General features: G+C 75.3%; 24 protein-coding genes and 1 pseudogene. 20 read left to right on the top strand and 5 right to left on the bottom strand.

Features of this window, described 5'->3' with window-relative positions:
• A pseudogene (locus ACP4J0_RS34745) lies at positions 1-328 on the bottom strand (TOMM precursor leader peptide-binding protein); the annotation flags it as partial.
• Positions 329-370: 42 nt separating this feature from the next.
• Complete coding sequence (locus ACP4J0_RS34740; RefSeq protein WP_426602879.1) at positions 371-700, bottom strand: hypothetical protein; 330 nt, start codon at positions 698-700, stop codon at positions 371-373.
• A 624-nt stretch (positions 701-1,324) separates the two neighbouring features.
• On the opposite strand from ACP4J0_RS34740, the gene ACP4J0_RS34735 reads away from it, so the two are divergent.
• Positions 1,325-2,578, top strand: a complete 1,254-nt coding sequence (locus ACP4J0_RS34735) for a sensor histidine kinase (protein WP_426602877.1) — start codon at positions 1,325-1,327, stop codon at positions 2,576-2,578.
• Between the two features lie 11 nt (positions 2,579-2,589).
• Here ACP4J0_RS34735 and ACP4J0_RS34730 read toward each other — a convergent pair whose 3' ends face one another.
• Positions 2,590-3,021, bottom strand: a complete 432-nt coding sequence (locus ACP4J0_RS34730) for a DUF6059 family protein (protein ID WP_426602875.1) — start codon at positions 3,019-3,021, stop codon at positions 2,590-2,592.
• Between the two features lie 301 nt (positions 3,022-3,322).
• Between ACP4J0_RS34730 and ACP4J0_RS34725 the strand changes: the two genes are divergently transcribed.
• The 14 genes from ACP4J0_RS34725 to ACP4J0_RS34660 all read left to right on the top strand — a co-directional run bounded on the left by ACP4J0_RS34725 (position 3,323) and on the right by ACP4J0_RS34660 (position 33,315).
• Entirely contained in the window at positions 3,323-3,952 is a 630-nt protein-coding gene (locus tag ACP4J0_RS34725) for an alpha/beta fold hydrolase (RefSeq protein ID WP_426602874.1), read from the top strand.
• Positions 3,953-4,260: 308 nt separating this feature from the next.
• Positions 4,261-6,036 carry an acyl-CoA dehydrogenase gene (locus ACP4J0_RS34720; RefSeq protein WP_426602872.1) on the top strand — a complete coding sequence of 592 codons (1,776 nt, stop codon included), beginning with the start codon at positions 4,261-4,263 and terminating at the stop codon, positions 6,034-6,036.
• The gene (locus ACP4J0_RS34715; RefSeq protein WP_426602870.1) at positions 6,033-6,944 is read left to right on the top strand and encodes a 4'-phosphopantetheinyl transferase family protein; all 912 of its coding nucleotides are present in this window, start codon (positions 6,033-6,035) and stop codon (positions 6,942-6,944) included. Before ACP4J0_RS34720 ends, ACP4J0_RS34715 begins: the two co-directional genes overlap by 4 nt.
• Positions 6,945-7,623: 679 nt before the next feature.
• Entirely contained in the window at positions 7,624-7,884 is a 261-nt protein-coding gene (locus tag ACP4J0_RS34710; RefSeq protein ID WP_398135827.1) for an acyl carrier protein, read from the top strand.
• Positions 7,881-8,936, top strand: a complete 1,056-nt coding sequence (locus tag ACP4J0_RS34705) for a 3-oxoacyl-[acyl-carrier-protein] synthase III C-terminal domain-containing protein (RefSeq protein ID WP_426602868.1) — start codon at positions 7,881-7,883, stop codon at positions 8,934-8,936. Before ACP4J0_RS34710 ends, ACP4J0_RS34705 begins: the two co-directional genes overlap by 4 nt.
• A complete protein-coding gene (locus tag ACP4J0_RS34700; protein ID WP_426602866.1) occupies positions 8,933-10,828 on the top strand; it encodes an HAD-IIIC family phosphatase in 1,896 nt (631 codons plus the stop codon). Before ACP4J0_RS34705 ends, ACP4J0_RS34700 begins: the two co-directional genes overlap by 4 nt.
• On the top strand, positions 10,818-11,090 hold the full coding sequence (locus ACP4J0_RS34695; RefSeq protein WP_426556532.1) for an acyl carrier protein: 273 nt from the start codon (positions 10,818-10,820) through the stop codon (positions 11,088-11,090). Before ACP4J0_RS34700 ends, ACP4J0_RS34695 begins: the two co-directional genes overlap by 11 nt.
• Entirely contained in the window at positions 11,087-11,851 is a 765-nt protein-coding gene (locus ACP4J0_RS34690; protein ID WP_426602864.1) for a 2-oxo acid dehydrogenase subunit E2, read from the top strand. Before ACP4J0_RS34695 ends, ACP4J0_RS34690 begins: the two co-directional genes overlap by 4 nt.
• Positions 11,848-13,173 (top strand): FAD-dependent monooxygenase, encoded by a 1,326-nt coding sequence (locus ACP4J0_RS34685; RefSeq protein WP_426602862.1) that lies wholly within the window; start codon positions 11,848-11,850, stop codon positions 13,171-13,173. The genes ACP4J0_RS34690 and ACP4J0_RS34685 overlap by 4 nt, the downstream gene beginning before the upstream one ends.
• On the top strand, positions 13,166-19,396 hold the full coding sequence (locus tag ACP4J0_RS34680) for an SDR family NAD(P)-dependent oxidoreductase (protein ID WP_426602860.1): 6,231 nt from the start codon (positions 13,166-13,168) through the stop codon (positions 19,394-19,396). The genes ACP4J0_RS34685 and ACP4J0_RS34680 overlap by 8 nt, the downstream gene beginning before the upstream one ends.
• A gap of 89 nt (positions 19,397-19,485) precedes the next feature.
• Positions 19,486-29,028: an SDR family NAD(P)-dependent oxidoreductase gene (locus ACP4J0_RS34675; protein WP_426602858.1), complete on the top strand. Its 9,543-nt coding sequence runs from the start codon at positions 19,486-19,488 to the stop codon at positions 29,026-29,028.
• Positions 29,029-29,062: 34 nt separating this feature from the next.
• Complete coding sequence (locus ACP4J0_RS34670; protein ID WP_426602856.1) at positions 29,063-31,483, top strand: beta-ketoacyl synthase N-terminal-like domain-containing protein; 2,421 nt, start codon at positions 29,063-29,065, stop codon at positions 31,481-31,483.
• On the top strand, positions 31,480-32,262 hold the full coding sequence (locus tag ACP4J0_RS34665) for a thioesterase II family protein (RefSeq protein ID WP_426602854.1): 783 nt from the start codon (positions 31,480-31,482) through the stop codon (positions 32,260-32,262). Before ACP4J0_RS34670 ends, ACP4J0_RS34665 begins: the two co-directional genes overlap by 4 nt.
• Positions 32,263-32,277: 15 nt before the next feature.
• Positions 32,278-33,315, top strand: coding sequence for a ketoacyl-ACP synthase III family protein (locus ACP4J0_RS34660; protein ID WP_426602852.1), 1,038 nt, complete (start codon positions 32,278-32,280; stop codon positions 33,313-33,315).
• A gap of 7 nt (positions 33,316-33,322) precedes the next feature.
• Here the strand turns inward: ACP4J0_RS34660 and ACP4J0_RS34655 are convergent, their stop codons facing one another.
• Together ACP4J0_RS34655 and ACP4J0_RS34650 are read right to left on the bottom strand one after the other, a co-directional pair.
• Positions 33,323-33,664: a YrdB family protein gene (locus ACP4J0_RS34655; RefSeq protein WP_426602850.1), complete on the bottom strand. Its 342-nt coding sequence runs from the start codon at positions 33,662-33,664 to the stop codon at positions 33,323-33,325.
• A gap of 71 nt (positions 33,665-33,735) precedes the next feature.
• Positions 33,736-34,539 (bottom strand): AfsR/SARP family transcriptional regulator, encoded by an 804-nt coding sequence (locus ACP4J0_RS34650; RefSeq protein WP_426526378.1) that lies wholly within the window; start codon positions 34,537-34,539, stop codon positions 33,736-33,738.
• Between the two features lie 290 nt (positions 34,540-34,829).
• Here ACP4J0_RS34650 and ACP4J0_RS34645 point away from each other — a divergent pair, with 290 nt between their 5' ends.
• The 5 genes from ACP4J0_RS34645 to pdhA all read left to right on the top strand — a co-directional run.
• Positions 34,830-36,752 (top strand): HAD-IIIC family phosphatase, encoded by a 1,923-nt coding sequence (locus tag ACP4J0_RS34645; RefSeq protein ID WP_426602848.1) that lies wholly within the window; start codon positions 34,830-34,832, stop codon positions 36,750-36,752.
• The gene (locus ACP4J0_RS34640) at positions 36,749-36,976 is read left to right on the top strand and encodes a phosphopantetheine-binding protein (RefSeq protein WP_426602846.1); all 228 of its coding nucleotides are present in this window, start codon (positions 36,749-36,751) and stop codon (positions 36,974-36,976) included. Before ACP4J0_RS34645 ends, ACP4J0_RS34640 begins: the two co-directional genes overlap by 4 nt.
• A gap of 20 nt (positions 36,977-36,996) precedes the next feature.
• Entirely contained in the window at positions 36,997-38,502 is a 1,506-nt protein-coding gene (locus ACP4J0_RS34635; protein ID WP_426602844.1) for an MFS transporter, read from the top strand.
• Between the two features lie 661 nt (positions 38,503-39,163).
• Positions 39,164-40,114, top strand: a complete 951-nt coding sequence (locus ACP4J0_RS34630; RefSeq protein WP_426602842.1) for a hypothetical protein — start codon at positions 39,164-39,166, stop codon at positions 40,112-40,114.
• Positions 40,101-41,204: pyruvate dehydrogenase (acetyl-transferring) E1 component subunit alpha (gene pdhA / locus ACP4J0_RS34625; protein ID WP_426602841.1), on the top strand; the 1,104-nt coding region annotated here is incomplete at its 3' end. The genes ACP4J0_RS34630 and pdhA, both read left to right, overlap by 14 nt.

Below are 41,204 nucleotides of genomic sequence, written 5' to 3'. Positions count from 1 at the left end.
GTCCGGAGGCCGGTCCGGAGGCCGGTCCGGAGGCCGGTCCGGAGGCCGGTCCGGAGGCCGGTCCGGAGGCCGGTCCGCCCCTCGGTGGCCCGGGGACGCCGCTGATCAGTTCGGCCTCGCTCAGCCTGCCGATGGCCATCGCCACGTCCAGCGCGGAACACCGGGGTGCCGCGTCGGCGACCAGCGTGCGGAAGTCCCTCGTGCCGTCCAGCAGCGGAGCGATCACCTCCACCCGATCGTCCTCGAAGGCGACGATGCCCCGTTCGGACACGACGTACGTCCCCTCGCCCGGGACGACCTCGGCGCGTACGTGTCTTCTGAACCCCACTCGCAATGCTCTCTCCCCCTGTCGTCGTGTGGTTCAGCGGGTTCAGCGGGTCGCGGCGGCCGTTCCGGCGACCGTGCCGTACTCCGTGTCGGCGATGCACAGCGTCAGCAGGCACACGCCCGCGTCCCCCAGTCCGGAGTAGTCCTCGCGCACGACGCCCTCCCCGGCGGGCCGCGGCAGGGCCGGCGTCCGGGTGCCGGCACCGACCGCGAGTCCGAACTCGGCCAGAACCGCGGACGGGGCGGCGGCGTAGCGGCCGGCGGTCTCCGGGTCGAGGAACGCGTGGGTCATCAGCTCGGCGAACCGGAGCTCGTCGTCAGGGGTGCCGAGGAACGAGTCGAACTGCCGGTCGGCGAAAACGGACTGGTTCATGGTGACTCCCTTGGGTTCGCACGGCGCGCACGGGCGCCGGGTGTCGTCAGTACTGCAGAGGACGTGCTGTGCGCTGCGTCCCGGCTGTTGCGCGCCGGCGCGGTCGTACCGCGGGCCGGTGAGCCAGGCGTCGTACGGAGTGCCGACGACCGCATGGGCGGCGCCGCGGAGCGGGGGCCCTGGACGCGGTGGCCGGAACTGCTGCCTCCGCGCCGGGCCGTGCGGGGCGCCGGACTGTCCTTGCGATCGGTGCTGCGATCAGTGCTGCGCGATCGGTGCTGTACGACCGGTCTGGTGCGACCGGTCTGTGCGACCGGTCTGTACGACCGGTGCTGTGCGATCGGTGCTGTGCGATCGGTGCTGTGAAGGTGCTGCGCCTCTGTGCTGGGCATGAGTTAACGCAATCCCGCTGGCCCCGAGCCAGTTAGCGGCTCATGTGTGGGGATGTGAATTCCTCACTGGTCGCCATATTCCCGCGTCAACCGGACCGGCGAGCGGGACCTTTTGCCGGAAAGCAGGCATCTTCCCGGAAGCCCTGTGTGAATCCTCCACAGGATGCACACCTCCGTTATGATTCGGACGCCGGTTCGGGGATCCAGGACGACTGGAGGTCTGGTGTCGCAGATGGCCGAACGCAGACGCAGAGTTCCGCCGAAGCGAACCAGTTCCGCCGCGCCGGACCTGTCCGCGGTCAGTTCCGCGGCCCCCAGTCCGGCCATCGCCTCGGTCCTGGTCGTCGTGGTCTTCGCGGGTTACCTGCTCATGCAGTTGGTGAACGTGCTGGACTCCGCTCCCGGCGGCGCGGAACTCATGACGTGCGTGGGAGTGCCTCCGGTGCTCGCGGCCCTGCAGTACCTCCACTCCGCCCCGCACATGGCGGCCCTGCGCACCCGCGTGCTGCCGTGGAGCCTCGTGCTGCAGGCGGTGCTGACCTTCACCCCGCTCGTCGCCTTCGGCTGGCAGTGGGGCGGCATGGCCGGCTTCCTCGCCGGATCGTTACTGCTCCTGCTGTCGCGGGGCACCGGCTGGGCCCTGTTCGGCCTGACCACGGCCGCCGTCGTGGTGATCTCGGCACTCCAGTCGCTCGGTGCCGTGAACGTCGCGTACATGGGTGTGTCGACGGCGCTCACCGGGCTGGTCCTGTTCGCGGTGGCCCGGCTCGCCTCACTGGCGGCCGCCATCCACGCGTCCCGTGACGAGCTGGCCCGCATGGCGGTCGCCCGGGAACGGCTGAGGTTCGCCCGCGACCTGCACGACCTGCTCGGCTACAGCCTCTCCTCCATCACGCTGAAGAACGAGCTGATCGCCCGGCTGATCGACACCAACCCGCAGCGGGCCCGGGACGAGGTCGCCGAGGTGCTCACCATCGCCCGGCAGGCCCTGGCCGACGTGCGCGAAGTGGCGCGCGGCTACCGGGACATGTCGCTGCTGGTGGAGGCGGAGTCGGCCCGCTCGGTCCTGAAGGCGGCCGGCATAGACGCCCGTATCGACGTGTCCGTCACCGGCCTGTCGTCCACCGCCAACACCATCCTGGCCACGGTGCTGCGCGAGGGCGTGACCAACATGCTGCGGCACAGCCAGTCCAGCACCTGCTCGATCACCACGTCGATGGACGAGAAGGACACGCTCGTCGAGCTGGAGATGGTCAACGACGGTGTCGGCGCGGGCAGTTCGATGCCGGCGAGCACCGCGTCCAGCGGCACGGGGCTCGGCAACCTGGCCGCCCGGGTCGCCTCCGTCGGGGGCGGACTGCGAGTGGGGCCCGGCCGGGACGACGAGGCGGGGGTCTTCCGGCTGGTCGTCCAGGTGCCGGCGGACGCGGTGCCGGTCGCGGACGCGGCGGACCCCCGGGAGGCCTCCCCCCGGCTGACCGTCTGACCGGTCCCCGCTCAACGCGCGTCCAGCTCCCGCCGCAGCCGCCGCTCCAGGGCGGTGAGCGGGATGTCCCGCCGCAACCGTTCCGGATGCCCGGGTCCGGGTCCCGTCAACCGCACGCCGCGCGCGGACCGCCCGGCCCGGTGCGGGTCCGGGTGCGAGGCCGGGTACGAGTTCGGGTCCGGGTCCGGGTACGGGTACGAGTGCCCGTCGGGCGGTACGCCGTCGTCGCCGGCCTGCCCGGCCTCCGCGTACCGGCCGCCGTGTCCGGCACCCGCGTCCTGGCCGTCCTTCCCGGCACCCGCGTACCCGCCGTCCAGGAACCGCCGCAACTCCTCCGCCGGGAGCGGCACCCAGCACGCTCCGTGGACGACCAGCGCCCGGTAGACCGCCGTCACGGCGCTCACCGCCCGGCGCACCACCACACCGCCTCGTCTGCGTCCCACACCCGTCTCCTTCTGCCGGCCGCCCCCTCCCGTGAGCGTTCCCCGGAGCGCTCACGTCCGGCTCGAACCGGGCTCGACGCGGAGGCCGCCCTCCCCCCGCCTCCGGCTTCAGCGGCCCTCGAGCCGCCGCGGGGACACTCGTGCCGTTTTTCCGGGATCCGCGGGCCGTCGTGCCGCCGTGGGAGGAGTAAGTGATGACCAGCCCTGTTACCGGTCACGTGGCCGGGGTCTGATGGCAGGCGAGAGGCCGGTGTGGTGGAGCGGAGGGCTGGACCGCCGGCGACCGAGGCCCTTGGCCGTCGTGATCACGGGAAGCCTCGGCGGACCGCATCGGTACGTACCGTTGCTGACCCGGCTGGTGCGCCGCGGACACGCCGTGGTCGCCACCGTGCCGGCCCCGGCGCCGTTGCGCCCGGGCCACTTCGAGGCGTCGCTCTCCCGGCTCATCGACGACCGCGCCCGGGACGCGGTGACCGAGCACGTCCATGTGATCGGCTTCGGCCTCGGCGGGCGGCTCGCGCTGGACAGCGCCGCCCGGGACGACCGGATCCGGGTCGTCCAGCTCGTCGGCGCGCCGGTGGCCCGGCTGTTCGACGAACCGGAGCTGCTGCTGTCCCTCCCGAAGGACGATCTGGACTCCCTCGTACGGATGACCGGGGCCGGTCGCCGCGACCTGCTGCCCGAGGCGCTCGGCGCTCTGGCGCTGCGCCCGGAGACGCTCTACGCGCTGAACGGGCTGGTGCGCGTCGCCTACGCGGCCGATGACCCGCTCACCCCGCCGCAGGACCTGGCCCTGCTGAGACTCGCCCTGGCGCACAGCGAGTTCCGCGCCTTCCCGGCCGGGGGCGGCACCGCGCCGTCGGGCCGCGCGGTACGGCGCTGGCTGCTGGACGGGGTGACGCCGCCACGGCGGCGGCCCTGGCACCGCTGACCGTCCCGGTCGTACCCGCCTCCGGCCGCGGACAGCGCGTCCGTCACCTGCGATTCCGTCACCTGCCCGCCCGGCTCCCCCAGCCCCTCCGGCCCACCCCGCTCCCTCCTGCCCACCGAGGTCCTTCCGGCGTCGCCCCTCCCTGCCCTCCCCGCGGGCCCGTCCGCCACCGTCGCCGTCCCCGGCCCCACCGATGCCTCCGATGCCCGTCGGCAACCGGCCCGGAACGCCGCCTCGACTCCCGGTCGAGGGCGTCTCCAGCCCATGGGGTCACCGTGCGAAGGACTGTCCTACGCGACCGCCCTGGGGTGACCATGCAGGAACACGACGACATCATCGCCGCCGTCACCGGCGGCGACTCACAATGGCGGCCCGACCGGCTGACCCGGCTCCGTGCGCGCCTCGACGAGATCGAGGACGGCCTGGGCGATCCGTGGCACCCCGACAACCCGATGGGGTTCGACGCGGTCCTGGAGGCGGACCGGTCGGGACAGACCTCGGCGGTCGGCGTCCGGCGGTTCCAGAGCCTCGGTCTGCCCGCCGAACTGGTACCCGAGTCGCTCGGCGGGCGGATGGCCGGCGCCGACCTGCTCGGCCTGGTGATGCGGCCGGTCTTCCGCCGCGACCCGGCCCTGGCCTTCAGCCACGGCTTCACCCCGTTCCTGGGCGCCCAGATGGTCTGGCTGAACGGCGACGCGCGCCAGTGCGGCCGGATGGCCTCGGTGATCCTGCGGGGCGGCACGGTGGGAGTGGCCTGCCAGCGCTTCGAGCACGAGAGCGCGTTCCACTCCCAGGAGTACACCGCCGCCTGGAGCGACGACGGCATGCTGCGGCTCAACGGCCGCAAGAACGCCATCAACAACGCGCACACGGCGGAGCTCGTCATCGGCTTCGTGCGCACCGGCGACGGGGACACCGACTACTCGATCCTGATGTTCGACCCGGCCATGGTGCCGCCCGCGCGCGTGCGCGCCCTCGGCCGGCACCGGACGACCGGGGTACGGGGCGTGCAGGCGGCCGGCCTGGAGTTCGTCGACTGCCCGTTGCCGGGCGAGTCGCTGGTCGGCACCTGGGGCGACGGTGTCGCGCTGAGCCTGCGCGCCTACCCCGCCGTGCACGCCGTCTTCCCGTCCATGACCGTCGGGCTCGCCGACACCGCGCTGCGGGCCGCCGTACGCGCCGCGCAGGAGCGGGAGTTCGGCGGGCCGGCCGGGGACGCGTCGACCCGTTCGGCGATCGCCGGGACCTTCGTCGACCTGCTGGTCGCCGACTGCCTCTCGCTGACGGCGAGCCGTTCGGTGCATCTGCTGCCCGACCAGTGCGACGTGCTCACGGCGGTCACCAAGTACATCGTGCCCAAGATCGTCAGCGAGGCCCTGTACGACCTGTCGGCCGTGATGGGCGACGCGTTCCACGCCGACCAGGGCCACAACGCCGTCTTCCGCAAGCACCTGCGGGACCTGTCCACGATCACGTTCGGGCACGTCAGCAGCGCCATCTGCCAGTCGGTGATCGCGCCCTACCTGCCGGCGCTGGCGCCCGGCGCGCCCGCCGCGGCCCCGACCCCCGCCGATCTGTTCCGGCTCGAGGTGCCGCTGCCGCCCATGGACGGCGAGCGGCTCGCCGTGTTCGGCGGCGGCGACGGACTGATCGACTACCTCGCCCACGCCGCGCTCCGGCTGCCCGACGCGCTCACCGGGCAGGACCACGCGGACCTGATGCGGGAGCTGGTCGCCGGGCTGTGCGCCGAGGCGGCCGAGATCCGGGAGGAGGCGGGCAGGCTCACCGGCTCCGCGGGCGGATTACTGCTGGACACGCACAGCTTCCCGCTCAGCGAGCGGTACGCGCTGGTGCTGGCCGCGGCGGCCTGCGTCGGCGTGTGGCTGAACGCGGGCGCGGGCGGCTCCGCCTTCCTCACCGACCCGGCGTGGGCGGCGCTCGCCCTGCACCGGCTGCTGCGCCGGGTGGGCAGGTCCGTGCCGGCGCTGCCCCGCTCGATCGAGGGCCAGTTGTGCGACGAGGTGCTGGAGCGGGTCCGTGTCCCGCACAGCCTGGACCTGCTGCGCTCCGGGTGCGCGGGATGAGCCCGCTGCGTGGCGGCCGCCGGCCGCCCCTGCCCCCGCCGAGCCGGGTCGACGGGCCCTCCGGGCCCTGGGCCCGGCTCCTGCACGACCTGGACACCTCGGGCGTGGGCCTGGTGTACGCCTCGCTCGCCGACTGGCGCCCACTGCTGCCGCCGGAGGCGGAACGCCGTTTCCTGCTCGGGCGGGACTGGGCGCGCTACAGCAAGCTGAACGGCGAGCAGCTGCGTGACCGGTTCCTGGCCACCCGGCTGCTGATCCGGCACAGCGCGGCGGTGGCGCTGGGCACGGAGGCGAACTCCCTGGAGCTCAGCTACGGGCTCAACGGGCGGGTGCACCTGCGCGGTCACGACCAGATCGACGTGAGCCTGAGCCACACCGGCGACCTGCTGATGTGCGGGATCACCTCGCTGGGGCTGATCGGGATCGACGCCGAGCCGCTCAAGCGGCGGTTGAGCGGACGGGACGTGGAGACCCTGATGTGCACGGCCCCGGAACGGCTGCGGCTGGCCGCGACGGCGGACGAGGAGCGCAACGGGATGCTGCTGTCGTTGTGGACGCTGAAGGAGGCGTACAGCAAGGCCCTGGGGCAGGGACTGAGGTTCCCGTTCACCGAGTTCGGGTTCCGCACGGGCGGGGACGCGGGGGAGGGAACGGGACCGGCGGCGGGATCGGTGGCGGGACCGGCGGGGACCGACGGGACCACGGCCGCCGAAACGATCCTGCTCGAACGGTCCGACGGTACGCCCGTCACCGACGACACCTGGCGGTTCGCCACGTTCGACCTGCCCACGGGCCATCTCGCGGCCCTCGCCCTGCAGGACACCCGGCGCTCGGACCAGCCGGACACCCGCGCCGGCACGGCCCTGAACCGTCAGATCCTGGCGGCCATCGGCTCCCTGGACCGCTGAGCCGCACCACGTGCCCCGGACGGCCCCGTGACGCCCGACAGGGCAGCACGGGGCCGGTTGCGTGCGCGGTGGCCCCGCCGAGGCCCGAGCCGTACGGCGTCGGCCCCGGCGCGGAACCGGGCGAAGCCGGCAACGGTGCCGGCGGAGGTGCCGGCGGAGGTGCCGGCGGAGGTGCCGGCGGGGGCAGCCTCCCGTACGGCAACGGCCGCCCGGGACACCGCCGGGGTGCCCCTTCCCCCCGCCCCGGCGGCTCCCGCGCGCGCCGTCCGCGGCAGGGAAGCCGCACCGTCGGGCCGGACCGCCCGACGGCCCCGCCCCTTCCACCCCGGCTCGAGGTCGTGTCAAGCCCCCACCGCCACTGTGGACTCGCCGATGAGACCGCTTCGGGACCTGGGGCGGCGTCCATCGGAGGCGCCCGGGCCGGGACAGAGGCCACAAGCCCGCTGTCCCGGCCCCTGGACCGTGTCCGGACCGCAGTCGTCACTTCCCACCGCGCGCGCAGGTGCTCCGCGAGAAGCATCCCGGCATCCGGCGCTCGCCCCGCACCACGCGCCGCCGGGCCCACCGGGCCACCAGGCCCACCGGACCGCCGTAGGAGCGGTACGGACGACAGGGCCGCGCCGGCACGACCCGACCACGCCGAACGGACGAACCGCCGCCTGCGAAGGGGTAACCGACCATGGCACAACTCACCCTCCGGGAACTCGGCGCGATCATGCTCGAGTTCCAGGACCACGGGTCCGCGAGCGTCATCGACACCCGGGCCCTCGACGTCGTCTTCGAGGACCTGGAGTGCGACTCGTTGATGCTGCTCCAGACCACCGGCCGCATCCAGCGGGAGTACGGCGTGGAGCTGGACCGGGACCGGATCGCCGCCGCGGACACACCGCGCGCCCTGCTCGACCTGGTCAACACCGTCCTCGCGGAGGTGGCGGCATGAGGCTCAGCGGATTCAGCGAGGTCCTCCCCGGCGAGCCGGTCACCAACCGCGACATGGCCGAGCGCTTCGGCCTGCACGAGAAGTGGCTGGACATGATGACCGGGAACCGCTCCCGGTACTTCTGCCGGACGGACTCCCCGCCCTCCGTCCCCAAGAGCACCTCCGACCTCGCGGTGGCCGCGGCCACCGCCGCGCTCGCCGACGCCGGCACCGACGTGGCGTCCCTCGACTTCCTGGTGCTGACCACCGCCTCCCCCGACCACCTGATGCCGGCCACCGTGAACCTGGTCGCCGACCGCATCGGCCTCAACGACGTGCCCACCTTCCAGCTGATGTCGGGTTGCGCCGGTGCCCTCACCGGCCTCTACACCGCCCGCGCGCTGCTGGCCTCCGGACTGCGCCGGGGGCTGGTCATCGGCGCCGACACCTGTCTGAAGCTGTTCCCCTCCAGCGGTGAGATCGCCGGCATGTCACCGGCCGAGCTGATCAACTTCGCCCTGTTCGGGGACGGCGCCGGCGCGGTCGTGGTCGACGCCGACCCGGACGGGCCGGGGCTGCTGGTCGAGCACCTCTTCCTGCGCACCACCGGCATGGGCCGCTCGCCCGCGCAGGTCGCCCGCTGGTTCGGCACCGAGGGCGCGCCGGTGACGGACGGGCCCGACGGCCCGGTGCGCGAACCGTGGGGCGAGGAGGACTACAAGGCCATCGAGCACCACGTCCCGGAGCACGCCGAGACCATCTTCAAGGAGCTGGCGGCCGAGACCGGCTGGCGGCTGGACGAGGTCGAGCACGTGCTGCTGCCCCAGCTCAACGGCGTGATGACCGACGGCATCCGCAAGCGCCTGGGCGTGCGGCCCGAACAGGCCGTCAACTGCGTGGCGGACACCGGCAACAACGGCAACGCCGTGCCCTTCGTCCAGCTCAACCGGGCCATGCAGCGCATCCGCTCCGGCCTCGGGACCGGCGGCCGGCTGCTGGTGGCGAACGTCGAGTCCTCCAAGTGGATCCTGTCGGGCCTGGCCCTGCGCCACCAGAATGGAGCCGTGCGATGACCACGGCCCCCGCCCGGCCGGCCACCGGCGGCCTGACCGAACTGCGGGCCCTGAAGCGCGCCGGGGAACTCGGCGGCTCGGCCCACCGGGTGCGCGCGGTCCTCGCCGCCCTCGGCGACCCCCTCGACCGGGAGGCGGCCGGCGCGCTGCTCGACGGCCGGGCGGCCCGCACCGCGCTCGCGGAGTCCGGCGCGTTCACCCCCGTACCCCTGGCGCTGCTCGGCTCCTCCACCGCCGACCCCGTACCGCCGCTGCTGACGGCCGCGCTGCTGGCCGAGGGCGTCCAGCCCGACACGGCGGCCACCGGCTTCAACCAGTGGCGGATGGAAATCCTGGCCGGGGCGCCGACGCTGCGGGAGCACCGGCCGGCCGTCACCGCCTGCCTCCTGGACGACACCGCCGTCTTCGAGAAGGTCACCGACCCGCTGGACGCCGACGAGGTGGTGGCGCGCTGTGCCGCGTTCCCCGCCGAACTGGCGTCCTGGCTCCAGGCGTACGAGCGTCACCTCGGCACCCTCGCGGTGCTGAACACCGTGCCGTTGGGCGCCGCCCGGCGCGACCGGTTCGTCGACTACGCCACCCGGGCGCGCGTCGAGGCGGCCTGGCAGCGCATGAACGCGGCCGTGCTCGACCTCGCCGGACGCCCGGGCACCGTGGTGCTGTCCGCGGACGCGCTCGCCGAACGGGCCGGCGCCCGGTGGGCGGCCACCGACCGCATGCGGCACATCGCCTCGCACGCCTACGGCCCGGAATTCCTGGACGCCTACGCCCGTGAGGTCGCCCGCGTGGTGCTGGCCCGGCTGGGCCGGGCCGCCAAGTGCCTCGTGCTCGACCTGGACCACACCCTGTGGGGCGGCGTCGTCGGTGACGACGGCGTGGGCGCGCTGAAGATCGGCGGGGCGTTCCCCGGGTCGGCCCACAGCGAGCTGCAGCGCCTGGCCAAGGACCTGTCGCGGCAGGGCGTGCTGCTCGCCGTGTGCTCCAAGAACGACGACGCCGTGGCCCGCGAGGCGATCGGCACGCACCCCGAGATGGTGCTGCGCACCGGGGACTTCGCCGCGTTCCGCGCCAACTGGGACCCCAAGCCGGGCAACGTCGCGGACATCGCCGCCGAGCTGAACATCGGGACCGACGCGATGGTCTTCGTCGACGACAACCCGGCCGAGCGCGGCCTGATGGCCCGGCAGCGGCCCGAGGTGACCGTGGTGGACCTGCCGGCCGACCCGGCCGGTTACGCCTCCGCGCTCGCCGCCTCCGGCCGCTTCAACCAGCTGCGGCTGACCGAGGAGGACCGCGACCGCGGGGCGATGTACCGGGCCCGCGCCGAGCGGGAGCGGCTGCGCGAGACGGTCACCGACGTCGAGGACTACCTGCGCGAGCTGGACACCGCGATCACCGTGGAGGCCCACGGCCCGCTCAACGCCGCGCGGATCGCCCAGCTCTTCGGCAAGACCAACCAGTTCAACCTGACCGGCATCCGCTACGGCGCGGACGAGCTGGCCCGGGCGGTGGCGGACGGCTCGGCCGGCTGCTACGGCGTCCGGGTCACCGACGCGTTCGGCGACAACGGCCTGGCCGCCGCGCTGACCCTGGTCCGCGAACCGGACGGCGCCTGGCTGATCGAGAACTTCGTGCTCTCCTGCCGGGTGTTCTCCCGGTCCGTGGAGGACGCGGTCGTCGGGCTCGTCCTGCGGGCCGCGCGGGAGGCGGGCGCCCCCGCCGTGCGCGGGCGGCACGTACCGACGGCGAAGAACGCGCGGTTCGCGGAGTTCTACCCCTCGCTCGGCTTCACCGGCCAGGGCGGCGACTTCCGGCACGACCTCACCCAACTCGCCGAGCTGCCCGCATGGGTGCGCATCGGCCCCGGCGAAGGGACCTTCCATGCCCCCTGAGGGAACAGCATCCGCCCTGGACACGGCCGAGCGGACGGTCGTCGAGACCATCGCCCGGCTGCTGGACGCCGACGAGGACGCGCTCGGCCCGGACACCCCGCTGTCCGCCGTCGAGGGCTGGGACTCCGTCAACGCGCTGCGGGTCCTGGTCGCCCTGGAGCGCGAGACCGGCGCCCCGCTCGACTACGAGCGGTTCGCCGCGGCCGAGACCGCGGGCGACATCGGCGCGGTGGTGGCCGCCGCCGGGGGGCAGGCGCCGTGAGCACCCCGATGGCCACCGTCCCGCTGCCCGCGGCGCGGCGGGGGACGTACATCTTCCTGGAGGAGGCGCGCCGCACCGCGCACGTGTACCTCATGGCGGACGTGGACGCCACCGCGCTGCGGGCCGCGCGGGCCGCGGCCGAGCGGCCCGCCTCCTACGTCAGTTACGTCGTGAAGGCCGCCGCCGACGTCCTCGACAAGTACCCCGAGGCCCGCGCCGTGTTCCGCGGCGGCCGTGCGCCGCGGCTCAGCGTGTCGCCGTCGGTGCACGCCAAGGTGCTGTTCGACAAGACCGTCGACGGGCAGCGCTGCGTGGTCTCCGGCACGGTGCCGGACGTCCAGGACAAGGACGTGCACGGGGTGCAGAGCACCATCGACGTCTACAAGAAGGCCCGGGTGGAGGACCCGGACGGGCCGTTCGCGCGGGTGCGCCGGCTCCAGCGGCTGCCGCTGCCGGCGTTCCGGCTGCTGTACCGGGTCATGTCCCGTGACCCGGGGCGGCGGGCCCTGCTGCAGGGCACCTTCGCGGTCACCTCGATCGGCCACGAGCCGGTCGGGGCGATCCTGCCGCTGATCTCCGGGACGCTCGGGTTCGGCGTCGGCCACATCGCCGACGCCGCCACCGTACGCGCGGGCAGCGTGGTCGTCGCGCCCGTCCTGACCCTCTCGCTCGTCTTCGACCACCGCGTCATCGACGGCGCGATGGCCGCCGAAATCCTCGCCGGCGTGAAGCGCCGGCTGGAGAACTGGGAGCCGGCATGACCGATCACACCAACCCGTCCGTGGCCGGCCGCGCGCCGGCCGAGACCGACGTCCTCGTCATCGGGGGCGGCCCGGCCGGCTCCCTGCTCGCCACCCTGCTGGCCCGCCGCGGCATCCGTACCGTCCTGGTGGAGAAGCAGACCGACCTGGAGCGCAGCTTCCGCGGGGAGACCATCGCCGCGCCGTCGGTGACCTCGCTGAACCGGCTGGGCTTCGGCCCGGCCCTGCGCGCGCACGGCTTCCTGGAGACCACCTCGGTCACCACGGTCGCCGAGGGCCGCCCGGTGCTGCACGTCGACTACCGCCGGTTCAAGGACCAGCCGCTGCCCATCGACATTCCGCAGCCCGCCCTGATCCGCATCTTCAACCGGGCCGCGGAGGACCTCCAGGGCTACGTCTACCTGAAGGGCTGGAGCTTCTCCTCGCTCATCGAGGAGGGCGGTGAGATACGCGGCGCGGTCCTGGGCCGGGGCCGCGAGGAGCGGGTGCCGGTGCGCGCCCGGATCGTGATCGGTGCCGACGGACGCTTCTCCAAGGTCCGCAAGGCGTCCAAACTGGCCGCCGACATCCAGCCGATGGCCCGCGACTTCCTGTCGTTCAAGCTGCCCCGGCCGCCGGAGTGGGGCAGCGCCGCCCAGCTCGTCGTCGAGCGGGACAAGCACCTGGTGATCCTGCCGACCTTCCCGGACACGCTGCGCGTCGGCCACAACCTGCCCAAGCGGGGGCTGGGCGAGCTGCGCGCCGCCGGCTTCGACGCCTTCAAGCAGGGCATCATGCGGATCTCCCCGCAGCTCGCGCCGCTCGTCGACGAGCACCTGCGGTCCTGGGACGACACCGGCTTCCTGGAGATCTTCACCGCGGAGATGGAGCAGTGGGCGCGCGACGGCCTGCTGCTGATCGGGGACGCCTCGCACACCGCGACGCCGATCCTCGGCCAGGGGGTCAACCTCGCCATGCAGGACTCGATCACGCTGGTCCCGGTGCTGTCCCGCGCCCTCGCCCGCGGCGGCCCGGAGCGCGTCGTCACCCGGGCCGAGCTGGCCGACTTCGTGGCGGCGCGGCGCGCGCACAAGACGCACGTCACCCGCTTCCAGCGGATGCAGGAGGCCGCGCTCGCGGTCGGCGACCCGCGCGGGGTGCGGCTGCGCCGGCTCCGCTTCCGCCTGCTCAACGCGTTCCCCGGCAAGTACCGGGTCTTCAACAAGGTCATCAACGCCCAGCACGCCATCGACGACGCCGACCTGGCCCTCGCCCGCACCGGCGGGCCGCGCGCGGTCGACGCCGCCGACCCGAGCCCGTTCGAGGTGAGCACGCATGACTGACGAGTCCCCGTCCACCGCACGCAGGCCGGTGCCGATCGCGGTGATCGGCATGGCGGGCCGCTTCCCCGGCGCACCGGACATCGACGCGTACTGGCGGCTGCTGACCGACGGCGCGGAGGCGGTGCGTCCGGTGCCGCCGGAGCGCTGGGACACCTCCGCGCAGCTCGACCCGGCCCGGAAGATCCCCTCGGTGGCCGCGCTGCTGGACGACGTCGACCAGTTCGACCCGGGCTTCTTCGGCATCTCGCCGCGCGAGGCGGAGGACCTCGATCCGCAGCAGCGGCTGATGCTGGAGATCGGCTGGCTGACCCTGGAGCACGCCGGCGTGCCGGCCGCCGCCGTCCGCGGCAGCCGCACCGGCGTGTACGTGGGCGCGCTGTGGCACGACTACCAGACCAACCGCAAGGAGCGGGGGGTCCCGACCACCCAGCACACCGCCGTCGGCAGCGCCCTGGACATCATCGCGGCCCGCATCTCGTACTTCCTCGGGCTGCGGGGCCCCAGCATGGTCGTGGAGACGGGCTGCTCCTCGGGCCTGGTCGCGCTGGACCTGGCCGCGGGCGCGCTGCGCTCCGGCGACCTCGACGGCGCCTTCGTCGGCGGCGTCAACCTGATCCTGGCGCCCGACAACTCCATCGGGCTGACCCACTTCGGCGGCCTGTCGCCCGACGGCCACTGCCGGGCGTTCTCCGCCCGGGCCAACGGGTTCGTGCGCGGCGAGGGCGCGGTCGGGGTCTGGCTCAAGCGGCTGGACCGGGCGATCGCCGACGGCGACCGCGTCCACGGCGTCATCGTGGACAGCGCCGTCAACAACGACGGCGGCGGGCACAGCCTGGTCTCGCCGAACATCGAGGCGCAGGCGGACCTCCTGCGCGGGGTGTACGAGCGGGCGGGCGTCCCCCTGGACCGGCTCGCCTACGTCGAGGCGCACGGCACCGGCACCCTGCGCGGCGACCCGATCGAGACCGAGGCGCTGGGCAGCGCCCTGGGCCGGGCCCGCCCCGCCGGCTCCGGGCCGCTGCTCATCGGCTCCGCCAAGAGCAACATCGGTCACCTGGAGGCAGCAGCCGGACTGGCCGGGCTGGTCAAGACCGTGCTGGCGCTGCGGCACCGGCACATCCCGCGCAGCCTGCACGCCGAGGAACCCAACCCGAAGATCCCGTTCGCCGAGCACAACCTGAAGGTCGCCACCGAGCCGGTCGACCTGCCGGCCGACGGCACCCTGTACGCGGGCGTCAACTCCTTCGGCTGGGGCGGCACCAACGCCCACGTGGTGCTGCGCACCCCGCCCGTGCACGAGCCCCCCTCGGTGCCCGCGCCCGGCGCGCTGCTGCTGCCGCTGACCGCGCACAACGACGCCGCGCTGCGCCGCCGCGCCGAGGACGTGCTCGCCGCGCTGCCCGAGGACACCGACGGTGTCGTACGCCTGGCCGGGACGCTCGGCAACGAGCGCGACCACTTCCCGGCGCGCGCCGCCGTCACCGCCTCGGACGTGGCCGGACTGCGGGACCGGCTGGGCCTGTTCGCCGCCGACCCCGGCGCGGAGATCCCGGGAGTGGTCACCGGCCGGGCCAGGGAACGCGGCCGGGTCGCCTTCGTGCTGCCCGGGCAGGGCTCGCAGTGGGCCGGCATGGGCCGGCGGCTGTACGCCGAGTCCCCGCTGTTCGCGCAGGTGATCGGGCGCTGCGCCCGGGCGCTGGACCCGCACTTCCCGTGGGACCTGGAGGCCATCGTCTCCGGCACGGCGGGCGACGACTGGCTGGAGCACGTCGAGATGCTCCAGCCGACCCTGTGGGCGATGTCCCTGGGCATCGCCGAGCTGTGGCGGGCCGCCGGCGTCGCACCGGACGTGGTGGTCGGGCACAGCCAGGGCGAGGTGACGGCCGCGACCATCGCCGGGCACCTGTCCTACGAGGACGGGGCGCGGATCATCGCCCTGCGCAGCCGGCTCGCCAAGCGCACCGCGGGCCGGGGGCGGATGCTCGCCGTCGACCTCGGGGTGGCGGAGGCCGAGAAGGCCCTGGAGGGCTTCGAGGACAGCGTGTCCCTGGCCGTGAACAACGGCCCGTCCTCCTGCGTGCTGTCGGGCGACACGGACGCGGTGCTGATGCTGCGGGAACTGCTGGAGGCGGACGGCACGTTCTGCCGTCTGGTCAACGTCGACTACGCCTCGCACTGCCACCACATGGACGAGCTCACCGACGAGCTGGTCGAGGTGCTGGCGCCCGTGCGGCCCCGCCGCGGCGCCGTGCCGATGATGTCCACGGTGGTCGGCCGGGAGGTCGGCGGCGAGGAACTGGACGCCGCCTACTGGGCCGCCAACCTGCGCCGGCCGGTGATGTTCGCGGACGCCCTGTCCGCGCTGCTGGACGCCGGCGTCACCCACGTCGTGGAGATCAGCCCGCACCCCGTGCTGACGCCGGCCGTGGAGCAGCTGGCGGCCGCCCGTGAGACACCCGTGGCGGTGCTGCCCAGTCTGCGCCGCGAGGAGGGCGCGCTCACCGACTTCACCCGCGCGCTGGGCCGCGCCTACACGGAGGGCCTGGCTCCGTTCGGTGCGCTGCCCGCCCGGCCGGGGGCGGCCGTGCCGCCGTACCCGTGGCAGCGGTCCCGTTTCTGGCTGCCCGACGTGCCCCGGCGCAGCACGGCGCCGGGCGGTGGCCTGGCCTTCGCCTTCACCCCGTCCGCCACCGAGCAGGACGTCCACGAGGGCCGTACCGAACTGTCCTTGCACGACCTGCCCTGGCTGCGCGACCACCGGGTGTACGACGCCGTGGTGCTGCCCGGCGCGGCGATGCTGGCGCTGGCGGTGGCCGCCGCCCGGGCCCGCACCGGGCAGAACCCCGAGGCGCTGCACTCCGTACGGTTCCGCAGCGATCTGACGCTCACCGACGAGCCGGTCCGCGTCGGCGCCCTGTGGCGCGAGGACGGCGCCGACTCGGCGGGCTTCACCCTCACCTCGCTGCCCGAGGGCGCGGACACCTGGACCCGGCACGCCACCGCCCGCGTGGGCGCCGGCGGCCGGGACCTGCCGGTCCCGCCCGGACTGCCGGAGGACGCCCGGGAACTGGAGGCCGAGGCCTTCTACGCCGACTGCGCCGCCCGCGGACTGAACTACGGGCCCGCCTTCCGCGGCGTGACCGCACTGCGCGTGGCCGGCAACCGGGCCGCCGGGACCGTACGGCTGCCCGACTCCTGCCTGGCCGGGGTGCGCCCCGGCGAACTGCACCCCGCGCTGTGGGACGCCGCACTCCAGGTCACCCTCGCCCTGGTGCCGGGCGGCGCCACCGTCGTGCCGACCGCCGTGGCCCGCGTCGACCTCGCGCTCGGCCGGGACGCGGTCGTCACGGCCGTCTCGGCGCACGCGCACCGCACCGGCGACGACACCTTCGACCTGGTCTGCCACGACGACGAGGGCCGGCCCGTACTGGGCATGACCGGGCTGCGGTTCCAGACCATCGAGGCGGGCGACGAGCGGCGGGTGGACCCGGCGCGGCTGCACCGGCTGGAGTTCCGGGACGCCGACGAGACGTCCGCGGCGCCGGCCGTGGGCACCGGCCACTGGGTGCTGTACGACGCCGCCGGCACCGGCGCGGAACTGGCCGCCGCGCTCACCGCCCGGGGCGCCACCGCCACCGTGCTGCCGGCCGGGCCGGACGCGGCGGACCGGCTGCGCGAGGGCGACGCCCCGGACGGGCTGGTCTTCCTCGCGCCCGGCGCGGAGCGTGGCCTCGCGGACCAGCGGGCCGGACTGCTCCGGCTCGCCGACGTGGTCCGGGCGGCCACCGCGCTGCCGGTGCCGCCGCGGACCGTGGTGGTCACCGACGGGGCGCAGGGCGTGTCCGCCGACGAGTCACCCGACCCGGGGGCGGCACTGTACTGGGGCTTCGGCCGGGTGCTGCGCCGCGAACACCCCGAGCTCGCCGCGTCGCTGGTCGACGTGCGCGCCGCGGCCGGCGACTGGACCGGGCCGCTCACCGCGCTGCTGCTGTCCGCGGACACCGAGGACCAGAGCGTGCTGCGCGGCGACCGGCGCCTGGTGGGCCGGCTGGTGCGCGGCGAGGAGGAGGACCCGGTCACGGCACGGCTGCCGTGGACGGGGGCGGCCCAGCCGTTCCGGCTGCGCCCGGACGCGTCGGGACTGTGGGAGGGGCTGGCGTTCCGTCCGCTGGCCCGCAGCGCGCCCGCCGTCGGCCAGGTCGAGGTGGCGGTCGAGGCGGCCGCCGTCAACTTCATCGACGTCATGAAGGCCATGGGCACCTACCCGGACGACTCGGCCGGTGCCGGGCTGCTGGGCGGCGAGTGCGCCGGCACGGTCACCGCGGTGGGCCCCGGGGTGACCGGGGTCGCCGTCGGCGACCGGGTGGTGGCCTGCGGCTTCGGCGCCCTCGCCTCCCACCTGACGGCGCGCGCCGAGCACGTCAGGCCGCTTCCGGAGCAGCTGACGCCCGCCCAGGCCGCCGCCCTGCCGCTGGTCACCGCCACCGCCTGGTACTCCCTGGCGGAGAAGGCGGCGCTGGAGGCCGGGGAGACCGTGCTGATCCACTCCGCGGCCGGCGGACTGGGGCTGGCCGCGGTCGGCGTGGCCCGCGCCCTGGGCGCCCACGTCGTCGCCACGGCCGGCACCGAGGCCAAGCGGGCGGCGCTGCGGGAGATGGGCATCGAGCACGTCCTGAACTCCCGCGACCTGTCCTGGGCCGACGAGGTACGGCGGATCACCGGCGGGCGGGGCGTGGACGTGGTCCTCAACTCGCTGGCGGGCGCGGCGATCGAGCAGGGCCTGGCCGTGCTCGCCGAGGACGGCCGGTTCATCGAGGTCGGCAAGCGGGACATCTACGCCTCGCGCACCCTCGGTCTGCGCAGCTTCGCCAAGGGCACCAGCTTCGCGGCCGTCGACGTGGCCGGTCTGATCACCCGCCGCCCGGCCCGCTTCGCGCGGATCCTGGACGCGGTCTGGCAGCGCGTGACCGACGGCACCCTGCCGCCGCTGCCGGTGACCGAGCACCCGTTCGCCGACGCCGCCGAGGTGCTGCGTTCCATGGCCCGCGGCGAGCACACCGGCAAGCTCGTGCTCACCGGGCCCGGACAGGTCGCCTCCGTCGCTCCGGAACCGCTGCCGGCGGGCCGGCTGCGGCCCGACGCCACCTATCTCGTCACCGGCGGACTGGGCGCGCTCGGTCTGTCCCTCACGGAGTTCCTCGCGGACCGCGGCGCCCGCTCCGTCGTCCTGCTCGGCCGCTCCCGGCCCGGTGCCGCCGCCGAACGCCGTATCGAGGAGCTCAGGACGCGGGGCACCGAGGTCACCACGCTCGCCGTGGACGTCGCCGACCGTGCGGCGCTGGCCACGGCCCTGGACGCCGTACGCGGCCAGCTGCCGCCGCTGCGCGGCGTGTTCCACGCGGCGGGCGTGCTCGACGACGCCGTCATCGGCAACCTGACGGCCGATCAGCTGGTGAAGGTCCTGGGGCCGAAGGTCGACGGGTCACGCCACCTGGACGAGCTCACCCGGGACGACCCGCTCGACCTGTTCGTGCTGTTCTCCTCGGTGGCCGGACTGGTCGGCAACCCCGGCCAGGCCGGGTACGCGGCGGGCAACGTCTTCATGGACGCGCTGGCCGAGGCCAGGCGGCGGCGGGGGCGGCCCGCGCTCGCCGTCCAGTGGGGTCCGTTCGCCGACATCGGCCTCGCCGCCGACGACGCGATCCGCGGTGACCGGCTCGCCGACCACGGCATGTCCGGGTTCACCGCCGCGGAGGCCTGGCAGGCCCTCGCCCATCTGCTGGACGGACCCGGCCGGGTGGTGTCGTACGTTCCGCTGGACGCCCGGCACTGGTTCGACGCCTATCCGGAGACCGCGGCCCAGCCCAGCTGGGGCGTCATGGCCCTGCTCGCCCGGGACGGCGGCGGGCCCGGCGGCGGCGAGGAGTTCCTGGGCCGGGTGCGCCGGGCGGACGACGCCGAACGCCCGACCCTGGTCGAGGGCAAGGTCCGCGAACTCGCCGGCCGGGTCCTGCGGCTCGAGGCCGGCTCCATCGACCGTGAAGCGCCCTTCAAGTCCCTTGGGCTTGACTCGTTGATGAGCCTGGAGCTGCGCAACCGACTGGAATCGGCGTTCGGCATGAAGCTGTCGCCCACGCTCCTGTGGACCTACGGGAGCACCGCGGCGCTCGCCGCGATGCTCGCCGGGCGCCTGACGGACCCGGCCGAACCCGCGCAGAAATGATGCCGGCCGGGCGCCGCCGACCACCGGCGGCGCCCGGTCCCGCCTTGGCTCAGCCGCCAGCAACGACTGCCGATCGCGAGGGACTTCTTGTGACCAGCACACCGACCCATGGGGCCCCGGCCGGCCGGCGGTCCGGCGCCGGACGCCCCACCGCCACCCCGCTCAGCCGGGCGATGGACACCATCAAGAAGCTGCGCGCGGAGCTGGACGAGGCGAAGGCCCGGCCGGCCGACGACGCCGGCCCGCTGGCCGTGGTCGGCGTCGGGCTCCGGCTGCCCGGTGGCATCGCCGACCTCGACGGCTACTGGGACGCCCTCGCCGAGGGCCGTGACCTGGTCCGTCCGATGCCCGAACACCGCAAGGAGCCCTTCACCGCCGAGTGGGACGCCCTCCCGCACCGCGGTGGCCACCTCGACGACGTACTCGGCTTCGACGCCGCCTTCTTCGGCGTCAGCCCGCGCGAGGCCCGCAGCCTCGACCCGCAGCACCGGCTGCTGCTCGAAGTGGCCTGGGAGGCGCTGGAGGACGCGGCGCTGCCGCCGCGCGCCCTCGCCGAGAGCGGACGGCGCACCGGGCTGTACGTGGGCGTGACCGGCCAGGACTACCGCGACTGGCAGCCCGCGGGGCAGGAGGACGCCTACTGGCTGACCGGCAACGGGCACTGCTTCGCGGCGGGGCGGATCGCCTACACCCTGGGCCTGATGGGGCCGGCGGTCGCCGTGGACACCGCCTGCTCGTCCTCCCTGACCGCGGTCCACCTCGCCGGCCAGGCGCTGCGCCGCGGCGAGTGCGACGTGGCCCTCGCGGGCGGCGTCAACCTGATCCTGTCGCCCCGCTCGACCCGGCTGATCCAGCAGACCAACTCCCTGGCCCCGGACGGCCTGTGCAAGACCTTCGACGCGCGGGCCAACGGCTTCACCCGCGGCGAGGGCTGCGGTGTCGTCGTCCTGAAGCGGCTCGCCGACGCCCGGCGCGACGGCGACCGCGTGCACGCCGTGGTCCGCGGCAGCGCGGTCAACCAGGACGGCCGTTCCTCGGGCTTCACCGCACCCAACGTCCGGGCGCAGATCGCCCTGATCCGGGCCGCCCTGGACGACGCCGGACTGAGCCCTGCGGAGATCGGCGCCGTCGAGGCGCACGGCACCGGCACCGCGCTCGGCGACCCCATCGAGGTCGAGGCGATCGTCGCCGCCCTGGACCGGTCCGCGGGCGGCGCCCCGCTGCGCATCGGCTCGGTGAAGACCGGCCTGGGCCACCTGGAGGCGGCCTCCGGCATCGCGGGACTCGTCCGCGGCGTGCTGTCGGTCCAGCGGCGCCTGCTCCCGCCGGTCGTGCACCTGAGCACCCTCAACCCCCGCATCCAGCTCGACGGCACCGGCATCGAGTTCCCGCGCGAGGTGCTGCCCTGGGAGGCCGGCGACAGCGGGCCGGGCAGCTGCCTGGGCGTCAGCTCGTTCGGCATGAGCGGCACCAACGCCCACGTCGTCCTCGGCGCGCCGACGGAGCGGGAGCGGACACCGGCCGCGTCCGACGGCGGCCCGGTGGCCGGCTTCGAGCTCTCCGCCCGCACCGAGGGCGCGCTGCGCGCCTGGGCGGGCCTGCTGGCCGGCCGCCTGGCGGAGCTGCCCGCCGAGGAGTACGCCGCGTTCGCCTACACCGTCACCCACGGCCGGGCCCGCCACGGGGTGCGCGCCCTGGTCACCGCCGAGGACCCGCGGGCCGCGCTGTCGGCCCTGCGCGAGCTCGCCGCGGGCGGCACGCCACAGGCGGTACGGCTGACCGACGCCGCGCCGGACGCCCCGGCGGACCCGGCCACGGCCGGACTGGCGCGCGCGGTCACCAGCCTGCCGGCCTACCCGTGGGAGCGGGTGCGGTACGCGCCTGCCCGGGACACGGACGCGGGCGCGGGCGCGGACTCGGGCCGCGGTACGGGGACCGGGTCCGCCGGTAACGCGGACGCGGACAGCGGTACGGGAACCCGGTCCGCCGACAACGCGGGCGCGGGCGCGGGCAGCGGTACGGGAACCCAGTCCGCCGACAACGCGGCCACGGACCAGGCCGCCACGGACGCCGGTACCCGCCACGTCACCGACGCGGCCGGGGCCGACGGCCCGCGGACGGCACTCCCCGCTCTCCACGTCGCCTGGACCCCGTACACCCCGACCGTCGCCCCTGACGCCCCGGACGCCCCGGACTCTGCCGCGGACCGTCCGCTGCTCGTCGCCGGTGACGACACCGCTCTGGTGGCCCTGCTCGTCCAGGCCGCGCGGGCCGGCGGCAACCGCCCCGTGGAGGTGCTGGACACCCTGCCCGACTCCGCCGCGCAGTGGGCCGCGGTCCGGGCCGAGCACCCCGGGGACCTGCTCCTCGCGCTCGCGGCGGCGCCGCTGCCCGGCTCACCGGACGAACCCGCGCCCACCCGGCACGCCGCCGCCCTGGCCGCCGCCGCGACCGTCGCCGTGCGCGCACTGCCGGACGGCCCCGGCCGCGTCCACCTCGTCACGTCCGGCGTGCGTCAGGTGACCGGCGACGACGCGATCGCCGCGGGCGACCACGGGGTGCTGCACGGGCTCGCCCCCGTACTCGCCCTGGAGTTCCCCCGCGTGTGGGGCGGCATCGTGGACCTTCCGGCCGACTGCGGCCCCGAGGACGCGTCGGCCGCGCTGACCGCGCTCGCGGCCCGGGACGCCGAGGACCTGCTCGCCGTCCGCGCCGGCCAGGTCCACGCGGCCCGGCTGCGCCCGGCCGAGGAGAAGCCGCAGCCGCTGCCGGTGCGCCCGGACGGAACGTATCTGCTGAGCGGTGGCCTGGGTGCCATCGGCCGTGTGGTCGCCCGCGACCTGGCCTCCCGCGGCGCCGGTCACCTCGTCCTGCTCGGCCGCCGCGCCGAGGAGGAGCTGCCCGCCGAGGCGGCGGACCTGCTCGCCGGGCTGGCCGCGTCCGGCACCCCGACGACGTACCTGCGGGCCGATGTAGGCGACGGTCCGGAGCTGGCCGCCGCCCTGGGCGCGCTCGACGCGCTGCCCCCGCTGCGCGGGGTGGTGCACGGCGCCGGCGCCATCGAGCGGCTGCCGCTGGCGGAGGCCGGCGAGGAGGCCTTCGCGACCGCGCTGCACGGCAAGTTCACCGGCGCGCACTGGCTGCGGCTGCTGACGGACGACCGGCCGCTGGACTTCTTCGTGCAGCTGTCCTCCGTCTCCGCCGTCTGGGGCACCAGCGGCTACGGCGCCTACGCGGCCGCCAACGGCGCCCTGGACGCGGTGGCGGAACGGGCCGCCGCGTCCGGACGGCCGGCGGGCAGCGTCGCCTTCGGCCCCTGGGACCTGGACGGCATGGCCGACTCCGAGGCCCGCACCCAGCTCGCCCGGATGGGCGTGCGCCCGGTCACCGCGGCGCAGGGCAGTGCCGCCCTCGCCGTGGCCGGTCCGCACGGTGCCCATCTCGTCGCCTGCGACCTGGACACCGACCGCTTCACGGCCGTCATGAACGCCGTACGCCCGCGCCCCCTGTTCGACCTGCTGGCCCGGCCGTCCGCACCGGCCGCCGCCACCGGCCCCGGCAGCGGCGCCGACCCCGACAGCCCCACCGGCCCCGGCAGCGGCGCCGACGCCGACGCCGGGGAGGCGCCCGTCGCGCCCCGCGACGCGCTGCGCGCCGCCCCCGGGCACCGGCGGCCCGCTCTGGTGGCCGCGCACGTCCGCGAGGTGCTGGCCGAGATCCTCGGCCACGACGACCCGGCCGCGCTGCCGGAGCGGACCGGGTTCCTCGACCTTGGCCTGGACTCGATCATGGCCGTCGACGCCTCGGCCCGGCTCTCGGAGGTGCTCGGCCTGGACGTCGGCATCGGCGACATCTTCGGCCACCCCTCCCTGGAGCGGCTGTCCGCCGAGCTGACCGGCCGCCTGTCGGACGCCCCCGCCACCCCCGCGCCGCGCCGCACCCCGGCCGCCCGCCCCACGACCGGCACCACCACCGCCCCCACGACAACCGGCACCACCGCAGTCGGCACCACCGCAGTCGGCACCCCCGCCACCGGCAGCACCGCGGCCACCCCCACGACGGCCCTCCCCGCCCCGGCCACCGGAACCGCGGGCGCCCAGGAACCCGCCCCGGCCGCCCCCGCCCCTGAACCCATAGCCGTCGTCGGCATGGCCGGCCGCTTCCCCGGCGCCGACTCCGTCGAGGACTTCTGGTCGCTGCTCGAAGAGGGCCGCGACGGGGTGGGCCCGGTGCCCGCCGACCGCTGGGACGCCGAGCGCCTCGGCACCCCCGCCCAGGGCGGCTTCCTCGGCGACATCCGCCGCTTCGACGCCGCGTTCTTCGACATCCCCGCCCGGGAGGCGGAGAGCCTCGACCCGCAGCAGCGCCTGCTGCTCGAAGCGGCCTGGCACGCGCTGGAGGACGCGGCCTGCGCCCCCTCCTCGCTCGCGGGCAGCCGTACCGGCGTGTTCGTCGGCATCTCCAACTCGGACTACGCCCGCGTCATGGAGAGCGGCGGAGCCGACGCGCTGGACGCCTACTTCCCCACCGGTACCGCGCTGAACGCGGCGGCCGGACGCATCGCCTACTACCTCGGTCTGCACGGCCCGGCGCTCGCGGTCGACACCGCCTGCTCGTCCTCGCTGGTCGCCCTGCACCTGGCGGTGCGCTCGCTGCGCACCGGCGAGAGCGACCGGGCCCTGGCCGGCGGCGTCAACGTCATCACGGCACCCACCTGCTCGGTGGCCGTCTCCCGCGCCCACATGCTGTCGCCCGAGGGCCGCTGCAAGACCTTCGACGCCTCCGCCGACGGTTTCGTCCGCGCCGAGGGCGTCGGGGTGCTGGTGCTGCGCCGCCTCAGCGACGCGCTGCGCGACGGCGACCGGGTGCTGGCGGTCGTCCACGGCAGCGCCGTCAACCAGGACGGCGCCTCCTCCGGGTTCACCGCGCCCAACGGCACCGCGCAGCGCCGGGTGATCCGCGAGGCGCTCGCCGACGCCGGCGTCGAGGGCGCCGACATCGACTACCTGGAGGCGCACGGCACGGGCACCTCGCTGGGCGACCCGATCGAGGTGGAGGCCGCCTGGGACGTGCTGGGTCCCGGCCGCCGGCCCGGCGAGCCGCTGCTGATCGGCTCGGTCAAGAGCAACATCGGCCACTGCGAGTCGGCCTCCGGCATGGCCTCCCTGATCAAGTCGGTGCTCGCGCTGCGCCACGGGCGGATCCCGGCCGGGCTGCACTACAGCACGCCCAATCCGCACGTGCCGTGGCGGGACATGAACATCCGGGTCGTCGACGGGCGGGTCTCCTGGACACCGGGCGACCGCCCCCGCCTGGCCGGCGTCTCCGGCTTCGGCTTCTCCGGCACCAACGCGCACGTCGTCCTCGGCGAGGCACCGGCCGCCGCCGGGAGCACCGTACGGAGCACGCCGGAGCCGGGGGCGCTGCTGCTGCCGCTGTCCGCACCGGACGCGGCCGGCCTGGAACGGGTGACCGCCGCCTGGGAAGAGGCACTGGAAGGCGCGGACGAGGAGCTGCTGCCCGACCTCGTCGCCGTCGCCGCGGCCGGCCGCGCCCACCTGCCCGTGCGCCGGGCCGTGCTGGGCACCGGGCGCGAGAAGCTGCTGTCCGCGCTGCGTGCGGCGGGCGCGCCCGGCACGGCGGCCACGCGGGCGCCCCGGGTGGCCTTCCTGTTCTCCGGACAGGGCGCCCAGTACTTCGGGATGGGCCGCGAACTCTACGAGAGCGAGCCGGTGTTCGCGTCGGTCTTCGACGACTGCGACCGCATCCTCACCCCGTACCTGGGCGACTCGCTGCTCAACCTGGTCTTCTACGGCGACGACCCGCAGGCCGTGAACCAGACCCGGATCACCCAGCCCGCCCTGGTGGCGCTGGAGCTGGCCCTGGCCGCGCTGTGGGAGTCGTGGGGCGTGCGGGCCGCCGCCGTGATGGGGCACAGCGTCGGCGAGGTCGCCGCCGCCGTGCACGCCGGGGTGCTCGGCCGCGAGGACGGCCTGGCCCTGATCGCCCACCGCGCCCGGCTGATGCAGTCGACGGAGCCCGGCGGCATGCTGTCCGTCTCCGGTGCCCCGGACTCCGTCGCGGCCTGGGCCGAGGAGGCCGGCGTGGACGTGGCCGCCGTCAACGGGCCCGAGTCGGTCGTGGTGGCCGGACCGAAGGACCTGCTGGACGCGTTCGCCGCGCGGCTGACGGAACGGGGGGTGCGCAGCAGGGCACTGACCGTCTCGCACGCCTTCCACTCCCGGCTGATGGACCCGGTGCTCGCGGAGTTCGAGGCCGCCGTCGCCCCGCTCGCCTTCGGCGCCCCGCGCATCCCGGTGATCGCCAACGTCACGGGCGCCGAGGCGGCCGACGACACCTACGACGCGGGTTACTTCGTGCGGCACATCCGGCAGCCGGTGCGTTTCCACGAGGGCGCCCGCGCCCTCGCCGACCTGGATGCCGACGTCCTGCTGGAGGTCGGCCCCGACCGGACCCTGGTCAACCTGGTGCGGGCCGCCGGACTCACCCCGGCCGGCGGGGGCGTGCCCTCGCTGCGGCGCGGCGGTGTGGACCGCACCCAGCTGCTCGCCGCCGCGGGGCACCTCTACGAGCAGGGCCAGGACCTGGACTTCGCGCGGATCACCGGCCGCCCCGAGGGCCGCGCCGCCGCGCCGCGCTACCCCTTCGCGGACACCTCGTACTGGACCACCGCCGTCCCCGCCGCGCTCGCGCCGGCCGGCGGACCGCGCCCGGGGCACGGGCGCCACTGGGGGGCGGAGCTGAAGTCGCCCGCCCTGACCGGGCGCGCGTTCTCCTTCGCCCGCAGCACCTCGTTCCCGGCCTACCTCACCGACCACCGGCTCTACGGCACCGTCGTCACCCCGGCCGCCTCCCACCTGGGCACCGTGCTGTCGGCCCTCGGCGGTGACGGCTCGCCCGTCCTCGTACGGGACCTGATCTGCCCCCGGGCGCTCGTCATCAAGGACGGCGAGGAGTACGAGGTGCAGATCACCGTCGACCGGCCGGGCGCCGACGGCAGCGCGGAGCTGTCCGTGCAGAGCCTCGTCGACCCCGAGCGCGGCATCTGGCAGCGGCACATCGGCGGACGCTGCGCCACCCCCGCCGTCGAGGAGACGCACCGGCCCCGCCCGGCCGACCGCGCCGCCTTCATGGCCGCCGCCGACCGGCACCTGACCCGGGACGACTTCTACGACTACTTCCGCTCCCTGGGCTACACCCTGGGCCCGTCCTTCCGCTGGATCGACGAGGTGTGGATCCGCGGCGACCAGGCGCTGGTGCGCTACCGGATGCCGGAACTGCCCGACGACCCGGCCGAGTACGAGCTGTACCCCGGCCTGATCGACTCCTGCTTCCAGAGCATCGCGGTGTTCCTGGTCGACGAGGGCGCGGCCGAGGCGCCGTCCCTGGCCATCCCGTTCGCCGCACGGGAGCTCTCCTTCCACGGCCGGCCGGCGACCGGCGGCGAGCTGTGGGGCGAGGTGCGGGTGCTGCGCGCCGAGCCGCTGGCCAACGACCGGCTGCGGGTGGAGACCGCGGACCTGCACCTGTACGCGGTCGACCCGGCCACCGGCGGTGAGCACAGCGTGTTCCGGGCCGACGAGTTCCGCATCCGGCACGCCTCGCGCGCCGTCCTGGAGGCGGGTCTGCGCGGGGACGGCCTGGTCCGCACCCTGGACTGGGTGCCGCTGCCGCAGGACTCGGCCGCGCCGCTCACCGCTCCGGTGCCGGTCGCCGTGCTCGGCGACGCCGGCGACGCCCAGGCGCTGGTCGCCGCGCTGGAGGCCGCCGGCCACCAGGTGTCGGTGCACGGCGACGGCCTCCCCGACGGCCCGGACCGTCCGGACGCCGGACTCGTGGTGGACGCCCGCTGGCTGACACCGCGCCCGTCCGGTGCCGGGGCCGGCACAGGCGCCGGTACCGCCACCGGGACGGACCCGGGCACCGGTACTGACGCCGAGACCGACACCGGCACCGACGCCGGGCCGGGCACGGACGACGCTCCCGGCGCCGGGGCCGTGCTGGGCGCGGTCCGTGCGCTCGCCGCCACCCTGCGCGCGCTGCCGCCTGAGCTGCCCTACGTGCTGCTCGCCGACGGCGACGCCGTGCGGGCGCCGCTGCGGGAGGCCCTGTTCGGGTTGCTGAGCTCCCTCGAGGCGGAGCAGACCGAGCGCCGTCTGACCCGGCTGCGGCTGGACGCGGGCTGGCGGGCCGAGGGGGTCGCCGCGCTGCTCGGCGGCCTGCCCGAGGAGACCCGGCTCGCGCTCACGGACTCCGGTGTCCGCGTCGCCCGCCTGGTCGGCGTACCCGCCCAGCCCGCCGCCCGCGAGCGGGCCGGGGGCGCGCTGATCACCGGCGGTCTCGGCGCGCTGGGCCTGGCCGTGGCCGCCGCGCACGCCGCCCGCGGCGGCGACCGGGTCACGCTGATGGCCCGGTCCGCGCCCGGCGACGTCGAGCAGGGGGTGATCGACTCGCTCACCGCGTCCGGGGTCCGCGTGTCCCTGGTGCGCGGCGACGTCACCGACCCGGCCGACGTGGCGCGGGCCGTTGCCGCCGCCACCGCCGACGGCCCCCTGGGCACGGTGTACCACCTGGCCGGCGTCAACGCGGACGGCGCCTTCCCGTCCCTGACGGACGCCTCCTACGAGAAGGTCTTCCACGCCAAGGCAGTGGGCGCCGACGTCCTCGCCGACGCGGTCGCCGGCCACGATCCCCGGTCGGTGGTGCTGTTCTCGTCCGTCTCCTCGGTGCTCGGCTCCCCCGGACAGGCCAACTACGCGGCCGCCAACGGCTACCTGGACGGTCTGGCCGAGGCGCTGCGCGAGCGGGGTCTGCCCGCCGTCGGCGTCAACTGGGGCCCGTGGGTGCCGGAGGCCAAGGGCGGCATGGCCGCCGCGGCGGCCGTCGAGCGGGCGGCGCAGCGGATCGGCATCCGGCCGCTGACCGACGCCGACGCGGCGCTGCCGCTGGCGCTCGCCGCCGAGGGCGCGCAGGACCGCCTGGTCGTGGTCGCCCTGGACCCGGCCCGCTACGCCGGCCAGGCCGCGGGGCATCCGCGGGCCGCGCTGGTCGCCGCGCTGACCGAACCGGTGGCCGCGCCCCGGGGCGCGAGCGGCGAGGGCGAGCCGGCCGGCTGGCTGCGGGACCGGCTCGCGGCGTCCGGCGCCGACGACGCCGAGCGCGTGCTGCGGGACGCCGTGCGGTCCCTGGTCGCCCGGATGCTCGGCTCCGACGACGGTCTGCCCGAGGACGGCTCCGCCGACGCGGAGGGCTTCTCGCAGCTCGGTCTCGACTCCATCATGGCGATCGACCTGCGGGCCGCCCTGGCCCACGCCATGGGCCGGGACCTGCCCGCCACCATCGCCATCGACCATCCGAGCGTGCTCGCGATGAGCGGCTTCCTCGCCGCGTCCGACCCCGCCCGCACCGGGTCCGGCGGTCCGGCGTCCGACCCGGCCCCGGCCCTTGCTCCGGCGGCGGCCGCGGCCGCCCCGGACCCCTCCGGTCCCCTCCTCCCGTCCGCCGATTCCCTCCCCTCCCCCGACTCCCTTCCCACCGCCGGCCCCCTCGAGGGCCTCTCCCTCGACGAGCTGCTCCGGGCCGTCACCGACGACCTCGCCCAGGACCAGTGAGCAGGCGATGACCACCGAGCGCAGGAGCAGTGAGATGTCCGAAGCACCAGTGAATCCCGAAGAACTGCGGCGGGTGATCGAGGACCAGCTCCGGCTGTCCCGCCGGCTCAAGGAGCGGCTGGCGGCGGCCGAGGCCCGCGCGCACGCGCCCGTGGCCGTGGTCGGCACGGCGATGCGGCTGCCCGGCGGCGTCGACACCCCGCGCGCCTACCGCGACTTCCTGTACGCCGACGACCCGGACTTCCGGGCCCTCGTCCCGATACCCGAGGACCGCCCCTCGCTGCGGGCGGTCCACCACCCCGAGCGCGGCACCGCCGGCCGGTCCTACGTGGACCGGGCCGGGTTCCTCGACGACATCGCCTCCTTCGACGCCGCCTTCTTCGGCATCTCGCAGCGCGAGGCCGAGACGATGGACCCCCAGCAGCGGCTGCTGCTGGAGGTCTCGTGGGAGGCGCTGGAGCGGGCCGGTGTCGCGGCGCGCCGCCAGGACCGGCTGCCGGTCGGCGTGTTCGTCGGCGTGATGGCCTCCGAGTACGGCCGGCGTTTCGTCGGTGACGGCGACTACAGCCGTATCGACCCGTACCACAGCACCGGCAGCGGGCACTGCTTCCTGGCCGGCCGGATCTCCTACGCGCTGGGCCTGTCGGGTCCCGCGCTGAGCATCGACACCGCCTGCTCGTCCGCGCTGGTGGCGGTGCACCAGGCGGTGCGGGCGCTGCGCGACGGCGACTGCCGCTACGCGCTGGCCGGCGGCTCCAACCTGATCCTGGGCGCGGACCTGATGGTGGCGCTGTGCCAGGGCGAGGCCCTGTCGGCCGGCGGCCGGTCGCGCACCTTCCTGGCGGACGCCGACGGTTACGGCCGCGGCGAGGGCGTCGGCATGCTGACGCTGATGCGGCTGGACGACGCCGTCGCGGAGGGCCGCCAGGTGCACGCGGTGATCCGCGGCACCGCCGTCAACCACGACGGGGCGTCCTCCGGGTTCACCGTGCCCAGCGGGCCCGCGCAGCAGGAGGTGGTCCGCGCGGCCCTCGCCGACGCCCGCACCGAGCCGTCCGCCGTCGGCTACGTCGAGGCGCACGGCACCGGCACCGCGCTCGGCGACCCGATCGAGGTCGGCGCCCTGGACGCGGTGGTCGGCACCGGGAGCGGGACGCGTGGGGAGCCGGTCGTGCTCGGCAGCGTGAAGTCCCGCATCGGGCACCTGGAGGCCGCGGCCGGTATCGCCGGGCTGCTGAAGCTGGTCGTCCTGCTGGGCGAGGAGCGCGTCCCGGCGAGCGTGCAGCAGGGCGACGGCCGGCTGAACTCCCTCATCCCCTGGGAGCAGATCGGGGTGGCGGTGCCCCGCGGGCCGGTGCCGTGGCCCGCGCGGGACGGCGCGCGCGTGGCCGGCGTCAGCGCCTTCGGGCTGTCCGGCACGAACGCGCACGCCGTGCTCGCGGCGCCCGCCCCGCGGGCGGCCGGCGGGCCGGTGCCCGAGCCGGGCCACCCGGAGCTGCTGACGCTGTCCGCCAAGGACCCGGCGGCGCTCGCCGAACTGACCGACCGGGTGCGTACCGCGCTCGCCGGACGGGACGCGGCCGGGGTGGCCGCGCTGTGCCACACCCTGCGCGCCGGACGGGTCCACTTCGGGCACCGGCTCGCCGTCGTGGGCACCGGCGCCCGGGAACTGGCCGCGGCCCTCACCGGCGTGCGGCGCGGCGCCACCGTCCCGGCCGTCGACCGGGTCACGTTCAGCTCCTGCCCCGGGTCCGACGAGGTGCTGGAGCGGGCGCTCGCCGTACTGGCCGGCGCCTACCCCCGGCTGGCCGCCACGGCCACGGGTTCCGCGGGCCCCGCGGCCCGGCTCGGCGGTGTCCTGGCCGCGCTGGGCGTGCGGACGTCCGCGGCGCCGGCCCGGGAGACGGCGCACGGACCGGTGGCCTACCTGACGGCCGCCGGGGAGACGCTGCCGCTGGTCGCGGACGACCCGGAGGCCGCTCCCCGGCTGCTGGCCGCCGCCCTGGCCGCGCTCTTCCACTCGGGCGCCGACCTGCGTCTGGAGCTGCTGGCCGCGCCCGGCGCCCGGTTCACCGAGGCGCCCACCTACCCGTTCCAGCGCAAGCGGTTCTGGGTCGAGGAGACCGAGCCGTCCCGGGCGGACGAGGGCGCCGCGGCCGTGGAGACCGCGGCGGCGCCGGGCCCCCGGCCGGTGCCCCGCGATCCGGCGGAGATCAGCGCCTACCTCGCCACCGAACTGGCCGCCGTCCTCAAGGCGGACGGCCTGCTGCCCGCCGAGACACCGTTCTGCGAGGTCGGCGGCGACTCCTTCACCGCGATGCTGCTCACCAAGAGCGTCGAGCAGCGCTACGGGGTGGAACTGCCCACGCTCGACTGCCCGGTGGAGATGCCGGTCGGTGACCTGCTGGCGTACCTGGGCGACCAGGTGAGCGCCGCCACTGGAGGGGACCGATGAACAGCCGCACCCGAGCCTTCCACCGTCCGCGTCCGGTCGACGCGCCCGCCGTCCGGCTGGTCGGCTTCCACCACGCGGGCGGCTCGGCGGCCGTCTACCGGCCGCTGGTCCAGTGCCTGCCGGACGACTGGGACCTGCTGCTGCTCGACCTGCCCGGCCGGGGCCGGCGGGCCGGGCAGCCGGCCCTGGACGACATGACGGAGGTGGTCGCCACCGCCGTCGCGGACGTCCTGCCCTGGGTCGACGGCACCCCGCTCGCCCTGTTCGGGCACAGCATGGGCGCGGTCGTGGCGCTGGAGACGGCACGGTCCCTGGAAGGCCTGGGCAGTGCCCCGGTGTGGACGGGCGTGTCGGGGCGCGTCGCCCCGCACTTCGAACGCCCCGGCGCCGTCCCGCTCAGCACCCTCGACGACGACGCCCTGCTGCGGGTCCTGCTCGGCCTGGGCGGGATGCCGGAACGGGTCACCGAGTCCGCCGACTTCGTCGACCGGTTCCTGCGCACCGTGCGCGCCGACCTGACCGCGGTCGACAACTACCGTCCGGCCGCGACCCGTTCGCCGATGAGATCACCGCTGAGCGTGTTCGGCGGCACGCAGGACGCCTGGGCTCCCCCGGCGGCCATGCACCTGTGGCGGCGGGAGACCTCCTCCCGCTTCGCCCAGAAGTTCTTCCCCGGCGGCCACTTCTACTTCCTGAACGACCGCTTCCCCGCCCTCACCGACCAGCTGGTCCGGCAGATCGGAACCTGCCGGCACGACTCCACGCCCCAGGTGGCGTAGGAAGAGGAGAGCACGATGCGTTGGGACAACGTGTACGTCGCCGGACTCGGCGCCCACCTGCCCGAGCGGGTGGAGACCGCCGACGAGGCGGTCGCCGCGGGCCGCTACGACGCCGAGGAGGCCCGGGCAAACGGCATCCGAGCGGTGCGCGTGGCCGGCCCGGACGAGCCGGCCCCGGTGATGGCCGCGGCCGCCGGCCGGCAGGCGGTGGCCCGGGCCGGGCTGCCCGCCGACCGCTACGGGATGGTGCTGCACGCCTGCGTCGGCCACCAGGGCCAGGACTTCTGGACCCCGGTCAACTACGTGCAGAGCGAGGCGGTCGGCGGCACCGGCCTGACCGTCGAGGTCCGTCAGGGCTCCAACGGGGGCCTGGCCGCCGTGGAACTCGCCGCCTCCCACCTCGCCGCGCGCGGCACCCCGCAGGCCGCGCTGGTGACCACCGGCGACGCCTTCCGCATGCCGTACTTCGACCGCTGGGCGAGCGACAGCCAGTCGGTGTACGGCGACGGGGCCGGCGCGATGGTCCTGTCCAACCGGGGCGGCTTCGCCCGGCTGCGCTCCACCGCCAGCTGCTCCGACTCCTCGCTGGAGCCCATCTACCGCGGGACGACCGGCTGGACCGACGGCCCCTTCCACGACGGCGGGCCGGTCGATCTGCGCAGCCGCAAGAGCGACTACCTGCTCCGGGAGGAGGGCGGCTACGACCGGGTCATCCAGCGGATGACGAAGAACGCCTCCCAGGTCCTGCGGGAGGCGCTCGACGACGCCGACGCGAAGCTGCCGGACGCCCGGTTCTTCGTGCACTCCAACATCGCCGAGACGATCGTGGAGTTCTCGTTCCACTCCGTGCTCGGCGTCGACCCGGCCACCACCGTGTACGACTGGGGCCGCGACCTCGGGCACATGGGCGCCGGCGACCAGCTCATCGGCATCAACCACGTCGCCGAGACCCGCGGTCCCCGGCCGGGCGACCTGCTGGTCACGATGGGGGTCGGCGTGGGCTTCATGTGGACCGTCGCCGTCCTGGAGTTCCTGGAGACGCCCCGGTGGTGAACGGGCGTCACTGGTTCCACAGGAGCCGGAGCGTCGCGTTGACCAGGTAGAGACCGGCGAAGCCCGCCGCCCAGCCCGGCCTCCCCGAGGCGGCCAGGGCGGCGGCACCGGCGCCGAACCACAGCACCTCCAGGGCGACCCGCCCGCCCCCGTGCAGCGGGTACGGCGCCTTGGGGGAGCCGAACAGCGCCCACACCGCGATCAGCGCGACCGGCGCGCCGATCCCCAGGGCCAGCTTGACCGGCCATTTGTCGCTGGCGGTGAATCCCCACATCGAGGCCGCGGCGTACACCGCGAGTTCCAGCAGGAACATCAGCAGCATGTTGAGGGCCTTCAGGGACGAGAGCATGACGGACTCCTGTTTCGGCATGGGGGTGGGTCGGACGTCGTGGGGGTGCGGGCGGGGGTGCGGGCTGAGGCTCACACGGTGAGGTCGCTGCGGACGGTGAAGCGGTCCAGCTCGGGGTCGGAGACGAGGATCGCCCGCTGCAGTTCCTGGAGCCGCGGCGACGGCGTCACCCCCAGCTCCTCGACCAGGCACTCGCGCAGTGCGGTGAAGGCCTCCAGCGCCCGCCACTGCTGACCGGACCGGTAGAGGGCGATCATGTACTGGGCGCGCAGGTTCTCGTGCATCGGATGCCGCGCGGTGAGCACCGCCAGTTCGCTCAGCAGCGCCTGGTGCCGGCCCAGGGACAGGTCGGCCTCGACCCGCGCCTCGACGGCCATCAGCCGGTTCTCCTCCAGGCGGGTGACCTCCACGCTCAGCCGCATCCCGGTGTACACGTCGACCAGTGCCCGGCCGCGCCACACCGCGAGCGCCGAGCGCAGCAGCCGCGACGCGGTCGCCCGGTCTCCGAGGTCCATCGCCCGCCGCCCCGCCGCGGTCATCCGCTCGAAGGCGTGGACGTCCGTCTCCTCGGGCGTGATGTCCAGCAGGTAACCGCCGTACCGGGTGGTCAGCACGTCCTTGGCACTGCGCGGCCCGTCCGCGGGCAGGGCGGCCGCGAGCCGCTTGCGCAGCTGCAGGATGTACGTCTGCAGCGTCGTCTGGGCGCTGCGCGGTGGCTCGGTTCCCCACAGCTCCTCCATCAGGCTGGCCACGGGAACCACCTGGCCGGCCTGGAGTGCCAGCAGTGCCAGTACCTGACGCGGCTTTCCCGCGGTCGGCAGCAGCGCGACCCCGTTCTCCGTCGCCTCGAAAGAACCCAGGATCTTGATGTCCATGTCGGACGCCTCCCCCACTCACCGGGCCGCATTGATGACTTCATGGTCGTCCACCACGGGGGTCGGGCGGCAGTGCGAGGATCACCGGCCCGCTGTGAAACCCCACTTGCCCGAAGCGTGAAAAACGCATGCGCCCCGCCGGAGGACCGCACGTGCTGCGGCGGGCGGGTGCAGGCCCGTACGAGCGGGGCTCAAGCGGCGACGGCCAGCCTGGGCCACGGGCGGGGTGACCGTGCGATCGGTGCCGCGCACCGGTACCCCACCGAACGCGGCGAAGTGAGGAGAGAGCATTGACCACGGTATCCAGCCCGGCCCCACCCGAAACCCGTCCGTCCCCGCTGGCGGCGCTGCGCACGCTGCGCCGGGAAGGACAGCTCGCCGCCCGTTACCCGCGGATCGCGCCCCTGCTCGCGGAGCTGGCCGGCACCGGCGCGGAGACGGACCTGCGGCGGGCGGGCTCGGTCCTCGCCCAGCTGGACCGCGCCCAGGTCCTGGCGGCCTGGCCGGAGACGGAGACCGCGGTGATCGCCGTCACCGGGCACTCCACCCTGGGCGGCCTGGGCGACCCGCTGGCCGCCGAGTTCGGCCGGCACGGCGTGCTGACCGAGACCCGGCCGAGCGACTTCGACGCCTACCAGCGCGATCTGCGGGACACCGGCAGCCCGTTGTACGCCGCCGACGTCGATCTCGCCCTGTGCGTGCTCGACCCGCAGGTCCTGCTGGACGAGCTGGGCTCGCCCTGGCAGGCGGAGGACCTCGAGCGGGCGGTGCGGCGCAAGCTCGCCGAGATCGAGCGGCTGGCCGGCACCTTCACCGCGCACTCCGCGGCGGACCTGGTCCTCAACACGGTGCCGCTGCCGCGCACGGTCACCCACCAGCTCGTCGACCACGAGTCGCGGGCCCGGGCGGGGCTGGCCTGGCGGGACTTCAACAGCGGCCTGCTGCGGCTGTCGCTGGCCGACCCGCGCGTCCACGTCGTCGACCTCGACCCGCTCGTCGCCGCCGGGACCCCGCTCAACGACGCCCGCATGGCGGCGTACGCGAAGGCCGCCCTCGGCGACGACCTGCTGGCCCGGTACGCCCGCGAGGTCGCCCACCTGTCCCGGATGCTGCGCGGCCGGACCAAGAAGGTGCTCGTCGTCGACGCCGACAACACCCTGTGGGACGGCGTCCTCGGCGACGACGGCCCGGACGGGATCGCCGCGGCGACCACCTTCCGCGGCGAGGCGTTCGGCACCTTCCAGCGTCTGGTGCGGCAGCTGGGGTCGCAGGGCGTCCTCCTCGCCGTCAGCAGCAAGAACGACCACGACGACCTCGTCCGGGTCGTCCGCGAGCACCCCGACATGGTGCTGCGGGAGGACGACTTCGCCCGGATCAACGCCAACTGGCGTCCCAAGGACGCCAATCTCGAGGACATCGCCCGCCGGCTCAACGTGGGCGTGGACAGTCTCGTGTTCGTCGACGACTCGCCCTTCGAGTGCGGGCTCGTCACCGCCGGGCTGCCGCAGGTCGCCGTGGTCCGGCTGGACGACGAACCGGCGCTGCACGTCGAGAAGCTGCTCGCCGACGGCTGGTTCGACACCGCACGGCTCACCGCGGAGGACCGGGCCCGCGCGGCCCGTTACCGCGCCGAGTCGGTCCGTGCCGACCTGCTGGAGAGCGCCGGCTCGCAGGAGGAGTACCTGGGCCGGCTCGGGGTGCGGGTCACCGTCGCCGAGGCCGCCCCCGGCGACGCGGACCGGATCGCCCAGCTGTCCCTGCGCACCAACCAGTTCAACCTGACCACGGTCCGGCTGCGGGCCGCCGACGTCACCGGGCGGCTCACCGACCCCGCCCACCTGGTCCTGGTGATCCGCTCGGCCGACCTCTTCGGCGACAACGGCGTCGTCGGCGCGGTCCTCGCCCGGCGCGACGGCGACACGCTCCGCGTCGACAACATGCTGCTGTCCTGCCGGGTGTTCGCCCGGGGCATCGAGCAGGCCGCCGCCGCCGCGCTGCTCGCCCATGCCCGGGCGACGGGCGCCACGCAGGTCACCGCCGCCTACCGGCCGACCGGGAAGAACCGGAACGTCCGTGGGTTCTGGCCCTCCCTGGGCTTCACCACCCTCTCCGTCGCGGACGACGAAGTCCGCTTCCGGCACGGCCTGCGGGACCTTCCCGCCGTGCCCTCGCACATCAGCCTCGACTGCGCCCTGGAAGGGGCCCACCGATGACCAAAGAGGAATTCATCCACCTCGTCCGCGACGAACTCGACCTGCCACTCGGTGTCGACGACCTCGACGCCGACTTCGACCGCGTCGTCAGCTGGGACTCGATGCACATGGTCCGCCTCGTCGCCGCCGTCGAGCAGCAGACCGGCAGCCGGGTCCCGGTCGGCAGGCTGCTCGCCGACCGCAGTATGTCCGCCATCTACGAACGCATCAGCGAAGCCGCCTGAGCCGGGAGGAATAGACCGTCATGAGCATCGACGCGTACGACACGCAGCGCACCGAACCCGCGCCCGTGTCCACCGTCCCCGGGCCTGCCCCGGACACCGGCGCGAGCCCGGGCCCGGCCGTCAGGCGCGGCCTGGTCCTCTTCCTGGTGGCCACCGCCCAGCTGATCTGCGTCCTGGACTCCACGATCGCCAACGTGATGCTGCCGGAGCTGCGCGCGGACCTCGGTCTGAGCACCTCCGGCCTGCAGTGGGTCATGAACATCTACGTGGTGCTGTTCGGCGGGCTGATGCTGCTCGGCGGCCGGCTCACCGACGTGTTCGCCCGGCGCTCCGTCCTGGTGGCGGGCCTGCTGCTGTTCACGGCCGGCTCGCTGCTGGCGGCCGTCGCGGAGAGCGGCGGCATGCTGCTGACCGGGCGCGGGCTGCAGGGCGTGGGCGCCGCCGCGCTGTCCCCCGCCGCCCTGTCCATCCTCGTCACCACCTACCCGGAGCCCAAGGAGCGGGCCAAGGCGCTCGGCGTCTGGGGCACCGTGATGGGCGTGGGCGCCAGCCTCGGCACCCTCCTGGGCGGGGCGATCACCGACGTGGACTGGCGACTGGCGTTCCTGATCAACATCCCGATCGGAGCGGCCCTGCTGATCGCCTGCTTCCTCTGGATCCCGCGCAGCGCCCCGGCCGGGCCCCGGCCGCCGGCGGACGTCGTGGGAGCGGTGACCGGCACCCTGGGCCTGCTGGCCCTCGTCTACGGCATCGTCCGCGCGGGCCACGACGGCTGGAGCGACTCGGTGGCCCTCGTGTCGCTGGGCGCGGCGGCCGTGCTGCTCACCGTGTTCGTACGGGTGGAGGGCACGGCCAAGGCGCCGCTGCTGCCGCTGCCGCTGCTGCGCCGCAAGTCCGTCACCTCGGGCACGCTCGCCCAGCTGATCTCGGCCGGCCTGATGCTGCCGTCCTTCTTCATGCTGCCCCAGTACATGCAGGAGGTCCTGGGCTACAGCCCCCTGGAGGTCGGCCTCGCCTACATCCCGACCTGCCTCGCCATGCTCGGCGTCTCCGGTGCCGTCCCGGTACTGATCGCCAAGTACGGCCCCCGGGTCCCGTACATCCTGGGCAACGTGCTGCTGGCCGGCGTGCTGGTCCTGATGGTCAACGCGCCGACCGAGACGGGGTACTGGTCGCTGCTCCTGCCCGTCACCGCCCTGCTCGGCGTCGGGCTGGTCCTGTGCCTGATGACGGCGCCCGTCGTGGGCACGCGGGACGCGACGGAGCAGGACGCGGGGACCACGTCCGCGGTGCTCAACGCGTCCACCGAGATCGGCGGCGCGCTCGCCCTCGCCGTGACGGCCACGGTCGTCGGCTCGCGCCTGACGGAGCTCACCGCGGACGGCGTGGACGCGGCCACCGCGTTCACCGAGTCGATCCAGCGCGGCTTCCTGGTGCTGTTCGTGTGGATCGCCGTGAACGTGGCGGTGGGTCTGCTCGGCTTCGGTGGCCGCCCGCAGACCGCGGACGAGCAGAAGACGTCCTGACACCGGCGTCCGGGCGGGCGGGCCCCCGACCGCCCGCCCGGACGCACCCCTCTTCCCCGCGATCCGCGCCGCTCCCCCGCCCCCTCCCGCCGGAAACCGCATCCCGGCCGGCCGTCGGACGGCGTCCGGCACGGCGGGGCACCACGTCCGCGCAGGGCGGGGCACCACGTCCGCGCAGGGCGGGGCACCACGTCCGCGCAGGGCGGGGCGCCACGTCCGGGCAGCGCCCGGCGCCGCCCGCCACGGACTCCGCGACGCCGCGCCTCACTTCGGGCGACTCGCTTCCCGCGACCCGCGACCTCGCTACGCACCGCGCGACCTCGCTTCCCGCTTGCCGCTTGCCGCGCCACCGAGCCCCTGCGGGCGCACCCCGCAGACACGTCGCGCTCTCCCCAGCCCCGGCCTCTCCGGCCGTGCCGACCGGGCACCCCGCCGCCCGGCCCCGGGAAGGCGCGCCCTCACCACCCGCACCGCGCGTCACGCCCGTACCGCCACCACACGGCACCCGCACCACACGGCACCCGCGCCGCACCCCGCACGCCTCGACCGCACCCCGATCCACCCGGCCCCGCCCCACCCCCGCACGCCCCGAGCCCACTCCAGCCGGAACCGCAACCCACAGGAACCGCCGCCGCACGAACACACCCTGGGAGGCAGCCAGATGATCGAACAGCGCACCCGACCGGCCTCGGCCCCGGCGACCACCGCCCCCGACACGCCCGTCGCCCTCCTCCTGGGAGCCTCCGGCACCTCCGACGGGCCGGGCGGCACCGCCGCCGTCTCCGCCCTGCTGGAGGCCTGGGCCTGCGGCATCGCCACCCACGTCGTGGACCAGGCGTCCCGGCTCGCCACCCGCGACCGCGCGACGACGCAACTCGCCGACCTCTCCTCCGGACTCGACGTCACCCGCCCCGGCCTGTGCGCCGCCTGGGCCCGCGAGCAGACGGACCGGGGCCGGCGGTTCGACGTCGTCCTCGGTCTGCGCCCCGAGGTGCAGGAGGCGGCCGCGGTGACCGCGGAGGCCCTGGGCCTGCCCGGCAACCGGCCCGACGTGGTGCGCCGGGTGCAGGACCCCGGCGCCTGCCGGGCCGCGCTGGCCGCGGAGGGCTTCCTGGTGGAGGCCACGCCGGAGCCGGAGCCGGTACGCGGAACGCTGGCCGCGGTGGGGGTGTTCGCCGCCGGACGGCCCCAGGTCGTCCTGGTCGCCTCCGTCCCGCCGGACGGACCGGTGCGCACGGCCGAGCTGACCGGGCCGGCCTGGGCCGCGGTCGCCGACGAGGCGTCCACCGCGGTGCGCCGGCTGGGCCTGGAGTTCGGCGTCTTCCGGGTGGATCTGCGGCCGACCGGACGCGGGCACGTCCTGAGCACCGTACGCACGACGCTCGGCGACGACGGCGTGCACGCCCTGCTCGGCACGGCCGCGCCCTGGCTGGAGCCCTTCGGCGCCGTGTACGACGACGCCCTGGGCCGTGCCCTGCCCCTGCCGTCCCCGGCCTGGCCGCGCACGGCGGCACCCACCCGGGTCCGCCCCGCCGTCGCGCCCGTCCTGGGACTCGCCGGGGACCCCGACGACGCCCGCGAGGAACCGCACCTGTGCCGTGGCATCGACTGAACCGGAACCGACCGGAAACCGGAGAAACCGCATGACAACCGAGCTGGTCCAGTTGCTGACGCCCGAGGGCACCCGGGTGACCGACCCGGTCTGGGACCCCTACGTCGCCGATGTCACCCCGGACGGCCTGCGCGGCCTGTACCGGGACCTGGTCCGGGCCCGCCGCGTGGACGCGGAGGGCGTGACGTTGCAGCGCCAGGGCGAGCTGGGCCTGTGGCCCTCGCTGCTCGGCCAGGAGGCCGCCCAGGTCGGCTCGGCACACGCCCTGGCCGACGGCGACCACGTCTTCCCCAGCTACCGGGAGCACGGCGTCGCCCTCTGCCGCTCCCTCGACCCGCTGAGGCTGCTGGCGATGTTCCGCGGCGTGAACAACGGCGGCTGGGACCCGGCCGACCACGACTTCCACCTCTACACCCTGGTCATCGGGTCGCAGGCGCTGCACGCCACCGGCTATGCGATGGGCGTGGCCAAGGACGGCGCGGACTCCGCCGTGATGGTGTATTTCGGTGACGGCGCGACGAGCCAGGGCGACGTGAGCGAGGCGTTCAACTTCGCCGCCGTCTACAACGCGCCGGTGGTGTTCTTCTGCCAGAACAACCAGTGGGCGATCTCCGAGTCCAACGAGAAGCAGACCCGGGTGCCGCTCCACCAGCGTGCCCAGGGTTTCGGCTTCCCGGGCGTGCGCGTCGACGGCAACGACGTCCTGGCCTGTCTCGCGGTGACCCGCTGGGCGCTGGAGCGGGCGCGGCGCGGTGAGGGCCCGGCGCTGATCGAGGCGTACACGTACCGCATGGGCGCCCACACCACCTCGGACGACCCCTCCCGCTACCGGCACGAGGCGGAGGTGCGGGAGTGGGCCGAGAAGGACCCGATCAGCCGCCTCCGGGACCATCTCACCGGCTCGGGACTGGCGGATGACGTCTTCCTGAGGTCGGTGGACCGCGCGTGCGACGCCGTGACCGCCGACCTGCGCGCGGCGGTCCGCTCGATGCCGGACCCGGACCGGTTCGCCGTCTTCGAGAACGTGTACGCGGACGGGCACGCGCTCGTCGACGAGGAGCGTGCCCGGTTCGCCGCCTACCAGGCGTCG

It is taken from the genome of Streptomyces sp. WG7 (assembly GCF_049975785.1).
Classification (GTDB): Bacteria; Actinomycetota; Actinomycetes; order Streptomycetales; family Streptomycetaceae; genus Streptomyces.
This window is presented reverse-complemented; position numbering and strand designations above follow the sequence as displayed.

Bases quoted from the DNA above. Each gene is read 5' to 3' on its own strand.
- ACP4J0_RS34740 (WP_426602879.1), bottom strand. From the start codon at position 700: ATGAACCAGTCCGTTTTCGCCGACCGGCAGTTCGACTCGTTCCTCGGC.
- ACP4J0_RS34735 (WP_426602877.1), top strand. From the start codon at position 1,325: ATGGCCGAACGCAGACGCAGAGTTCCGCCGAAGCGAACCAGTTCCGCC.
- ACP4J0_RS34715 (WP_426602870.1), top strand. From the start codon at position 6,033: ATGAGCCCGCTGCGTGGCGGCCGCCGGCCGCCCCTGCCCCCGCCGAGC.
- ACP4J0_RS34710 (WP_398135827.1), top strand. From the start codon at position 7,624: ATGGCACAACTCACCCTCCGGGAACTCGGCGCGATCATGCTCGAGTTC.
- ACP4J0_RS34705 (WP_426602868.1), top strand. From the start codon at position 7,881: ATGAGGCTCAGCGGATTCAGCGAGGTCCTCCCCGGCGAGCCGGTCACC.
- ACP4J0_RS34700 (WP_426602866.1), top strand. From the start codon at position 8,933: ATGACCACGGCCCCCGCCCGGCCGGCCACCGGCGGCCTGACCGAACTG.
- ACP4J0_RS34695 (WP_426556532.1), top strand. From the start codon at position 10,818: ATGCCCCCTGAGGGAACAGCATCCGCCCTGGACACGGCCGAGCGGACG.
- ACP4J0_RS34685 (WP_426602862.1), top strand. From the start codon at position 11,848: ATGACCGATCACACCAACCCGTCCGTGGCCGGCCGCGCGCCGGCCGAG.
- ACP4J0_RS34680 (WP_426602860.1), top strand. From the start codon at position 13,166: ATGACTGACGAGTCCCCGTCCACCGCACGCAGGCCGGTGCCGATCGCG.
- ACP4J0_RS34670 (WP_426602856.1), top strand. From the start codon at position 29,063: ATGTCCGAAGCACCAGTGAATCCCGAAGAACTGCGGCGGGTGATCGAG.
- ACP4J0_RS34665 (WP_426602854.1), top strand. From the start codon at position 31,480: ATGAACAGCCGCACCCGAGCCTTCCACCGTCCGCGTCCGGTCGACGCG.
- ACP4J0_RS34660 (WP_426602852.1), top strand. From the start codon at position 32,278: ATGCGTTGGGACAACGTGTACGTCGCCGGACTCGGCGCCCACCTGCCC.
- ACP4J0_RS34655 (WP_426602850.1), bottom strand. From the start codon at position 33,664: ATGCTCTCGTCCCTGAAGGCCCTCAACATGCTGCTGATGTTCCTGCTG.
- ACP4J0_RS34650 (WP_426526378.1), bottom strand. From the start codon at position 34,539: ATGGACATCAAGATCCTGGGTTCTTTCGAGGCGACGGAGAACGGGGTC.
- ACP4J0_RS34640 (WP_426602846.1), top strand. From the start codon at position 36,749: ATGACCAAAGAGGAATTCATCCACCTCGTCCGCGACGAACTCGACCTG.
- ACP4J0_RS34635 (WP_426602844.1), top strand. From the start codon at position 36,997: ATGAGCATCGACGCGTACGACACGCAGCGCACCGAACCCGCGCCCGTG.
- ACP4J0_RS34630 (WP_426602842.1), top strand. From the start codon at position 39,164: ATGATCGAACAGCGCACCCGACCGGCCTCGGCCCCGGCGACCACCGCC.